Consider the following 55,678-nt stretch of genomic DNA (forward strand, 5'->3'; position numbering starts at 1 on the left):
CCAGAGTGTCCATGCTCTTTAACGATTCACGCCTTGTGATAATCAGTTCTTTTAATTGATCTTCTGTCATGCCGCATACTCCATGTCTTGGGAGTCATCCCAGCCAAGCCAAACAATCTGGCACCACCGGTATGCCTCATGAATTCCCTGCGCTGTATCTGGGAAAGACTTCGTATAACGTTTTTTAAATCCGCTGTGCACTTGAGATGCGGTCACTGTGCCGTCACCATTCGGTTTTATTCTCATGGTTCACCCCGCTGGTTTAATATCTCAACAAGCCGCTTGGCTGCGTTCTTAGCATTGCGGCATATACGGTCGAGCAAAGTCTCAGAGCAGCCCACGCAAGGCCACCCTGCTATACAAAAGGTATGCATGGGATACTCCGGTTTAATTAGTAGTTCATCTGGATAGGTGGCTGATGGTTTAAAAACGATTGGGCAACTTGATTTTTGATGATGGAAATAACGCAAGCCTTGGCGCACTCAGCGTCAATTCCGGCTTTAGTTAGCATGGCAATGGCTGCATTGTTAACTTCGGCTTGGTGGGCCCTATCAGCAGCCTTTTTCGCTGCTTCATCAGTAACGCGCTTCTCTTCAGCTAACCGTGCATCTTCTTTCTGCTTGGCTTCGCGCTTTATGCGGTCAGCGGTTTCCTGTGCTTTCCGCTGTTCGTCTGCGATAGCTTCCTGCTTCTCGCGTTCAGCTTTAGCGGCTGCATCTTTCTTGTCTTGCTCGGCCTTCTGCTCTGCTGCGATGCGATTACGCTCTGCAAGGTCAATCGCTTCCTGCTTATCACGCTCAGCACGTTCTTTCGCTAACAGTGCATCGCGCTCCCTTGCTGCTGATTTATCGATTTCACGCTGTGCCGCTTCTGCCATCTCACGCCTGGCTTTATCCGCCGCCTGTTGAGCAATGAATTCTTCGTGGGCTTTCCGCTGGCGTTCAGTTTCATCAGCTTTCTCTTTAGCGTCGCGGTCGAAAGCGTCATTCATCAGCAGACCCATTTCGTGGTCAGACTCTTTCTTGGCTGCTGCTTTTTCGGCAATTCTAATAGTGATAACAGCATCCATATCGTGGGCTTCCTGCCACATAGCCGAGTAAGCTTCTTCGGCTGCGATACGTTCCGCTTCAAGCTTTAGCCGTTCCTGTTCGGCCTCAAACTCTAATTTTGGCAATAACACCTTTTCTTTCAGCGCATCCAGCCGGTCACGAACCGTCTTGCGACTGGCATCAATTTTCTTTGGCACCTCTTTGTATTCGGTAACCAAATCCTTACCCAGACCATCCAAATAAGTTTTGGTCTTAGCCACTTTCAAGCCGAGAGAAGCAATAGCGTCGCGGCCTTTCTTTGTGCTGACATCTGGAACAAACGAATTAACTTCTTTCTCAACCTGCTGAAGAATTGATTCGATGTGGTCAGGCTGGGTAAATACTGCGAGAGCGTTCTTAGCTTCGATAACAATCGATAATCCGGTTGCTTCACTCATGCTCATTTCCTTGTGCTACTCCCACAGCAAGACACCGACTATGGTCAGTTATTTAGTAGTGGGAGTGGGGAGTTAGTGGGGGAGGGTTAAAGGCTATTGATTTTCTGCTCAATAAACTTGTACGCCATCGTCTTACCCTCTATCAGTGAACCTAATTAATCTGCTTCTTCTTCATCTGGCTCGTTAAGCCATTCTGGGCGCTCACCCTTACCAAGGTAGAAGTCGATAATATCTAACAGGCGAGGGTAGAATTTAAGTGCTGTCTTGCCGTCCATATCTGCAATCTCGCGCTTACTGAATTTGCGCCACTCATCGGCTGTGTGACTCTGACATCCGGCACGAACAGTCTCCCCGTTGCTTATTTGCAGAAAATACTTATCACCCGTGATTATGTATGTGCGATCAGGATAGGCGGCACCGCGCAGGTCGGCACCGCACAGGTCGGCACCGCACAGGTCGGCACCGCGCAGGTCGGCACCGCGCAGGTCGGCACCGCGCAGGTCGGCATCGCACAGGTCGGCACCGCACAGTTCGGCACCGCGCAGGTCGGCATCGCGCAGGTCGGCATGGCGCAGGTTGGCATCGCGCAGGTTGGCATCGCGCAGGTTGGCACCGCGCAGGTCGGCACCGCACAGGTCGGCACCGCGCAGGTCGGCATCGCGCAGGTCGGCACCGCGCAGGTCGGCATCGCGCAGGTCGGCACCGCGCAGGTTGGCATCGCACAGGTCGGCACCGCACAGGTCGGCACCGCGCAGGTTGGCATCGCACAGGTCGGCATCGCGCAGGTCGGCACCGCGCAGGTTGGCACCGCGCAGGTCGGCACCGCGCAGGTCGGCACCGCGCAGGTTGGCACCGCGCAGGTTGGCATCGCGCAGGTCGGCACCGCGCAGGTCGGCACCGCGCAGGTCGGCACCGCGCAGGTCGGCATCGCGCAGGTTGGCACCGCACAGGTTGGCATCGCACAGGTTGGCATCGCACAGGTCGGCACCGCACAGGTCGGCACCGCGCAGGTCGGCATCGCGCAGGTTGGCACCGCACAGGTTGGCATCGCACAGGTTGGCACCGCACAGGTTGGCTCTAGATCCGTTTTGTCTATATGACTCTACCCAGATTTTATGCTCGGCGAGAATTTTGTTTAAATCGGTAAGATTCATTGTTACCTCGATTTTCAGGCATGAAAAAGCCGCATAAGCGACTTGTGTTTGTAGTGAACTGTCTTTAACCACATCAGGCGGCAGTGGTATCTTGGAGTTTCCACACAACCAAGAAGGGAATTCCATGTCAGAAACTTTCCAAGTTAAATTCGTCTGCCCGGATTGCGGCAGTGAGTCGTTCATATTCAGCGCCGAGCCGTACACGATGGATAATGTTGAAGGCTGTGCCAGTTGCGGCAGGGCAATCAGTAAAGACGATATCGTTAGCCACAGCAGAGACTTTGCTAAAAAGCAGGCTGACGAGATGGTTCGGAAGGCTTTCAATGGTCGGCTTAAGTAATTCGATTAGCTCAGATATCTGAGCAGTAATCTCGGTGGTGTCTAAAGTAATGGATGCCACTATTTCACCTGATTTATTCATTCTGTTATCTCGCTGTAATTGTTTCTGTTGGCTTGCGATGACCAGCGGCGAAGCGGGCCACTTCAGGCAAACAGATATTGTCTGCGCTTGGTCGCTCACTGCTGCGTGCTGGAACGCTGATACAAGCCTTGGTTACTCGGCTTGCTGATTGGCTGGATAACACTGGATTAGCCTCTCTCTGTGCTGCTCTGCGAGCTTTACGGCGATTCCGTGAATTATCGGAAGCTGCATAGGTGTATACGACTGTCATGATTACCTCCGGTGGTTGGCTTTGGTGATGTGGTGGCTGGAGTCGAACCAACTCCCATCGGTGCGCTGCCGATTGCAGTACGCGCATCGGTCTGCTACATGACTAGTATTTTCACAGTCGCCTATCTGCTAGCTCTCCGTTGAGCTTCACCACATCCCAAAGCCAACTTCTCTTTGGTTCCCCGCATCTCGGCGGGAACAAACCCCAGTAATGTTAAATAAGCAGCCTGTCGTCCTGACTGGCGCGGCGAGTAGTTCCTTCTGCCGCATCGATGTTTCGTTTCGATGGGTTGATAATAGCCTTAGCGATTATTTAGGTCAATCGTAAAAGCGATAATATCTATCGATAAAGTGATAATTACATAATTGATAAAGGAATTTATTTTAAAAATAATTCAGGCGCACCCATTCGCACCGGCTAACAGGCGTGAAAAGTGTGATATGAGTAGTGTTTAATGCGGGTAGGGTGGTGAGATTGTCAGATTACAGACACAAAAAAGCCGACAGCGACGTCGGCAAGTAGGCTATTGCATATTATAGTTTTGTTCGGTTAACTCGGCAGCGGGGCTGGGTAAGTTAAATATTTTTCAATGCGTTGATTATTGCTGGGATGGCAGGTATTAGTTGTGCGAATACTACAGCGCCAACCACCCACACAATAATACTATTCTTAGCATCGCTGACATTGGTCGTTGTCGCGTAGTTTGATTTCATGACAGCAAGATCGGTTTTGATTACTTGCATGTCATCTTCGAGTTTTTTAATTCTAACAAGCATGTCATCCCCTCCTCCATTGCCGCCGCCATGTTTCAATAATGAGTCATCTTCAATGGTAAGTCCATCGGTTTCATTGAGTGACTCAGGGCTGGTTCCCCACCCATAAGCGACATTACTCATGATTATCATCCTTGAAAGCATTGAAATAAATACTCATCGAATCAATGTATGGCTCAACAAGCCCTTCGTATAACTCACAAGTTAATTTGTATGTACCATATTCTTTTATTTTAGTTGAGATCCTGGCATTTAGGAATGATGTTTTCTTTACTGGATCAATCTGACCGGGTGGCATCCCGCTAAGAACTTGCGACATCAGTTTTGATGGGGTGTCTAAGATATCCAATCCATTTTTATCAAATAATTTCAGCAATACAAAATATGGTTGCTCTGGGGATAATTCAATGAAAGATACGCCAGCCCTCATTCGTAACAGATCATTGGAGATACTGAAGTTTAGAGTCGGCTCACCTGATAGATATGAATCCATAATCATCGGATAAATAAAAGCTATTTTCCCTGCCATTAATAACTACTCTCTCTAGTATAATTACAAGCCTATCCAGTGGGTTAGCCGTGGGTTAGACGAGCATCACTGAATAGTGAATGACACGCCCGATGATTTTCACATCATCCATGTCCGCTTCTTCATCCGGGAATTCGTCTTTGTTGTAGCTGCGAATGCTTAACTTCTTCCCTGGTAACCGGTAAAGCAGCTTAACCCTGAAAAACTCATCCTGGTCTATTGCGTAAATAGCACCGTCAACAATGCGCTTGTTAGCATAGTCAACCGTCACAGTTGTCCCATCGGGTAATACAGGCTCCATGCTATTCCCATGAACAGGGAAGGCCACAACACTCTTTGGGTCTGCTCCAGCCCTGCGTAAGGTGGTCTTTGAAAATCGCAACTTAAAACCATTGTGATCTTCGTTGTTTGAACAACCATTACCAGCAGCTAACTCTATGCTTTTATAGTAAGGAATTTCGACGTCATCATCTCCAAGCGGGGTGGAACTGTCCCACACTTCAACACCAACCCATTCGCTTTCAGGCGGTATTGTTGAACCTAGGTGGTGTGGTTTTGCGCCATCTTCTCGCATTGGCCCTGAGCCACTAGAAAGCCATTCAGGCCTAACCCCGAGCACTCTAGCTAGATCAACTGTTCTTCTAGATCCCTTAGCTCCTCCAGAGGTAAGCTTCCATATACTGGATTGAGCCATACCCACAGCCTTAGCTAAAGACCCTTGTGTAAATCTACCCTCCACCATCGCCAAATTAAGGCGCTCAGAAAAATCCATAAAAACCTCACAAAACAGTTCACTTCATATTATCGCCATAACAATACTTAATCAAAATCGGTAAAGCGATTGCTTTTCACTAAAGCGATAGCTAAAATCATCCAGTAAGCAATAGAAAAGGAGATTTTATGAAACATGAAGCAGTCGAAAAAGCGATTGCCATTGTTGGCAGTCAGGCTGCATTAGCCAAGGCTGTAGGCAAAGCGCAATCAACGGTATCGGATTGGCTTAACGGTAATAAGCAAATCTCAGTAGAAGGTGCGCTGCTTCTAGTTAGAGCAACCAACGGAAAAATTAAAGCCGCTGAGTTCCGACCTGATAAAGCAAACCTATTTGAGCAATTTAATAACGCAGCTTAAGCACTACCGCTCTTTAACACTACCGACCTCACCCCACCGCAATGTGGGTGAACACCAAAGTGACAAGCTCACGGCTTTGTCACGTAACAACATCTAACAAGGGAAGTATTACGCATGGAACGTGCAACAGCTCGCAACAAGGCTCGAATGATTGAGAGCCAATTACTGAACAAGATTGCATTACGAGGCGTCACTGACATTGCTGACGCTGTAGGCGTTGATAAGTCACAGATATCGCGCTGGAAGGAAAGCTTCATTCCGAAGATGAGCATGTTACTAGCTGTTCTGGAATGGGGAGTAGTCGATGACGAGATGGCAAGGCTGGCTAAGTCAGTGGCGTTGTTGCTTACAAAACAAAAAGCCCCACCTGCACGAACAGGAGAGGCTTCTCAAATAACGCTCAATTTCTGAGGTAACTATACATGAGTTTATCTACGGTAGTAAACCCGACTATGACCAGCCAGGAGATAGCTGATCTCGTTGAGTCTAGACATGACAAAGTTAAGCAATCAATCGAAAGGCTGGCGCTTCGTGGAACAATTCAACTCCCCCCATTGGGGGAAGTTAAGAATCACCTTGGTCAATCAGTAGCTGTGTACCAAGTTGGCAAGCGAGATAGCTACATCGTCGTTGCGCAGCTTTCCCCTGAGTTCACAGCTCGTCTAGTAGACCGCTGGCAGGAACTGGAAAGTCAGGCTCGAATTCCTCAAAACTTGCCAGATGCCTTGCGACTGGCGGCAGACCTAGCAGAAGAAAAACAGAAACTGGAAAATCAACTTGCTATTGCAGCTCCGAAAGCTCAGTTCGTTGACAGCTACGTAACTGCAACCGGATCTCTTGGTTTTCGCGAAACTTGCAAACTTCTTCACATCAAAGAGCCAGCCTTCCGTAAGTTCCTGCTCGATAGCGAGATCATGTATCTACTGGCTGGGAAGCTAACGCCTTACGCTCAACACATTGATGCGTGTCGATTCACTGTTAAAACAGGTGAGAACCTAACAAACGGTCACGCTTTCATCCAAAACAAGTCCACCCCTAAAGGCATCCAATGGATCGCCGGATTACTGGCTGCTCATCAAATCAAGGATATTGCCGCATGAGTACAGCCAAAGTATTTGATATCAGCGCCGAACGTGAGCGCAGGAGCAACAGGATGGAGAACCAGAAGCTTGGTTATGTCCCGTTATACCGAAGCATCAAGAAGAAACCTTGGCACAAAGATGTTTTCCTGCGGACTCTCTGGGAGGACCTGTTATTGGGTGCTCAAATAAAGCCCCGTACGGTTAATTTCAAAGGCAACCAATGGAACCTTCAAGCCGGTCAACTGGTCACGACAGCGGCTGATTTAGGGCTATCTCTGTGCGACAGAGAAGGTAAGCCAACAAGCCGTGATGCGGTGGGCAGGATGCTCTCCTTTTTCGTCAAAGAAGGGATGATTGCAACGGGTGGCGAGAAGCGAAAAGGGACGGTAATCACCATCCTAAATTACGCTGAATATGCCGAAAAAATAGACAATTTACCCGCACATAACGCCGCACTTAAACCCGCACATGGTGAGACCAGTCCCGGCGCGGCTTTAGATGGTAGTGCCGCACATAACGCCGCACTTAAACCCGCACATCATGAACAAGAAGGTAATAACAATAATATAAAACCCTTTACGTCAGAGAATTCTAACGAATCCCCTGACACCCCACCTAAAAAGCTTCCTGTAGTTCGTCCTGATGCTGCAATCCAAAGCGGTAAAAATTGGGGAACTGCTGATGACCTTAGAGCAGCTGAGTGGATGTTCAGCGCCGTGCTGATGATTGCCCCTGACGCTAAAAAGCCTTCTTTTGCTGGCTGGGCCAATAGCATTCGGTTGATGCGTGAACGGGATGGCAGGAATCACCGAGATATGTGTGTGCTCTTCAAGTGGGCCATGCAGGATAGTTTTTGGTGCGGCAACGTGCTTTGCCCGTCAACGCTACGCGAGAAATGGGACAGGCTGGACATCAAGCGCAATAAGCAGCAATCAGGCACCGCCACTGGTAAGCCTGTTTTGGACTTCGATAACACTGACTGGATAAACGGGGTATCGGTATGAGAAATGTCGTCACAGCCATCCAGAACCGTGATGGTCAATCACTACAGCAGATTTATGGCACTGAAAAGCAAAAGCAGCAGGTGCCAGAGCAGGCCGCGCAGATATTCAACGAGCTATTCCGCCAGTTGAAAGCCGCATTTCCAGCGCTGATGACCAGCATCAAAGACCAAAACGACTTGAACGAACTACGCCGCCAGTGGGTGTTGGCATTCGTCGAAAACGGTATCACCAGCATCGACCAAGTTAACGCTGGGATGAAGATCGCCCGTCAGCAAGCAACTCCGTTCCTCCCGTCGCCGGGCCAATTCATCGCATGGTGCAAACAGGGTGCTACCCGCGCCGCCGGGCTGCCTGATGCTGATGAGCTTTACAACATGGTCATGGACTATGCCAAGCGCCGCGACATGTTCAGCAGCGCCGAAGCGTTCCCTTGGGACAGCAATGCGGCTTATTGGATGGTCACAAAGCTCTATTCACAACAGCGAGTGCAGGGGTTATCTGAGCAGGACTTACGGAAACGTTGCGGCAAAGAGTTGGCTGACATGTCGAAGCGCATCGAAGCCGGTGAGCCGATCCCCGCGCCGGTAGCGCAAATCCCCAAACTTCACATTCCGGTTAGCAACGAAAAAGCTTTGGATCACATCGCTGAAATTAAAGCAAAACTGAATGCAGTGAGGAAATAATGATGGACATAACTAAATCACCGTATGAATTTCAAGCCTGGTGGAACGCTCCAGAACAAGCTGAATTGAGAAGCATGTTAGCAATGGGCTGGGGATTTAGGATTTGGAAAGCTGCGCGTGAGAGCATCGAGGTGGAGTTGCCTGAGCTATGCGGTGATGGCGAGAATGACACTGATTACACTGAGGGGCTTAACGATGGGATTAATCAGTCCGCTAGAGCCCTCCGCTCTGCTGGATTAACTGTTAAGGGGGAGTGAGATGGTGATTTAATCGCAGTCAGTAGCTTGTGATTGAATTTAAATTGCAAAAACGAATCAATGTATGGATGTGAATTTAAACGTAGTAGTGAGCTTTACAGGCGCTTTAAATTGGATGCAGAAATAACACGAAAGTTTGACGCGGTATTCAACAGTGGGCTATAGTCATTCTGTCTTCCCTCATGGGAGATCGGGATTGGCGTCCCGCCGAAGTGACCGCGACCAGATGACACGCCGCGAGCGTGTTTTTTTATGTCGCAATCTAGTCTCATCTCAATGGTGGGCTGGGTGGGGCTACCGCAAGGTAGGCCGGTTGGTTACTCCGGTTACGCCAACCCCATTCAGTTCACCACCAGAGAAATTGGCGTTTCCAGTGGTGAATAAAATTCTAGTAACCATTGGAGGTCATAATGACCACTCAACTCGCATTTCATGACGTTAACTTCAACGTAATCTCTCGCAATAACCAAATTTGGCTGACCAGCAAAGAAATAGCTAACGCGCTAGGATATGCAAAAACTAACGCAATTACCCATATTTACAACGTAAACTCAGAAGAGTTTTCGGTAGGAATGTCCGAGATAGTCGAATCGAATACCTCGGGGAATCTAAAGGTACGTCAGAGAATTTTCTCCCTGCGCGGCGCTCATCTGATCGCCATGTTTGCCCGCACTGAAGTATCCAAAGAATTCCGCAAGTGGGTGCTCGACATTCTGGATCGGGAGGTTGGCAATGTTCAGCCAGTAGTTACCCCAATAAAACCAGAAGCGAAAACCTACACCATCACCTTGACTGAAAAAGAGTTAAATCACCTGTGCTGGCTATGGAAAGTTGCCGATAATATGCGCAAGGGGGCAGAAGTGATGTATCCCGGACTTAAGGCGCTGGGTTCTGAATACTCCGGCCGGTGCCACGACATGGCATTTGAATCACGTTATACTCTGGACGAAGTGAAGAAAATCCTTTGCAGAGAAACCCAGCAGGTTGACGTACTAACCTATCAGTGGCGTTACATCCTCCCGCAAATCAGACAAATCCACTGATAAATAATCATATCAACGAGCCTCGCCATCGCGGGGCTTTTTCACATCTGGAGGAAAGAAAATGAGTGATTTAGACACTTTCACAGCAGAGAGACTTGAAGATTTTATCTGTCAGCCATTAGAAAACGGATTAACTCGCGGCGAACAGATGGCCCTAGCCCGAATAGCGCTATCAGTGAAGGGGGCTAAAGAAAGTCATTCTCGCCGCGAAGTGTGGGGAGGTGGTAATACTTGGATTCAATGCTCCAGACAGGCATATGACCGACACGAAGCCGCAGGGAATAGAGTGCGAGTGTTGTACGAGCGCCCACAATTGAACTCTCTGGAGATACCGGAAGGTTGGATTAAGTGCAGCGACCAAGACCCGGCAGAAAGTGGCCCGTATTGGTGTTGGTTTGGTAATGAAAAATCAAGCGTGATTCAGCAGAGAGTCTGCATGTTCAGCGTTCAGTTCGGTGAGTGGTGTGATAGTGCAGTAACTCACTGGATGCCACTACCCGCCGCACCGGAGAAGCCACTATGACCTTATTATCTTGGTTAAATATCGGACTCAGCCTGTTGGGTTACATGTTTATCATGGCTAAAACTGGCGAATGGATAGTGAGTATTGCCTTAAAAAAGTGGAGCGCACGCAGGAAAGAAGAGCGTAAGCAAAAAGCCATTAACGAGCTGTACGATGCCTTCAATCTGGGTGAGTTAACTGAAAGTGACACGCTGAAGGCAGTAACCAAAAACGGCTTAACCATCATGATGTTTCGGAAGTGACTATGGATAAAAAAGTTTTTGTTTTATGCGGTGATCAATACAAGCGAAATGCCCTCCAGTTTATAAATCAACTCCCTGTTAATCCTGACAAACCACTCCTGATAACCATCCAAGAGCGAACCCGCACATTAGACCAGAATGCCAAGCTCTGGGCTACGTTGGGCGATATCGCTACGCAGGTTGTATGGCATGGTCAGAAGCTTAGCAGTGAGGACTGGAAGCACATATTCACCGCATCGCTGAAAGGGCAGAGGTCGGCACCCGGTCTGGAGGGTGGATTTGTGGTGCTGGGGCAATCAACTAGCCGTATGACTGTTGGAGAACTACGCGACTTGATAGAGCTGATTAATGCTTTCGGCGCTACGCATGGCGTTAAGTTCAGCGATGAATCACGGCTTGCCATCGAGTGGGCTAACCGGTGGGGAAATACACCATGCGACAAAGGCAAAGCAGCATAGTTGCAGTAATGGAAAATTCAATCCTCAAAGTATCCCACCGAACCAAGCCTAAACCCCCAATCCCCGCCAGCCAGATAAAAACGTATGACCATGTTTATGTATTGCTGCGCGCAAAATTCGACAGAGTAAGGAGAACGCGATGAGTGAGTTACCTCAATCAGTATGCGTTTACTGTTTGGGACTTCTAAAGCCCGATGAAATTTATTCCTGCGATCAATGTGAACGTGAAAACGCTTCAATAGAAACACTGGAGGCAGGGAATGATAGCCAAACTCCCAAAGCACCGGAATTGTAAAGTATGCAACGAGAGGTTCAAACCTGACCGCATAGAAACGTGGTGGTGCTGTCCAGAGCATCGAGAAGAGTACGCCATACTTTTATACCGAAAAGACCGTGAGCGAAGGCAGAAGAACAAATCAGTAGCAGATAAGCAGTTAGCCAAGATACAGAAAGAGGAATTGAAAGCCAGGAGAGAGAAATTAAAGACCAAACCGCAGCGAATGGCAGAGGCCCAAGCAGCGTTTAACAAGTATGTGAGGCTCAAATATTTAGGCGTCCCCTGCATCAGTTGCGGCAGGTATCCAGAGCAAAAGTACGGCGGCACGATGGAATGTGGTCACTATCGAAGCCGAGGCGCAGCACCCCACCTCCGATTTAATCTTCACAATACTGGTTCCCAATGCGTTTATTGCAACCGACACCTAAGCGGCAACGTAGCCGGTTTTAGGATAGGGCTTATCGAGCGTGACGGCTTGGATAAGGTTCAGGAAATAGATTCAAACCACGAAACCCGCAAGTTCGACATTCCATATCTAATCCGCATTAAAACCATCTTCACCAAAAAAGCCAAGATGCTTGAGAAAAGGCGATCCCATTTTCAGGAGGTAGCAGCGTGAAAGCAACTGCATGGCAGGAACTGGCAAAGGCACCAAGAAAGAGCTATCTGGGTAAATACAAAAAACTCACACCAATGCAGGAACGATGGATTAAAGCGATCCTTTGCGTATGGGCCGAAGAGTTTGGAGGTAGTGGTAGTTGCGGCGGAGCATCTGGAGTTGGTATTTGGAGGTTTATATCAGGATGGAGCGCCGAGGAGACAGATAGATTTACCCGAACGCTTGAGGACTTGCGAAAGCTTGGGTATCAGGGGGTTGAGTTGCTTACTAAAGCTCAGTCGATTTTATGGCCTAAACGAACCATCAGCGACATGTTACAGCGCGCCAACGATGAGGATGAAGCTGATTTCGTCGAGAAGGCCATTCTTAAAGCTTTTAGAACTGACAATCCAATATATGTGATCGCCTGTAAGTACTATGTTGACAGGAACCCAGTGCAAGATCTCGCAAATTATATGCAATACCAAGTTTCGCCATGGCTAACAAATAAGCAGTGCGCGGATCGGGTTAGATGGTGCATTAGTTTATTTGATTCGAAAGTGCATATGGTTTTGCAAGATGATTTAAGGGCGGAGTTAGAGGCTATAAAGGCTGTAGCATAAATATATTTTCATTTTTACTTGAAAATAAGTAATGAAAGTGTATATTTCATGTAGGCTCGGGAGCTAAAAGCGAAAGAGCGGTGGTGGTAGAGGTGTAGTAAGTAAACGGCGCTTGTGAATACTGTCTTGAGCTGACTCACCACCACAAATCAAAGAAGGCTCAGTTAATCACTGGGCCTTTTTGCTTTCTACATTCGCATGGGTACTGGGTTGGTTAATCCAATCGTTGTGAAACAGTATCCAGCCGAATGTGGTGAATGCGTAGGCTGATACGCTAACTCGCGTGGGCAATGGCAACAACTTATACGGATAGAAGCACACACGCCACGGAGAACCGTAACGCTGGGATGTTCAGCCCCAGCCACCACATACCAATTTCAAGGCTGCGCTATTGCGTGGCCTTTTTGCATATAACATCGCGGCAATTAAATTTCATAGGTGGTAAGCATGTATATTCCGAACCGTTCCTACTTGGAGAGTGGAATGCAGATCACTTATGAAGATATACAGCGTCAGAGGGCAAAGTTAGATCAGCAATACGAAGACCGTAGAACTAAGCTTCAACAAGACGCTTATAAGTTAGCGGAAGAATATAAAGAATCACTTGCTTTGCCCAAAGAAACTTGGGTTGATTCAAGCGGCACAGATAGACCGTATGTGATGCTGGGCACGATGAATGATAAAGGGCTATTCCAGAGGGCATCCTTGTCATCTATCAGGCTTGATGAGAATTACGCGCTTAATTTTAAGATTGCGACAATAGTTGATGACTCAAAGATTAGTGGTGGATCTCAATATCTGATATCGATATCCATGCAATACAATGATGGGCGACTTTCCGTCGTAGTGGGGAAAGGTGACACGGTAATTATTGTTTCAAGTCCAGATCAGACATCTGCATTTCACGAGGTTTGCGCGGCAATTAAGCAGCTAATAATGATTGGCTTCACTGATAGCCGACTAGATTAATAGCTCAATAAAATTTTTAAGGCTCACTTCGGTGGGCCTTTTTTATTTCCACTACACACCCAGCCCGTCCGGGAGGGGGAGATATGAAAATGCATAACAACCCTGACCTAATGGACATCATCACCAAGTGGATAGCCGCACATCGCCTCGAATTAGGCTATGGCGCTATCGCTGGGATTATTGCCTGGTTACGTGGACGGTATAACGAGAAGCCGTGGCGTAGATGTTTTCTCGATGCGCTGATGTGTGCCGCAATAGCGTTTGCAGTGCGGGACGTTCTTGATTTCTTCGGGTTATCGACAGACCTCGCTTACCTCTCAAGCGTCATCATCGGTTATCTCGGTACAGATTACTTATCCAGCTTATTTAAATGGAAGGTAACAGGCAGGCCGATTGAAGAAGGGAAGGGTAATGACAAGTAATTTCAGATTCAGTCAGCGCAGCGAGAACAACCTCAAAGGCATTAATCCGAACTTATTAAAGGTAGTTCGCCGTGCGTTAGAGATTTCAGCAGTCGATTTCAGCGTGATCGAAGGACTGCGCACAGTAGAACGGCAAAAGGAGCTGGTGGCCACTGGCAAGAGTCAGACCATGAATAGCCGTCATATCTCTGGCAATGCTGTAGATCTTTTCCCTGTTGGCGGTGACTGGAACGACTATAAGTGCTGGCTACCGGTTCTTAATGCTATGCACCAGGCGGGTAAAGAATTGGGCGTTAAGCTGCGTTTTGGTATTACGTGGACTGATAACCCTAATGATAAGCCTGCTAAGTTCTTGGATGCGCCTCATATTGAGATACCAGCATGAAAGAAACCCTATTGAGATTGATAGCCGTCGCACTGACGATTTCAGTTTTAGTCGGCGGTGGGTACTGGTGGGGTAGCGATAGTAAAAATTCGGAATGGTCTCTCAAGTGGACTAAGCGCGATAAATCAGACCTAACGGCAGAAATAGCCGCCAGAAAGAGCGCCACCGATAAAGAGGCTCAACTTCAGGCTGCACAGTCAGCCGGATTAAAGGCATATCAACAAGGGGTAGTAGATGCTGAGAACAAAGCAAAAGGCACTATTGCTGCTTACCGTGCTGGCAATATCAAGCTGCAAAAGCGTTTCGAGTGTCTCGCCGCTTCAGTTGGGGATATGCCCGCTACTCCCGCCAGTGGACAGCTCACTGATGCAGCCAGAGACTGCGGATTTTCAGACGCAGATGTCGGAATTCTTATTTCAATCGCTGAGCGAGCCGACAAGTTAGTCGAGAAGGTCACCGCACTACAAAAGGTTGTCACTGACGACCGGCGAATCATTAATGACGTGTGAATGGAGGCAGGGACTCTCGAATATTGATAGATACCACCTCCTAGAAAAGCAATTTCCAAAGTGGAACTTGCACTATCGTAACCAACTGAATGAAGGTTTGAAGATGAAACAGGTTCACGAATCAATTGATAAATCTCCTTTAAGTGGCAAAAGCGCCAAAGAGATAATTGAACACTTCAAGAGCTATAACTTTGTCGATGATCATGGTCACCGATTGGATATGTGCTTGGACTTCACAGATTTGGTTGAAATGGCGGCTAACGTCAGCGAATAGAATTGTTTAACCCCACTGGAGGTTGATCATTATCTTGGCGTCTCGGAAAGACGAGAAGTGGTGTAGCAACACCGAGAGGAGTGGCAAAGCCGCGCTTGTCGCAATTTGAGTACAACAAACACATCACCTGACGTTTTATAGCGGCAGGTCGAATAAGAAGGCTCGACTTAGGTCGGGCTTTTTTTATGGGTCACGTAAAAGTTTTCCGCGACCAAAGCGCCATGCCCGGCGTAACCAACCATAGATCCTGTTTGGAAATGAGTCTCAGAGGAATGCCGGTATAGCTGGTGAGCTTCTATGGGCTGTCATTTCTGGGCACTGAGGGTCATTTCCAAAAGGAATACACTATGAATTATCCAGTAATCGAAGAAGTAGAATTCAATGGTGATCATCTGACAACCGTCCGAGAAAACGGCATTGATTATGTGGCGATGAAACCAATTGTGGAAAGTATTGGACTCGACTGGGCTTCACAGACGGTAAAGCTGAATAAAGACCGCGAGAAGTACGGGTGTTGTGATATCGCAATACCTTCTAAAGGCGGTATTCAAAACATGCTTTGCCTTCCACTACGCAAGCTCAACGGCTGGCTGTTCAGTATCAACCCTGCAAGGGTTAAGGCATCAATTCGGGGTAAGTTGGTCGAATATCAAGAGGAATGCTTTGCTGCTCTGCATGACTACTGGACTAAAGGCGTAGCAATCAATCCGCGCAAACAAAGCATCATGGAAGAGCTTAATCAGGCTTGTGCGGATATGAAGCATGATAAGCGCATTGCTAGCATGTTCGGCACCGGACTTAATGAGTGGAAGAGTGTGAAAGCTGGACATGTATCAAAGATCAAATCACTGGTTCAGGAAGCCAATGAGCTGATTTGTTACGTGCTGGCTGAAACAGGGAAAGGGAAGGTAACTCGAACATGACCAACGGCGAGAAACAGCAACTGGAAACTATCTGCCGTTACTTGAAGGATGGTTTCCAATATTTGAATTGTGGCCGAATATCTATTGGCGTTTCGAATATCGAGAAGGCGGAGGTCCTTCTCGATGTTTTACTGGCGACAGAAGACCAGAAGCGGTCAAAGCGATAAATAGGAGGTTCTGGTTTCGGAGCCTCATCAAATCGAGAGCCACTTTCACAACGGCTCTCAATCATTACCTACTGGAGTCAGTATGAAATCATTCTTTTATCACGTCATCTCATTGACGTTACTGGTTGCGCTTATTTTCTCAGTGCTAACCGAGCGAGAAAGTATTACATCGGTGGTGGTTAGCGCTTACTGGATTGCCATTTTCCTTGCCGCCTTTGCTTCTGTAGCTGTAATGCTGGTTACGGCCCTAGTAGCCATAGAAATAAATGCAGAGAAGAAAGCAAAGCTGATTGATCTGCTAAATAAGGCGGCAGTGAAGCGGGGAACGATTAGACGTGCATGGAATTGGCTATGCCTTGTCTTAATTGCCGGCGAACTTGCTTATGGTGGGTGGGCATTTACTGCCGTTGTTTATGTGATTACCTCATTGATTTGTCGCCTGTGCGTATCAATAGCTCGTGACAAGGTTGATGAGTTTGAATTAAACACGGTAGCAGCTAATTTATAAAACTCTGCAAAAGGCGCTCATGAAGTGCCTTTGACAGAATCTTATATAGCTTTGCAATCATACTGGTCTCGCTATTGCCGAGCGAGAGACTTTACCAACCAGCGGAATATTCTGTTATGGATAATTCAGACACACAAATGAAACGGCCATACCCGCCATTATCATTCGTCAATGAGTTCAGACCGCACATTGAATTGGTTCCCGCCACTGAAGTGCTTGAGTGGGTTAACAGCCAAATACTCAGTGACGAAGGCGAGCTACACAATCCCGACCACGGACACTTAATTGACGCTGACATAAAAATCATGTGGGCATCATCTGCGTTTGAAAAGCAGGGTCGCACTGTTCTTGGTCAAGCTGAGCAGGTAGCAATGAGAGCTGGCGGCTGGCAAAAAGCCCGAATGGAACAGCAGATGTACGAATGGTTCGGTGATGTGCCGACATTCATCATCACCCTGGCTGCGGATTACTGTGCTCAATGTTCTGACCTTGAGTTCTGCGCACTGATAGAACATGAGCTTTATCACATCAGCCACGCTACCGACGAATACGGCGCACCCAAGTTCAACAAAGAAGGGCAGCCGGTATTGAAGCTGCGTGGACATGACGTTGAAGAGTTTGTCGGTGTAGTTCGCAGATATGGTGCGAGCGTTGAAGTACAGGAAATGATTGATGCGGCAAACAAACCTGCGGAGGTAGCCCATCTTAACGTTGCCAGGGCGTGTGGAACATGCCTCTTAAAGCTGGCTTAACTTTGGATTGCTTTGGACGAATGGTGATTTATGGCTGCATTAAAACCGGAAGTAAAAGCCTTCATCATTCAAGCGCTGGCGTGCTTCGATACCTTGTCGATGGTGGCTGAAGCTGTCCAAAAAGAATTTGGGATTAAAGTTACCCATCAGCACGTTGAATCGCATGACCCGACAAAGGTCAGCGGAAAGGGCTTAGCTAAAAAATGGGTTGAGCTATTTACCGTCACACGAGAACGATTCCAGACAGAAATAGCAAATATTCCGATAGCAAATAAGGCCTATCGCCTACGAGCTTTGGATCGAATGGCTGCCGCTACTGAAAAACAAAAGAACTTCGGAATGACCGCCCAACTAATGGAGCAGGCAGCGAAAGAGGTTGGCGATGCTTACAGCAATAAGCACAAGTTTGAGCACACAGGGAAAGATGGTGGGCCAATTGAGTCGGCAGCATTAACCAAGGATGAATACAAATTAGCTCGGCGGGAGATGTTGGAGGATGACGACTGTTGAGCAGCGGAATTATGCCCGCAAAATAGAGTGTGAAGAAGATGGATTGTATTTCTCCAGATACTTCTTCAAGCAACGTACTGGCGGCAAGATGATTGTTGCACCACATCATAAAGTTATTAACGATACGTTAGAGCGAGTGGTAAGCGGCGAGATACAGCGCCTGATCATCAACGTCCCGCCCGGCTACACAAAAACAGAATTGGCGACGATAAACATGATCGCCCATGGTATTGCTTTAAATGCCCGCGCTCGCTTCATGCATCTGTCTTATTCACACAACCTTGCATTGCTAAATTCATCCACGGCCCGCGCTATCGTTAAATCGAAAGCGTATCAAGACATGTGGCCCATGGCGCTGCGCGATGACTCAGACAGTAAGGCCATGTGGTGGACGGAGCAGGGCGGTGGCGTTTATGCCTCATCTTCCGCTGGGCAGGTTACCGGCTTTCGTGCCGGACATATGGAGGGCGGTTTTCAGGGGGCATTGATTATTGATGACCCAGTTAAGCCCGATGATGCCTACTCAGAAATGGTGAGGGATGGAGTTAACAACCGGTTTAACGAAACAATCAAGTCTCGCCTAGCTGTTGAAACAACCCCGATGATTGTCATTATGCAGCGCATCCATTACCACGACCTTAGTGGTTACCTGCTGCGTGGTGGTTCTGGTGAAATGTGGCACCACCTGAACTTGCCGGTGATTATCGACAACAGCCAGAGCTACACGGAGCAATACCCGGATAACACTCATGCAATCCCAATTGAAAACGGATTGCCTGATGGTTGGCTATGGCCGTTTAAGCATAACGAATCACACCGAGTAGCATTGTTCTCCCATCGACGCACCGCTGAAGCGCAATACATGCAGAAGCCACGTCGGTTTAATGCCGAGGGGGCATTATGGACAGAGGTGATGATCAATGCCGCGCATGACCTTCAGATTCGTTTTGACAAAGTTCGTACAGTTGTAGCCATTGACCCGCAAGCCACGAATAGCGATGAAAGCGACGAGACGGGCATTATTGTTGCGAGCTCATACGGTGCTGACGACAAAAATCAATTCTCTGTAGATGCTGATTACAGCGGCAAGTTTTCCCCGGCTGGATGGGCCAAGAAAGCGATGTTCGCATATGACGAACATGATGCTGACGCCATAGTCATTGAAACCAACCAAGGCGGAGATATGGCGGAGGACACGCTAAAAAATGCCGGATTCAAAGGTCGCATTATTCGTGTTCATGCCAGTAAAGGTAAATATGCCCGAGCGGAACCTATTTCAGCTCTCTATGAGCAGGGGCGAGTCGCTAACTTGGGAAATCTCTATGTGCTGGAAAATCAGCTAATGGAATATGTCCCCGCTACTGCCAAGAAATCACCCGATCGCCTGGATGCAATGGTTTATGCATTGACTGAATTAGGCGGCTCTCAGCCAGTGGGCATGATGATTCCGACACGACTAATGGGTAATAAATCATGAAAAAAGAATCAACCCAGCCACCATATAAGCCAGGGGATCGCGTTGTTCGTCCCGCTCCGCCACCGCCACCGCCACGACCGAATAAACGAGAATTCTTAGGTTGCTGCTGTCAGCTTTCAGCGGGGTATCAACCCCATAACTGTACCGCCATCGGCGATCCGTTTCCTCCCCCACGAAAACCATAAGGATAGAAACATGGGAAATATTCAATTCGAATCAAAGCGTGTTGGTGGCGTCAGCCCATCCAAAGTGAAAATAGATGGCGTTGAGGCGGTTATGAAGCAAGTTGGCGGCATAAGTAAAATTAGCATCATTGGCCGTGGCAATGTAAGGCAGGCGAAGTCTATTTGCAGGGAATTACACCAAATAATCAACACTGGCGCAGGTTAATCATGACAGACAAATTACAGCTTGCTGTTAACCATGCATTGCAGATTAACAGCGCAATCAGTGATTCAGCCATGGCTCGCGCTCGCATGGGCCTACTCAATACCGGTATGGGACTTGACGCTAAACGTGCCAATGCATGGTGTGAGTATGGATTCAAACAAGAGCTAACCTTTGACGACCTGTACAGACTCTATCGTCGCGGCGGTATTGCGCATGGCGCAGTAAACAAGCTCGTTGGTACATGCTGGCTGACAAATCCAGAAATTATAGAGGGTGAGAAAAAGGACGAATCAGGCGCTGTAACTCCGTGGGAAAAAAGCCTTAAAGCTGTATTCAATAATCGCCTGTGGCAACAATTCGCTGATGCTGATATGCGTCGCTTAGTTGGGCGTTATTCTGGAATATTGCTTCATGTCCGCGATAGTGGTGCCTGGAATACGCCAGTAGTTAAAGGACGCATGTTAGAGAAGCTAACGCCTGCGTGGGCTGGCACATTGGTTCCGGCTGAGTGGGATACTGATCTGAATTCCATCTCATACGGTAATCCGAAGATGTGGCAATACACCGAAATGCTACCTAACGGGGCAAGTAGGCGTGTGAGAATTCACCCTGACCGCGTTTTCATCTTGGGTGATTACAGTCGTGACGCTATCGGCTTCCTTGAACCTGCATATAACGCCTTTGTTAGCTTAGAAAAGGTTGAGGGCGGATCAGGTGAGTCATTCCTAAAAAATGCCGCCAGACAGCTTAATCTCAATTTCGAAAAGGAAATAAACTTTAGCAATCTCGCCTCCCTGTACGGGGTAAGTGTTGATGAGCTTCAGGATAAGTTTAACGAAGCAGCTACAGAGATTAATCGGGGGAATGATGTTCTTTTGACAACGCAGGGTGCGAGTGTAACACCACTTGTTACCGCAGTAGCCGACCCTGAGCCTACTTATAACGTTAACCTGCAAACCGTCTCATCTGCTGTTGATATCCCTGCGCGAATCTTGGCTATGTCTCAAACTGGTGAGCGGGCCAGTACAGAAGATAATCACTACTTCAACACGCGATGCCAGTCCCGCCGTAATCGCGCTCTGTCATTTGATATTGAGGATTTCTGCAACAAGCTAATCGACCTCGGTATCATTGATTCGGTATCAATGAAAACGGTTATCTGGGATGAGTTGAACGAGCAAACAGCATCCGAGAAGTTGGATAGTGCTGTGAAGATGTCACAAATAAATAACTCATCGATGGCAACTGGCGAGGCAGTATTTAGTGGTGAAGAGATTCGCGTTGCGGCAGGTTATGAACCGGATGGTGTAGAGCCATTAGGAGAGACGAGCGATGGCGATGAAACCAAAGCCAGCGATAATCCCGAAGAACAAGAGTGATCCGACAGGACTTAATGCGTTAGAACGAAAGGCGATGGCAGATTTCGCCAGGCGCTTAAGAAAAGCTCAGAAAGCTTACACCGACGCACTCGACAGATTGCCCTCATCACCAGTAGTCAACCGCAGATATGAATACCAACTCGATCCGCTAATACTGAACATCATCCTGAATGATGCGAGTGTGCTCGTCGATGCCGTTCTCTTAGAGGGCGGGCAAAACTATCTGTGGTTCAGTGAGGATTATGTCGAACCGGCAGCAATACGCGGCACCAATCAGGCATACGTTAACCTTAGCCAGCAATCAGCAACCTATGCAGCCAGTCGCGAATCTCTGCAAGCCATCCTCTTGAGCACTCCGTATCAGCGCCGCATGGCTCTAACTTATGCGCGAGTATTTGAAGAGATGAAAGGGTTCACGGCTAAAACTAAACAGGAAATGGCCCGCGTGCTCACTGATGGAGTAGGGCGAGGACTTAATCCGAAAGAGGTAGCGCGTAATCTGCGTGACCAAATCGGGGTTGAAACGCGACGAGCTAATCGTATAGCGCAAACAGAAATACCTGGTGCATTGAGGCGGGCGAGATGGGAAGAGGCGGAAGATGCGCAAAGTATCGGACTCAAAACGATGCTCGTTCATATATCTGCATTATTGCCTACCACGCGCAGGACACATGCGGCTCGTCACTCACATCTGTATACCGTCGAAGAGGTTCGCGACTGGTACTCCATTAACGGCAACTCAATCAACTGCCATTGCAGCCAGGTTGAAACGCTGGTTGACGACAAAGGTAAGCCGTTAGCCCCTTCAATTATTGAAAAGCTCAAAGAGGAACGCAAAAAAATGGCTGAACGAGGCTATCCGTGGGCTGAGGAATAAATCATGTCAATTCAGGTAAACATCACCACAAGGGTGAATAACAAATCAATTCGTCGTGAGAAATACAACGGCAAAGAGCACTGGGTTTTGCCGAGTTACACACTTCCAGCAAATGTGGTCATGAATGGCGGTCTGTACACATCAGAACAGATTGATGCTCATTATTCTGGGCTTGAGGGGACATTAGCGCCGCTCGGACATCCAGAGGTTAATGGTGCTTTCGTCTCAGCATTCAGTGCTGAAGGTATTAACCAGGGCCACATTGGTGCATGGAACCGCAACGTTAAGAAATCAGGCAACCGCATCTATGTAGAGAAATGGGTTGATGTTGAGGTCGCCAGCCGATCTGACGGTGGTCGCGAATTACTGGCGCGGGTAGAAGCTATCGAACGAGGTGAGGATGTCCCGCCAATTCACAGCAGCGTTGCCGCGTTCCTTAATGAACTTGAGCCGAATGAGCAGCAGCGTGCGTTGGGGGCTAACTGGGTGGCGGATATTGTTCGCATGGATCACGACGCAATCCTGCTTCATGAGATCGGGGCCGCAACTCCAGAGCAAGGTGTTGGCCTCATGGTTAACGCTGACCTAGCAACGCCATTACAGGCTAATTCTGGTGCGCTGATTGGTGAGTCGTTTCGTGAACGTGAGCGCCGGTTAGAGAAAGCAGCAAAAGACCGATTCGCGCCAGGTGACAACGACTATGCATGGATTGCCGACTTCACGGATTCTCAGGCAGTCATCATCAAGAACGGCGGTGACGCGCAAGTCTACGGCTACAAATCTGAAGGTGGGAAAATTACCTTTTCCGACACAGGAACAGCGGTAACCCGTCAAGAGTCATGGGTTTCCATTATCGCAAACAAAGTTAAATCCCTTTTTACTCCGCAGGATTCACCTGCAACCAATAGCAATAATACGGAGGGCGACATGCCTTTAACCAAAGAAGAAATGGAACAAATCGGCAGCATGATTGGTGAGGCTGTGGCTACCAATACAGAAAAGGCGTTGAAGCCACTTTCTGACAAGGTTGATGCGCTACAAGCTAACCACAAAACGCTATCAGACGCACTGACCGCTAACTCCCGCGCAGAAGAAGTAACAAAGCGTGCTGAAGTAGCAAAAGTTCACGGTGAAATCGTGGCTAACGCGCTGTCTGGCGAAGCGCTGGATGCAATGTTTAAGTCGCTTGGTAAAGCAGCCCCGCTGGGTACTAACTCAGCACAAACTCAGGCGGAAACCGGAGCGCCAGATCCAGCAACCCATTTCGGAGGTGCTAAATAATGGCTCGTTATCGTCGCGTTAATATTGACGGTGATTCCCTGTTCAAAACGGAAACACGTAAAACCGCCGCCGCACTTTACCCCGGCACTTTTGTTGTGATCAACGGTAGCAAACTATTTGCACAGGCAACAACTCCAGTTGGACGTATGTACGTGCTGGATAATGCATACCATGAAGGTCTGGGCATCACTGATCAGATCCCTTCCGGCCACTCTGCAATTGGTAACTACCTGGAAGAAGGTCGCGAGTTTGCTGTGCGTGTTGCGGCCGGCACCTACACCAAAGACCAACCGATTACCGTTGTTGCAGGCTTGGCGGCTGCTGTTCCCGCCTCTGCTGGGACTTACAAAATTATTGGCTATTGCCAAGATGCCGTAGTTACTGCGGCAGTTGATTTTATCCGCATCCGCGTTCGCGCTGACAGCGTAACTGTATCCTAAGGAGAATCAGATGTATTTTGATGCTAATACGCTGGCTACGAATAGCCGACTGCGCGGTCACTGGAATGAATTGTGGGCGAACCGCAATATGTTCGATGCGCAACACCGAGGCATGGTTGCCGCTAACCAGAGCTTAATGACGCCAGAAATGCTGGCTGCAAACGCACTCCTTGTCGATGGCTTGGGCCGTGACTTTTGGGCTGAAATCGACCGTCAAATTATTCAGTTACGTGACCAAGAAACTGGTATGGAAATCGTCACTGATCTGATGGGTATCCAGACCGTCCTCCCTATCGGGAAAACCGCGAAACTGTACAACATGGTTGGTGATATCGCTGATGATGTGTCTATCAGTCTGGACGGGCAACCGCCATATTCATTCGACCACACCGAATATTCCAGTGATGGTGACCCGATCCCGGTGTTCACTGCTGGTTATGGTGTTAACTGGCGCTTAGCTGCCGGGCTAAATACCGTTGGTATCGATTTGGTGCTCGACTCTCAAGCGGCAAAACTGCGCAAGTTTAACAAGCGTATCGTCTCCTATGTTCTGGACGGTGATAGCACTATTCAGGTGCAGAACTATCCGGCGCAGGGTATGCGCAACCACCGCAACACCATTAAGCTGAACCTTGGCGCAGGATCTGGCGGTGCAAACATTGACCTTACCACTGCCGCACAAGCTGATATTGCTGCGTTCTTCACGTCTGGCGCATTCGGTCAAACCGCGCGCAATAACTTCGTTGAAGCCTACGACGTCCTGTGGGTATCTCCGCAGATTTGGGCCAACTTGATGAAGCCTGCAACGGTAACCATCGGCGGCAACACTCTGCTGTCAGGCGGTACTGTTCTAAGCGTTATCACTGGTTTCATTCCGGCGCGTGCAGTTCGTCAAACCTTCGCATTGTCAGGCAATGAGTTTATTGCTTACCAGCGCCGTCAGGATGTCATTTCGCCGCTGGTTGGTATGGCTACTGGCGTTGTTCCTCTGCCGCGTCCTATGCCGCAGTCAAACTGGAACTTCCAGATCATGGCAGCGATGGGCTTGCAGATTAAGCGAGATAGTGAGGGCAAGTCAGGCGTGCTTTACGGCGCTAATCTGGCTTAAGAGGTGACTCATGCCAAAGTACGAAGTAGTTAGAGCGTGGAATGGGGTCGTTGTTGGTGATGTAATTGATTTGGATAGCTTGCACCCTGCATTGCAGAGTCACGTTAGAAAGGTTGGTGGTGAAGGTGAGTTATCACCAGCAACGCCAGGGGCCAAATCACCAAAGCCAGGTAAGCAGAAAAAAGAAGACGAATAGGCCGCCATATTTGAGCGGCTTTTTTAATGCCCTCTTCGGAGGGTTTCACTTTAGGGGATCGGTATGCTGACCGCAGAACAGGCAAAAGAGTATCTGGCCACAGTCGGGATATCGCTCCCTTCATTCGTGCTTGATGCTTTGGTCGAGCAGGCAAACAGCATTCAAGAGTGCCTAGATGCCAACTACACGCCAGCAACCGCGCTGCTTATCCAGCTTTATCTGGTTGGGTTGATGGGGTTGGGACAGGGTGATAAGTACATATCCAGTCAGTCTGCACCGTCTGGTGCCTCTCAATCTTTCCGTTATCAGTCATTTGCCGACCGCTGGAAAGGCTCACTAAGTTTGCTGCGCGGTCTGGATAAGAAAGGCTGCGCTACAGCATTAATCCCGCCAGACCCAACTAATCAGTCGTTCGCCGGGGTTTGGATTGGCAAGGGTGGATGCATGTGCGGGAGTAAGTAATGGGCTGGATATCAATCACTGACCGATTACCGAAGCCACTTACTCGCGTTTGGGTGCTAACCGATACTGGTAAACAGACTACGGCTTACATCAAAAAAAGCGGCGAGTGGTTCCTATTTTGCCGGAAGATTTCCGCTGATAATCCAGTCATTACCAAGTGGAGAGAGTGACATGTCATCACTAGACTCATGGTCATACACAGCTAAAGCCACTGTTTGGCCCATGACTGGGACAGATAAGTGGAACAAGCCTACTTATGGCTCACCGGTTGTTATTGATTGTGACTATGGCAGCCGCAGTAAGCGCAAGTCGAACATGATAGGCAATGAAATCGCCGTCAAGTTGTACTTCTGGACTGAATATGCAGATGCGAAAGAGGGCGACATGATAGCCATCGGTGCTTATGCAGATTTAGCCCCTATCGCTGATGCTGACTCAATTATTGCCGTTGGCAGAGATGCTGACACTTTCGAACGCCTGATTGACGATTACGAATTGGCTACTGGGGTGTGACATGGCAAGGGTCAAGGTAACTGGCATTCGTGAGTCACAAAGACAGCTTGCTGTGTTGGTTGGTGAGATTAAGGGACGCAAAGCAACTAGGGCTATCCAGTCAGCGATGATAATCGGCGGATCCCTGGCTGCGCTTTATACCCCAATTGACACCTCAACGCTCATCAATAGCCAATTTCGAGAATTAATTGTGAAAGGCACTCGGTTAACTGGACGGGTTGGGTACTCGGCAAATTATGCCATGTATGTGCATGACCCTACTGTAAAGCAAGTTTTCCGTCGCTCTACTGCAAAAAAGGAATTCTTGAAAGATGGATTTCGTGAGTCCAAAGAGCAAATTGACGCCGCAGTCAAAAAGGAAATGTCCCTATGACGATATTTGAAAAGGTATCTGATTGGCTGGAGTCAGCCGGGTTGGCTGATGGTTATAAGGTGCAGCTTGCATACTGGGAAGAGCAGAAAACTGACACTGGAGCAATGAAATACATAGTTGTGCAACCGGATGGAGGCACAGCGCGGCATCGGTGCTTAGGTGCTTACGATTATGTGCTGGTTAACATTATCAGCGCTAAGAATGACCCGGCACCGGCGATCACCAAGGCGCAGACAATTATGGAGTTCGTCACTAATAACTCCGATGACGATGCGCTCAACTTTATTGCCAACACTGGCGGATTACCAACCCCAATTCCCACCGAAGAGGGCCGAACTATTATCCGGCTTCGCTTCGAAATCATATCCTGATTTTCCCCTGGCGGCCTCTGGGCCGTTTTTTATTTCAATTCCATAAGAGGCTATACAATGGAAGGATGTAACGATTCCGGCTTACTGGTCGGTAAAAACGTCGTTCTCGAAGTTGCGCTAGGGTGTGCTGACACCGTACCGACCGAACAGGACTGGAAAGCGCTTGCGGCCGGCACGTCTAAGACTGCTGACTTATCGCCGAACACGGTAACCTCGGACGCAGATGATAAGGGCGCTTGGGTTGAAAGCGCGGTGACCAACGCTGATATCACTATCTCTTTTGAGGGGGAAGTAAGAAAGAAAGACTCTCTCGATCAATTCGGCTTTGGCAAATTCTTTAAATATTTTGTCGATGAAGTTAATGCAAAGCGCCAGCCTACTTTATGGGTACGCATTGTTATTGGGCCGATTGAATTTGTTGGTTATATGGTTACTACCGCCCTGAGCACCGATGGCGGCACTAACGATATTGTAGCGTTCTCAACTGAGTTCAAAGTTTCCGATGGTGATACTGTAGAAGTTACGCTTATTGACACCGTGCCAGTTACTGGCGTGACGTTAACCCCAACTACAAGCACTGGTGCGGCAGGTGGTTCTAGCACCTTTACTGTCACAGTGCTGCCTTCTGGCGCGACTAACAAAGCATTCGATGTGGCAACAACTGATGCAACCAAGGCAACTGCGGCAGCAGTCGGTAATGTCGTTACAGTTACCCGCGTTGCTACCGGATCCGCCCAAATCGTCATTTCTACCGAAGACGGCAACTTTGTCGCAACCCATACGGCTACTGTTACCGCGTAGTTATTCCAAATGGGTGGCGAGCGTCACCCATTGATAATGATTACGGAGAATCCTATGAACCCAATGGTAGAGATAGGAGAGATGTTAATCTCCGACAGATATACCGATTACTTTTTTCGTCCATCTTTCACGGCTATGTCTCGCATTGGAAGCCCCGCAGATATTGTTGAGGCCTATGCCAATCTAAACGGCTATGAGGTCGCTCAAGTGATAGCCATGGCGCAGGATAGCTATGGGAAAACACCCGAATGGCTCATTAAAACACTGCGCAAGCCAGCCTATGGAAGAAAGATTTTATCCACTGCTATGCATGTGATGCAGTCATGTTGTGATGAAGATGTCACCCCATTAATCGGTGAGTGGAGAACGGGTAAAAAAGGGGTGATATATCGTCTCGGCGGTATGTCGACCGGTGAAGTAATCCTGATAGCCCACACGCTAATTGAGCATGGCGTGATGGGTAAGGCAAAAATAAGAAAGCCTCAACGAGCTGAAACTAATAGTTACGTTAACGAGTTCCGGGCTATTGAATACATCAACTCAGCAAGGATTCATTTTGGAATAAGTCGAGCAGAGGCAGAGCTGTTAACAATGACTGAGTTTCAGTTAATGCTTAACGCCAAATACCCAGATCAGAAAGGATTTACACGGGAAGAATACGACACTGTTCGCGATGACTACTTTAAGCGGCGAGAAGAAAGAATAGCCGCCGAAAAAGCCAAGAAAGCAGCATAACCTAGCCCTGTCACTCGACGGGGTTTTTATTGCCCGGAGAATAGAATGGCTAGCGACAATCAGGTCGGCAATATCGTTTATCAGGTTGAGATGGAAGTCGGCAAGCTGATCACTTCCCAGCAGCAGGTTAATAGCCGACTTGACCAGATGGAGGATAAATTTAATAGCAACGCCAAAAGCGCATCAAATCTTGAAAGCGGCATGACCAAGTTAGCATCAGCCATTAAGTTAGTAATGGCTGCGGCCGCTTTACGTGGCTTGGCAGATATGGTTCAGCGCTATCAAGAAATGTCAGAACGTGTGCAGATGGCCACTACTAGTCAATCAGAGTTTGAGAATGTGCAGAAACGTTTGCTGAAAACAGCTAACGGCACATACCGGTCATTATCTGAGGCACAGGAATTATATATCACTACTGCTGCCAGCCTGCGCAGCATGAATTACACCACTGACCAGGCTATAGATGTTCAGGACTCAATGTCCTATGCGTTTGTTAAAAATGCCACTAGTGCTGACCGTGCCAACGGAGCAATTAGCGCATTTTCAAAGTCCATGAACAAAGGCAAAGTTGAATCCGATTCATGGGAAACCATCATTGCTGCCATTCCATCCGTGATTGATGATATTGCCACTGCAAGCGGGAAAACTTCAGCGCAGATCCGTGCACTAGGCTCATCTGGGAAAATCACGGCCAATCAATTATCAGAAGGGTTGCGTCAGTCGCTAGAGGCTAACGCTGATGCTGCTGCTGGAATGTCTAATAATCTCACCGATGCTGGAGTGAGGATGAAGACGGCGATAACTTCAATTTTGGTTGCCATGGAAGGACAAACAGGGGCATTGCAGGCATTCACTAACGGTATTATCTCTGCGGCCGATGCTGTTCTTGGCTTTAGTCAAGATACCGAGAAAATGCCTAAAGCTATTGATGCGTTGAGCGTGGCGGCTGGTATTGTAGCGGCGGTAATGGCGAGTCGCTACGTTGGTGCTATGTATGCAGCTACTGCTGCAAATATAAAACATGCAGCGTCTTCCTATAGAGTTGCTGCCGCTCAGGGCGCAATGGCTGTAGCGTCACGCGCGGGCGGTCTTGCGCTCTCTTTGGTTGGTGGTCCAGCTGGGTTTGCCACCCTCGCGGCTACGGCTATTTTTTATTTCTACCAAAAAGCACAGCAAGCAAAAGCAGAAGCTAATGATTTAGCAGACAGTGTTTCTGGTCTTGTTGATAAATTCAAAACAATGGATAACGTCAAATTATCTTCTGAGTTATCAAAATTAAATATGTCATTGCCAGCACTGAGTGATTCCCTTAGTGATGCTAAAAGTGAATTTAATAGCGCTAAAAATAACCTAAATTTTCTTACTAAATCAGTCGAAAAATTTGGTGAAACAAGTGATCGCGGTAAGTTTTATGCCGAACAGCTAGGCGCGGCCCAAGATAGAGTTAATATAGCTTCCAACAATTTAGCTGAAGCAAACCGCAGAGTGGAACAGACGCAAAGCGCTATAAACACAGGGAGAATTACACTTACTAATAATATGCTCACATCAATGGGTGTCCATGATGGACTCATTGAAAAAGGAACCACACTTGAGCGCGTGCAAAATGCAGTTGCTAGGTCATTTGGCAACACTGCTAATGAGATTAATCGCGCTAATCAGGCCGGTAATAATTTTAATCCTCAATCACTGCAAGTGTCAGCGCCAACGGCTGATGGTGATAAATATATTCAAAGCCTTGAAGACCAAAATAAGCTCCTTGCCATCAAGGATGAGCGGCTTCGTGCAGTTACCCAGGCAGAGATGGACCAAGCCAAGGTAACGGATAACCCTAACCAAATTAAACGAGCTGGTGAGTTAGCGGGAACGCTTTATGACCGGAAGAAAGCCCAAGAAAGCGTGAAAAAGGAAACTACTGCTGCAACCAAGGAAGAAACCGCCGCCGAAGCAGCAGAGAAACGCCGGGTTAAATCATTGCAAGATTTAAGCAATGAAATGGCCGTTGCTGAATTAAAGACAAAAGGACTCAATCGCGAAGCCGCGCAGCTTGCTGCTGTTCAAGATTTAGGTGCCGGAGCGTCTCAGCAGCAGATCCAGCAGGCAACGCAACAAGCCGGCCAGATATTTGATATTCAACAGCGCATGGCTGATAAAAAGGCTGCAATTGATGCTGATAGTGTCGTCAAGGCCGAGCAGCAACGTAAGTTAGATTTATCACAGTTAGACCGCCAGCTTGAGGCAGGTAACATATCTTTCGAACAGGCACAGCAACGCCGAGTGCAGATCGCCGCCGACTATTCAAAATCGATAGCTGAAGCATCAGCGAACAAAGCTGTAACACCACAGCAAGATTTAGCTGCGCAAGCTGATCCAGTTCAGGCTCTTGCAAATGAAAACGCTCGTAAGCTGGCCCTCATTCAGCAATTCACCCAGCAAAAGGTGATAAGTGAACAGCAAGGACTGGCGTTAATGAACGCCGCTAATACTCAGTATGAGCAGGCAAGGGTGGCAGCTCAGTGGGAGATCTTCCGCAATCAAAGCGTAGGGAATGAGTCTCTGGCAGCAGCATTTGATTCGCTGGCTGGTAATGCGTCAAATGCGTTTACTGGAATCATTACCCAAAGCATGACGGCAGAGGAGGCAATGCGCTCTCTTGCTAGCAATGCCATTAATAGCCTGATTAATGGTTTTGTTCAGATGGGCGTTGAGTGGGTTAAGTCTGCAATTACGGGCTCTACCGCTCAAGTTGCAGCCACGGCCACGACAACCGCAGCAGCCGTAGCGGGAACCGCGACAACCACGGCAGCCAGTGTATCTTCAGCAGCAGCAACAACCACAGCATGGACTCCAGCAGCTATCGTTGCTTCCATAGGATCGTTTGGTGGGGCCGCCGCTATCGGTATCGGTGCCGTTGTAGCAGCAATGGCGTTAAGTGGAAGTTTATCCGGTAAACGGAAGAATGGTGGACCCGTCAGCGCTGGCAGCATGTACCAAGTCGGTGAGGGAGGTATGCCTGAGATTTACCAAGCGGGTACCGGTAAGCAGTACATGATCCCAGGCGACAATGGCAAAGTAATCAGCAACAAGGATATGCAAGGTAGCGGTTCTGCTCCTAACGTTTCTATTCAGTTTATCGACCAATCCACAGGTAGAAAATCATTCGATGCCCAGTCATCAATGAGCGGGAGCAATCTCACTGTAACTGCTTTCATTTCTGACCTTGAAGAAGGTGGACCAATGTCCCAATCAATCACCAGAAACACCACGGCGTCAAGGAGAGCTAACGGATGATTATCGAATATCCTGACTGGCTTCCCCTTGCGCAAAAATCTGGTAAGAACATAACCAAAGATACAGGGTTCAGGACAGACCAGCCCACGGTTGGTGCGCCAATCTTCCAGAAATTGACCGATGATTTAAAAGCATCGTTTTCGGTTACGTTTATCTGCACTACTGCTCAGCATAGGGCTTTTTACCAGTGGCTAAGAAGCCCTAATTATCTTGATAACTGTAATCGCTGGTTTCGGATAAAAGTTTCCACCGGTACTGGTGAGTCAGGGGTTGAAGAGCAAGTATTGCACTTCACTAGCTACCCACAATTTAACCAGAGCGGAAGTATTTTTACGTGGACCGGAAATGTAGTAGCCAAGCAGATAATCAGTGCTGATGATGACCTTGACGACATAATTATCGAGCTTCCGGCGCCGTGGGGAAGCTGGTTGGATGTCATCGTTACAGAAACATTACCCCGGAGCGAATGATGCCAGGACTAAGAGAGTACCTTTCTCATCGACCTAACAGGGTGATGTATATAACGCTTAAGTTTACACATCCGGTATTCGAACAGGTTCGCCTCGTCGCTGATCAGGTGTTTCAAAAGACGCTCGGTGGGGAAGTCTATTCACCCTGCCGGATGGAAGTATCTGAAAGCGAACAAAGCGACATTCCTATCATCCAGTGTGCAGTGAAGCTGAGCCGTGTGGCTCAAGACATAAAGCAAGGGCTTAAGGGCTGGACGGGTGCGCAACGGATGATACCCATTACGGCTGTATATCAAAAATGGGATTCTATCGACATGACAGTGGCGGTTAGTACCTGGTCACTGTTTGTTAAAGATATATCCATGGATGAGAATGACGTAACGGCTACCATCGCGCTTAAAAATCCGATGGTTAATAATGTCGGTAAGCTTTACAACACAACTGACTTCCCCGGACTAATTAACATCTAATCACTCGACCTTTCTTATTGGATAACGAGAGTAACGTGAATAAATCAGACTTTATTAAACGGATGATTGGCGTTCCGTGGGTTAACCGTGCCTACACGTTTGAGGAATGTGATTGCTGGGGATTAGTTGTCCTTTATTACAAGCACGTTATGAATATAGATATCCCTATTATTGATGACTATCTAAATAATTCTGAATTTGGTCAGTGCTTCTCAATTGTCATTAAGCGATGGGGGCTTACAAATTCAGCGGTAGATAATGGGATGGTTGTTGCCTATTACGGTAACCAGCCGGTTCACGTTGGCATTCTTATCGGTAATAGGGTGCTTCATAGTCGCGGTGAGTCAAGTGCTACACGACTTGACCGGCTGACTGTCTTTGAACGGGTTTATACTAAATTGGAGTTTTATCAATATGCCGAAAGTTAAAATTACGGCAATACCCGGCGTGCCTAACAAAACTATATCTGCGAATACTGGTGATAGCATTCAGTCAGTGATTGATAAAGTAAACCTATTCCATGATGCCTATTTTTTGCTGAACGGCGTGATCCTCGATGATGACTTTGATGTTTCATATCCGCTTGGTGAGCATGACGTATTAACCATCATTGACCAACCGAAAGGAGGACTTTTCAAGACGCTGTTAAACCCCTTGGAGCACTTCAACCCGATAAAGTTTACCAAGAAAATTCTTGGATTCTTAATTAAGACCCCATCAGCTTCATTTGCTGCTGATGTAAACTCAAAAACGTCAACTAACAACAGCATTAAGGCCCAAACGAATACCGCAAGAAATGGAGAGGCAAGGCCGGATAGTTTTGGATTAATAAGGTCATTCCCTGACCTTATTCAGTCCGGGCTTACTGAATATATCAGTAATGACCAGTACGTTACTCAATGGATGAACTTCGGATTAGGGAAATACACAATTTCATCTATCAGGTATTCAGAATCAAATATTGGTTCAATGCCTGGTTCGTCTTACCAAATTTACCAACCAGGTGAAACAATCCCACAAATCATTGAGCCGATACTTTTTGATGATGTTGATGGGCAGGAAATACCCGGTGCTAACGAATCATCAGATTTCCCAGCAGAAACAGCAACCACCAATACAATTGTTTCAGGCAGTATTGCAGGAAATGAAGCTGTAGTTAAGATCGTCAAGAATAGTGATTTTGATTACTTTTATGATTTAGAAAAGCCGCATGCTGTAACTGTGATTTTGAACGTAACTTATCCCACAGCATCAGGAAGTACAACAAGAAACGTGACATTAAGCGCTAACCTTACCGGGGCGCAGACAACCGATAATGGGGCTGTAATCTCTCCAATTTATTACTATGTTTTCACATTTTCAGGGTTAGGTGGTTCTGATTATGAACAGTTACCTGCGGCAACAGTAGTTAATACAACACTTTTCACAATAAATGATAATGAAGCGCTGATTGTTGGTCCGATGTATTCGGCAATAGCCTCATCACAGCTTTGGGTTAACTTAAAAGCTGACCTTGGTAATGATTCCTCTGCCAACGTAAATATCAATTGGGTTAAGTTAGATGATGATAATGTGCAAATCCCCGGCACTGAAGGTGCCATGCAATCAACACTATCAAATTCAACAGGCAAGAGCGATAGCATATACAAGACGGTTAAAATCACTCCTGCTGCCGGAATTGGTCGGTACGCAATTAAGTTTCAGCGACCAGATAACAGCTCAGATTCAAATAGATTAATAGTTGAATCAATCCAAGGGATAAACATCAGAAATAACGTTGTCTATCCAGAAGATACGATCATAACAATCAAAATACGGGGTACAAAAAACGCCACCCAATCCAGGCAGCTAAAATTCAATGCGATGATCTATCGCCACGTTATCTCTTATAACCGAACAACAAAAACTATTAATTATGTAGAGTCTGCGAGTCGCAGCTTTGCTGACATAGTTCTTCATAACTGGATAGTCGTAAGCGGTCAGGATCCATCATCAATTGATATAGATGGACTGTATGAGATATCTGATTCTCTATCGGATCCAAGGCTGGGCTATTTTGACTTCACATTTGATGATGAGGATGCATCGCTTGGTGAGCGCATAAAAATAATCTGCGATGCGGCTACGGTGACGGCCTATGGAAATAGTGGCGTCCTATCATTTACACGTGATGAGAAAAAGATTTACCCGGCGACAGTGTTCACCACATCGAACATGAAGCCAGATAACTATTCGCTTAGTTACGATATATCACTACCAGGGACTTATGACGGTGTTGTTGTTAAGTATCGGAACCCGACAACGAATAAACAAGACTTTGTTCGCATGAAGATAGTGGATGGTGTTGTCACGGAAGGTACCCCAGTCAAAGGGAAGCAGATTGATATATTGTATGTAAGGAATCGGTTTCAGGCTTTAGACAGGGCCAATAAGGAGGCGAGGCGGTTAATCTACTCAAGGATGTCGATGACAGCAACTGTGATGTCTGACGGCGAGTGGGTAAATCTTGGGGATATGGTTCAGGTTCCTGATATGTACGATGAGCTTCACCAGCAAGGTTATATCGTACAGCGCGAAGGTAATGATTTTGACACCAATGAAAGAATAGAATTTTCTTCAAGTCCATTATTCGTCGTAATAACAGATAGCATGGGATACCCAACAGGAAAGTATCTTGTGCATAAAAGAGAGGATACCGACTTTGGGTTTACTGCGGAAATTCCAGAAATAAGTTTGAATATATGGGATGGATATAAAACTCAATCATCTTCGAGATTTTTTATTGCTGCCGAGTCAGAAATTGAATTAACAAAATGGACAATAACAGATAAGACACCAAACACCGACGGGACGACATCCTTAACGCTAGCAGAGTATAGCGACAAGATACATGACTATGTAATCTCATAATTAATATCATTAACCAATAAGACCCAGCCAATGTGCTGGGTTTTTTTATGGAAAAAATATGACTACTACACCTACGCAAAATCCTGTGCCGAGCGAAGCTGCTGTTGATTTAAAGTTTAACGCCGGGAAGATAGACGAATTCGTTACCTCATTTGTACTTACATACACAGATAGACTTGGAAGAGATCATCTAACTATTGAGGGGATGAGGGACATTATTGAAAAGGCCATTAAAGCATTTGGCTTTATTACTATGGATTCGTTTGAAGACGGGGCCACGCTAGATAATTCAAGTCAAGTACTGCGCTGGGAAAGTAATGGTGAGTATTACCGTTGGGATGGGTCATTTCCTAAGGTTGTTCCTGCTGGGTCAACTCCTGCGACAACTGGCGGCATTGGGACTGGTGCTTGGGTCAGTGTCGGTGATGCAGCATTGCGAACTCAATTGATAAATACAGCAAGCGGCTATGGCGACGCTCTTATAGGTGTAAAGTCGACGTTACCCTTATCAGTTGGTAGAACGCAGCATGACAAAAATGAGGAGACGGTAAGCGTAAAGGACTTCGGGGCGGTAGGGGATGGCGTAACAAACGATACAACTTCTTTTATTAATGCTTTCGCGTCTGGCCGTAACGTATTAGTTCCTCAAGGTGGTAATTACCTTATTTCTCCAGGGGTATCTTTAAATGGCTATATGCTTCTTGATGGTAATTTAATAATCAATTCAACATGTAGTCTCAATACTGTCACTGTAGTTAGAAGTGGTAGGATTACTGTTAATTCTGGGTTTACATTAACATTGACCAATGAGTTACATTCACCGCGCTGGAAAATATTCTACGGTTCCGGGGCTGTCGTCGGACTTCGTTATGTAATGCCTGAGTGGTGGGGTGCACTTGGTGACAACACATTTGACTGCTCACCTGCATTAAACGCCGCCAGCGCGTGTGTTGCTGCAAGCGCAAGTGTCAAAGGGGTAAGGCCAAAAATAGAGCTTGGATCTGGTAAGTTTTTAATCTCCAGCACATGGACAATCCCTGCATCTGCAAATATCGGCATTGAGCTTGCTGGGCAGGGGATAATCTTCTCTGGAACAAGGATAGTAGCGGGAGCAACATTTACCGGGACCAGCGCTATCTCCCTGGTCGGTAGCACCGATTCCACGCAAGCAATTGTAGATATTTACTTGCATGACTTTGGACTGGAACCACAAACAAAGGGATCTGGCCCTACCTCTGGTCTAGCCATAGGCACAGCTACTGGTAAGCTAATCGGACTAAAAGAATCTGTGGTGTCCGATGTATTTATTTCAAACTTCACTCAAAGTCTGCATTTAACAAATATACGACAAATTAAATTTTCAAGGTTGGGTATTTGGAATGATGGAATGACAACGGCCAGTAACTGCATTCGAATTCAGGCTAATGGTGGATTCTGTGGTGATTTAAGTTTTGAAAACTGCCAACTTGTAAATAATCACTTAATTACCGATTCTCATTGTATTAGCTTCTACGTTGTTGCTACCTACAACCCAGCTACCGCCGCGAACCAGATTGCAGGGGTTAGGTTTACTGAGTGCGTCATATATCCAGCATATCAACAGGTGCATGGCTATGCCCTTAATGGTGGCTGGCTACAGGATTTGTTCTTCACTAACTGCCAGTGGGATGGCGATTCTAGTACCATCATGAGCTTTACATCTGGGGGGACTGGTACATCATTGATCAGTGATATTCAGGTTGTTAATAATTATATGTATGGTGGGAACATTAGCACTTCGATGTCACAAATAGAGTTCATCACCAGCGGGACGTGCAAGATGTATAACATCAGAGTCGATGAAAATACACTCGGGGCGGGTAAGGGGCGGGTTATAAATATAGCGGGTCCTAATATTACAGGAGTTCATATTAATGAAAACTACCTTATAAACTTTCAGAGCGCCAGCAATCCTGCAATTCAAATCGGTAACGGAGCATCAAGACTGCACATTTGTGGTAACTTAGCTGATACGAATGCGGGGCTATCATTCCCTTATCTTATTCAGTTAGACGCGGGAGTTAACCGTTTCGTCGTTACTGATAACTTAGCTTCCGGTGTGGCAGCCATGGCGACCATTAACGATCTTACATCTGGTGCAACTAAAGTCGTAGCTAATAACCTTTAACTCTCAAGGTAAAACAGTAGGCAAGGACGCCTTTTAGTGATTTTCTTATGTGTTTACTTCTCCGCGCGTCTCACAACTGGTACACTTTTGTTATCTTAAATCAATGATTCCGGTGAAATTGGTGAGCATAAGTAATTGGATAAATAGAAATAAAGTAAATATTACAGTGGCAATGTTATTCTCGCTGTCTTTCTTTTTGTTGATAAGGAATAGTGGATTATACCCTATAGTATTTGCTGATGAGTATTCATACAGCCATGCATCAAGAAATCTTCCTTTTGGACTATCTGCATTACCTAATCATTTGTTTTTCCTTGTCTATAGCTTCACTAGTGTGTGTGGTGATGGCTTCCTAGGTTGCGCAAGAATATTAAATGTTTTGTTCTTTATTGCAGCAAGTCCATTTATTTACCTATCAGGGAGGATTTATATAGGGAAAGGATTATCATTGCTGTTTATGCTGATAGTAATGTTTGGTCAATTCAATACATATACGGCGTATTTTATGCCGGAGTCTATGTACTTTCTTGGATTCTGGTTGTCAGTGTATATTACATTATTATCGATAAATAGTTTCGACAAAAAAGGTTTGTTTATAACTGCTTTTGCATGGGGGATATTATCATTAATAAAGCCTCACGCGCTATTTGTTATACCTGCGGTTGTAGTGTGTTATTTTTTTTGCGGTAATGCTATTAAAAATTATGGGGTGATAAAAAAAGGGTTTATAATTTTATCTATCCCAGCAATAGCTCTGTTAGTTAAGTTTTTTATTGGGTATCTAATATCGGGAATCAATGGCGTATCATTATTTGGAACATTTTATTCGCCTTATGCTGATTCTGCTGTAGTAGGCGGGCTATCTCATTACATCGAAATGGCTAAATTTACCATTAACAGCCTGAAAGGCAACCTTCTTCCAATTGCTGTACTTTACTCTATCCCTGTTTTAAATATACTTTATTTCTTAATTAACTTAGTAAGTAAAAATAAATATTACACCGAAGATAATAAAAATAAAGAACTATATATTTTTTCTATTTTTGTCGTGTTTTCTCTTGTTGTTGTAACGGCATTGTTTACTGCATCAATATCAAAGATAGAACCGCCAAATCATTTACATGTTAGATATTATGCATTCGCACTTCCATTGCTAATGCTTATAGCATTTAAATCATCAATTAATAGTTATTCTTCTGGCTTTTCTAAGCTAAGGCTTGTATTTTCCATCTTGTTATCAATTGCAATTATTTACAGTTTAAGGAATGGGTTTAATCCTTATGAGTTTCATAACTCAACTGCACCAGAGTTATTTGGCATAGTTAACTCTGGGGTTATGTTTAAATTTATCCTATACATTCTTTTATTTAATGTATTTGTGTGGCCTTTTTCTGTAAGGAATGCTTCAAGATTATATGCATTCTTAATACTTCCTCTTATTGCATGTGTTGTAATTTATGAAACAAATAAAGAAATAATTAGTCACGTAGAATCTGATGTGTATGACAGATCGGCTTTGTTTGTAAATTCATATCTTGATAAAAAAGAGAAAGAGGACCTATCAATAGTTGGTACTGATAGCCATATGGGCGGTCTGTATAGAACTTTGTTCCATATTGACATGCGAGCATCAGGAAATGGTATCTATGGAATTACTGAGTCTCAGTCATTTTCAGTTAAAGATCTGACCAAAAATGAAAAGTGGGTTCTTCTAATAGGGGATCACAAGATGGAGGGTAACGTGTTATCAACCATAAAAGCTGATGGTTTTGAATTGGTGAAAGTGAGGGAGTAAATTGAATCGGGCATAGATGCCCATGAGGTGTGGTATTTATAGGTCAAAACGGAGTGGTAAGTTATTGATTAATATGTCGCGTAATGTCTAATAATGTCCTGAAATGTCGCATATATATTAAGCAATAAATCACGTTACCAATTGATTATTATGATTTTTATTGGTTTAAGGGGCGCTTTACCTTGCAAAGGTTCCCCCTCGGGTGATTTCTGTCCATACCCTTCGTCCTTGAAGTTGCTGGGGTGTTAGCTGCACTTTCTCACCCGAATCACTTACCTGTAGTTGACCCTACATAAATAAGCTTATCGGGATTCGTGCGCTGGCTGGCTACCTGCAACGTCAAGTTCTTTGGGTATTAACGTTCTTCCGTATTGTTTGCAGGAGTTCCCACGAACAGTTACCGGTATGAACAGTTAGAATGTAACGGTTTTTCAGCGAATACCTGAAATTTAGCGGCGGAGTATAACATGGGTGAATGCGTCGCGATATAAACCCTCAGTTCCTCAACCGCGATATAAACCTTGTAACTCAATATATCGCTGGACAGCACGCGGCAGTAGGTCATCGCAGCTCTCACCATTATGACGCCGATGACGAATATCGGTAGCTGAAATATTCAATAAAGGTGTATCAGCCAGATAGATTAACCCTTGTGGTTGCAGGTTTAATGCTTGCGGATCCAAGACCCGTCGCTCATCAAGCCATTGTTGTAACTCAGGTGTTTCCAGCGTTTGTGAGTAACCAGGGCGGGCGCAAACCAGCAAATGGCACACATCCAATATCGATTGCCAGCGATGCCATTTATGCAGCGATAATAATGAATCCTGCCCAATGATAAACGCTAACGGCAGTTCAGCACCACGTTCTTTACGCAGTGATTCCAGGGTATCAATGGTGAATGAGGGGGTATCGCGCAATAACTCCCGCGAGTCGACGCTGAACAGCGGGTTACCGGCTACCGCCAGTTCCACCATTTTCAGCCGTTGCTGTGCATTGGCCTCGGGTTGTGGGCGGTGAGGTGGGACATTATTGGGTAATAAAATAATATGTTGCAGACCCACTTGTTGAGCCAATGCTTCAACCGGCGTCAAGTGGCCGTAATGAATGGGGTCAAAGGTACCGCCGAACAGGGCATGTAGGGCGCGAGTCGGGGATTTATTGGGCATCAAAAAAGCTCTCAGGTAATATTTTGCCACACATCAGCATAGATAGCGTTTCTAATTCAGGCCAGATTGACTGACCATAATCCTGTTTCAAGCGAACTTCTATCTGTGCCAGCAAATGAACGGCTTGTTGCAATTGTGGCAGCGAAAGGCGTTGCAGAGCCTGCGTCATCATGGGCCGGCGATTTTGCCACACTTTTAACTGATCAAATAGCGTACGCAGTGGCACCTGATCCATGCGGCGCTTCAACGTTAGCAGCAAGAGCAGTTCTCGCTGTAAGGTGCGCAGCAAAATAACCGGTTCACTCTCTTCCTGCTGCAATTGTTGCAGGATATGCCAGGCGCGTTTGCTCTTCCCAGCTATTAGGGCATCGAGCCAGTGGTAAGGGGTGAAATGCGCGGCATCGTTGACCGCTTGCTCAACTTTAGGCAGCGTCAGTTTACCGTCAGGGTAGAGCAACGATAACCGTTCCAAAGCTTGTGATAGCGCCAGCAGATTGCCTTCGTAGCAGTAACAAAGCAGTTGAATGGCGGGGTCATCGACCTCCAGATTCAGGCTTTTAGCCCGTGTACTGACCCAACGTGGCAGTTGTGCCTGCTCCGGCGTTTGGCAACTGACAAATACGCCATTGCTACCGAGTGCTTTAAACCAGGCACTGTTTTCTTGTGCTTTGGTTAGTTTATTTGCGCGCAAAATCAATAAAATATCTGAATGTAACAGGCCCGATAACTTAACCAATTGTTCGTTCATTGGTGCCGTTAAACCACTGTCAGGGAAGCTCAGCGTCAATGTCTGGCGGCTGGCAAATAGACTGAGTGCCTGACAAAGACTAAAGATATTGTCCCACTCGGTATGAGTATCCAGCGCAAAACTGAAATGTTCGGTGAAATCATGCTCTATTGCTACCCGACGAATGTGGTCCTGACTTTCTTGTAACAGCAATGGCTCATTGCCGCATAACAGATAGCAAGCGCGCAGCCCCTCATGGAGCTGCGCGACAAGTTGTTCAGGATAGACTCGGATCATTGGGCCGGGGTACTGACTGCGGGTTTGCCAATATTGATTTCTTTAGTTTCTGCCATCTTGGCGGCGCCTGTTGCTGTATTATTGCCAACCGGCTTGTCACCATTTTCTTGCGCATTTTTGACTTCTGCAGCATGTACGGTCAGAAGCTGACGTACTAACTGCTGAGCGGCTTGTTCACGCATTTCCTGACGGAGAACCTGAGCTTCAGCATCTTTGGCGAGCGCTGTTAACGGGTTATCGAAGAATGTGCGGAAGATATTAACCCGTAATGGGTAAATATCATGGCCCGGTATCAATACCTGCGCCTGCACATGCAACACTAACTGATACTCCGCCGTTACCCCGTTGCGGAAGATTGACACGGTATCCTGATTTTCTGATGAACCAAGGATCCGCAAGGCGGGTAAGTCTTTACGCATCGGGTCATCAACAATGGTGACATTGCTTAAACGCAACTGTTGACGTACAGCTCGGGTTAACGGGCCATAAGGGTCACTACTTTCCAGCAACAGTTTTTGCAGTTCAGGTGGCACCTGAGTGGTGCCTCGCAGATTAAAGCCACAGCCAGCGGTGACCAGCACCGCTAACCCCAGCAACAATGTCAGAATACGATGTCGCACAACTCCTCCTTGTCTTAACCTACAACCAGGTTAAGCAGTTTGCCAGGGACGTAGATTACTTTACGCACAGTAACCCCATCCAGGTATTTAGCCACCAGGTGCTCTTGACCAGCGCGTTCGCGAACTTGCTGTTCAGTGGCATCGGCAGGCACAGTAATTCTGCCACGCACTTTACCATTAACCTGTACGACTACTAATTTAGAGTCTTCGACCATCGCCTGTTCATCAGCAATTGGCCATGGTGCGGTATCGATATCACCTTCACCACCCAGAGCTTGCCACAAACTGAAGCAAACGTGCGGGGTGAATGGATAAAGCATACGTACCACTGCCAGTAATGCTTCTTGCAGCAGAGCACGATCTTGCTCAGTTTCCTGAGGTGCACGGCCCAGCTTGTTCATCAACTCCATCACCGCAGCGATGGCGGTGTTGAAGGTTTGACGGCGGCCCACGTCATCAGTGACTTTGGCAATCGTTTTGTGCAGATCACGACGCAGTGATTTTTGCTCTTCCGTCAGGCTGGCAATATCCAGCGGCGCAGTTGCACCTTTGGCAGTGCTTTCAAACACCAGACGCCAGACACGTTTTAAGAAGCGGTTAGCCCCTTCAACGCCAGACTCCTGCCATTCCAACGTCATTTCTGCCGGCGATGCAAACATCATAAACAGGCGCACAGTATCGGCACCGTATTTTTCTACCATAACTTGCGGGTCGATACCGTTGTTTTTCGATTTCGACATTTTGCTCATACCGGCATACACCAGTTCATGGCCTTGCGCGTCGGTCGCTTTAACAATCCGCCCTTTCTCATCACGCTCGACAATAGCATCAGCCGGTGAAACCCAGATACGTTCACCGCTGGTACCGGTGTAGTAGAAGGCGTCAGCCAATACCATGCCTTGGCACAACAGACGTTTGGCTGGTTCGTCGGAGTTCACCAGACCGGCATCACGCAGTAGTTTGTGGAAGAAACGGAAGTACATCAGGTGCATGATGGCGTGTTCAATACCGCCTACATACTGATCAACGGGCAGCCAGTAGTTGGCGGCGGCAGGGTCCAGCATGCCCTCGTCAAATTGTGGGCAGGTGTAGCGTGCGTAATACCAAGATGATTCCATAAAGGTATCGAAAGTATCAGTTTCACGCAGGCCCGGCATCCCGTTAACGGTGGTTTTCGCCCACTCAGGATTAGCCTTGATCGGGCTGGTAATACCGTCCATTACAACATCTTCTGGCAGGATAACCGGCAGTTGGTCTTCTGGTGTTGGCACGACGGTGCCATCTTCCAATGTCACCATTGGGATAGGCGCACCCCAATAACGCTGACGTGATACACCCCAATCGCGCAGGCGATAATTCACTTTACGCTGGCCAACACCGAGAGCCACCAGTTTGTCAGCAATGGCATTAAAGCCCGCTTCATAATCCAGACCGTCGAACTCGCCGGAGTTGAACAGGGTGCCTTTTTCGGTCATGGCTTCCTGACTCAAATCAGGCTCGCTACCGTCAGCGGCTAAAATAACTGGCTTGATTGGCAGGTGGTATTTGGTGGCAAATTCCCAGTCACGGGCATCGTGGCCTGGAACCGCCATTACCGCGCCGGTACCGTAATCCATCAAGACAAAGTTAGCGGCCCAGATAGCCAGCTTCTCACCTGTCAGTGGATGGATGGCGTATAGGCCGGTCGCCATGCCTTTTTTCTCCATCGTTGCCATTTCAGCTTCGGCAACTTTGGTATTGCGACATTCAGCCACAAAATCAGCTAGCGCCGGGTTGGTGGCAGCCGCTTGCAGTGACAATGGGTGACCGGCAGCAACCGCCACATAGGTCACACCCATAAAGGTGTCTGGGCGGGTGGTATAAACTGACAGTTTTTCTTCGCTATCTTGCACGTCGAAAACGATATCAACCCCTTCGGAGCGGCCAATCCAGTTGCGTTGCATGGTTTTCACCTGCTCTGGCCAGCTTTCCAGCGTGTCCAGATCATTAAGCAACTGATCAGCGTAATCGGTGATTTTAATAAACCACTGCGGGATCTCTTTGCGTTCAACCTTGGTATCACAACGCCAACAGCAGCCGTCGATTACCTGTTCGTTGGCTAACACGGTCATATCTTGTGGACACCAGTTAACCGCAGAGGTCTTTTTGTAGACCATGCCTTTTTCATACAACTTGGTGAAGAACCACTGTTCCCAACGGTAATAGTCAGGTTTACAGGTGGCAATCTCGCGATCCCAGTCGTAACCGAAGCCCAGTAGTTTCAACTGGTTCTTCATATATTCGATGTTGTCGTAAGTCCATGGGGCCGGTGCGGTGTTATTTTTAACTGCTGCACCTTCTGCCGGCAGGCCAAACGCATCCCAGCCAATCGGCTGTAGGACGTTCTTGCCCAGCATACGTTGGTAGCGTGAGATAACATCACCAATGGTGTAGTTACGAACGTGCCCCATATGTAGGCGTCCTGAAGGGTATGGCAGCATAGATAGGCAGTAATATTTTTCTTTGCTGGTATCTTCAGTGACTTTAAATGTTTGCTTCTCTTGCCAGTGAAGCTGTACTTGCGTTTCGATATCTTCTGGGCGGTATTGCTCTTGCATGGCGGCCAGTGGTCCTATAGTGAAAAACAGCTACGCCTGTAGCATCATCTGTTTCATATCATAAAGAGAGATCCGCATAGCATAGCTGATAAGCGGCAGGCGCAACAACACTCAGCATCCCGCAGAACGGTTTTTCTGCGCGGTGAATGGCAGAAATCATCAAAGTGGGGGAGTAACAACCTTATGATGACGTGACTTCAGTCATTTACGGCTAAAATAATAAACGTTAGCTTTAATATCAGAGTAAGTACCAGCAGACAGCAGCAGCGGGGCAACCATAAGCAGGCGAGAGATTGGCTCTATCACTATTTTCTTTGTAACAACCTTTGCTGTATCACAATCGCGGATCGAGGAGACAGTATGAACAAGGTAGCTCAATATTATCGTGAGTTGGTGGCATCACTGACAGAACGCTTGAAAAATGGTGAACGTGATATCGATAAGCTGGTGGAAAGCGCCGAGCAGCGGTTAGACGCAGTAGAAGAGTTGAGCCGGAGTGAGGTTGAGCAAATCATTCAGGCGGTGCGCCGCGATCTGGAGGAGTTTGCCCGTAGTTATGAAGAGAGTAAGGACGAATTCACTGATAGTGTATTTATGCGGGTGATTAAAGAGAGCCTGTGGCAGGAGCTGGCGGATATCACTGATAAAACACAGCTAGAGTGGCGTGAAGTGTTTAAAGATGTCAGCCACCATGGGGTGTATCACAGTGGTGAGGTGGTTGGATTAGGGAATCTGGTGTGTGAAAAGTGCCACCATCGCCTGGCTTTCTATACCCCTGAAGTGTTGCCGCTCTGCCCTAAGTGTGGGCATGACCAATTTAACCGCCGGCCATTCCAGCCCTAACATTAATTTGGGCTAAAAAGAGACACTCCGCAGTGGCGGAGTGTCATTCGATTATTCGCTGTAGCGGGCAACCCGTTCAACCAGCAAATCAATAAATCCTTTCCTGTCGATACCCATCAACACTTCTGCATTAGGCACATTATCTGTGAGCTGGTAATAATCGACCACCGTCATGCCTTGGGTGTATTCACCACGCGTTTCGATGCCGACCCAGCGTTCAATGCTAGTGAATAACTCGGGGGCCAATAACCAGGCAATGGTGCAAGGGTCATGTAGCGGGGCACCTTGAAAACCCCAGCGTTCCTGGCGGTGATACAGCATGAAGAAGTCCAGTAAGCCTGCTACCACGTCGGCGACCGGATTATTCAACTGACGAATGCGATCGATATCTTCATCCATTACTTGTGCCTGATGGGTCACATCCAACCCGGCCATAGTAAGCGGAATACCTGATTTAAATACCCGATCAGCGGCCTCAGGGTCGACAAAAATATTAAATTCAGCAGCGGCGGTCCAGTTTCCTAGCATCACGGCCCCCCCCATGATGACTATACGCTCTATTTTGGCCGTCAGAGCGCCATGACCGGCCAGCAGCAAGGCAATGTTAGTCAATGGGCCTGTAGCCACAAGGGTCACCGGATGAGGGCTGGCACGAAATATTCTCGCCATTAGCTCCACCGCATTGTCAGTTTGCGGGGCAAAATCTGGATCCGGTAATGAGGGGCCATCTAACCCGCTTTCACCGTGAACATTGTCGGCAATAATCAATTCGCGCAGTAATGGTTTGAGTGCGCCGCCTGCCACCGGGATATCCTGACGCTTGAGCAGTGTCAGAATGCGCAGGGCATTACGCAAAGTTTTGTCGGGAGTTTGGTTACCGGCACAAGTGGTAACCGCTGCTACGTTGAGTTCGGGGGAGGCCAACGCCAGAATCAATGCAATAGCATCGTCATGGCCGGGATCGCAATCAATGATAATAGAGCGGGGCATCACTTTTCCTCTTGTTAGTCACAGTGTTAATCAGAGGATGCGCACAAAAAAACGGATAAGCAATCACGCAGGGCGTAAAAAGAGAACAGACGCAAATTTCCTCCCCTACGGGCGCAGGGGAGGTGGTGTGATTAATGCAGGATTTTTGCCAGGAAATCTTTGGCGCGATCTGATTTAGGATTATTAAAGAAATCATCTTTGTTGCTGTCTTCGACGATTTTCCCTTCATCCATAAAAATAACGCGGTTAGCCACTTTGCGGGCGAAGCCCATTTCGTGGGTAACTACCATCATGGTCATCCCTTCCAATGCCAGTTTGACCATCACATCCAACACTTCGTTGATCATTTCCGGGTCAAGTGCGGAGGTGGGTTCATCAAACAGCATGGCAATGGGGTCCATGCAGAGTGCGCGGGCAATTGCCACGCGCTGCTGCTGGCCACCCGATAACTGAGAAGGAAATTTATCTGCATGGGTAGAAAGGCCCACGCGATCTAACAGTTTCAACCCCTTTTCACGTGCTTCTGCTTTATCACGTTTGAGTACTTTGATTTGCGCCAGCGTCAGATTTTCAATGATAGACAGGTGTGGGAACAGCTCGAAATGTTGGAACACCATGCCCACTTTGGAACGCAGTTGGGCCAGATTAGTGCCTTTATCATTCACACCAATACCATTAACTGTAATGCTGCCTTTTTGAATAGGTTCCAGCCCATTAACAGTTTTGATTAAGGTTGATTTGCCTGAGCCTGAAGGACCACAGACCACCACAACCTCACCTTTTTTAACTTCGGTGGTGCAGTCAGCCAGCACCTGAAAGTGGCCGTACCACTTAGAAACATTTTTCAGGGAAATCATCAAACAGTCCTTTTCTTCAAATAGTTAACCAGCATCGACGCGGCAATACTGATAACGAAATAAACCAAACCGGCAAACAGCACCATTTCGACCTGAGTACCGTCCCGTTCGCCAATGGTGGTGGCGGTGCGGAAGAAATCGGCCAGGCTAAGGACATACACCAGTGAAGTATCCTGAAATAACACTATCCCCTGAGTTAACAGCAGCGGCACCATTGCGCGGAAAGCCTGGGGCAGGATAACCAGCCGCATTGACTGCCCATGGGTCATGCCCAATGCCAACGCAGCAGAGGATTGCCCACGGGAAATACTCATGATCCCGGCGCGGATAATTTCTGAGTAATAGGCCGCTTCAAACAGCGAAAAGGCTACCATGGCTGAGATTAACCGAATATCAGTTTTTGGTGATAAGCCCAGCACATTTTGTAATAAGCTCGGGACAACCAAATAAAACCACAGCAGCACCATCACCAACGGAATAGAGCGGAACACGTTGACATAGGCAGTTGCAAACCAACTGATGGCTTTAATCGGCGACAAGCGCATGACTGCCAGAACCGTCCCCCAGATAATGCCAAATACGATAGCGGTAATGGTTATCTTGGCGGTGACCACTAACCCTTGCAGCAGATAGGGCATGCTGGGGGCGATAGAACTCCAATCAAATTCGTACATTATTTACTCCCCAGATTGCCGGGTAACTGCACTTTCTTTTCAACTAATCGCATCAACAGCATGATCACGGCGTTGATCAGTACATAACCAAGAGTGATGGCGGTGAAGGACTCATAGGCGTGAGCTGAATAATCCAGCAATTTACCGGCTTGAGCGGCCATATCGACTAATCCGATTGTTGAAGCAATGGCGGAGTTTTTTACCAGGTTGAGCATTTCTGAGGTCATCGGGGGAATGATCACCCGATAAGCATTGGGCAGTAACACATAGCGATAGGTTTGTGGCAGGGTCAACCCCATAGCCAAACCCGCTGCTTTCTGGCCTCGAGGCAGTGACTGAATCCCGGCACGGACTTGTTCACAAACACGTGCTGCGGTAAATAAGCCAAGGCAAAGCATCGATGAAAGAAAGAACTGTATGTTCGGGTCAAGTTCACTTTTAAACCACATGCCAATATCAACTGGCAACAGTTCAGGTACCACCAGATACCAGGTAAAGAATTGCACAATCAAGGGTACGTTACGAAACAGCTCAACGTAGCAGGTCCCAATCCCTGACAGGATTCGATTGGGCACGGTTCTTAAAATACCAAACAGTGAACCGACAAAGAACGCGATCACCCAGGCGCACAGTGACAAAGCGACGGTGACTTGAAAGCCGGACCAGATCCAGCCGAGGTAGGTGGTATTGCCGAAGGGGGCAGGTTGCAAGAAGATGCCCCAGTTCCAGTCTATTGACATAACAAACTCCCTTAAAAGGATGGATAAGCCACCCTGATGACTGATGATTTAATGCGTAGCGACCTTGAGGACTCACAAAAAAATGCGGAGTGGGGAACGGCCACCCCGCATCCTGTCTTTACCCTGCATCTTTCAAATTGCAGATGTGTTGGCTGCCCTCGTTCACCTGAATCACTTATTTGTATAAGCTCATCAGGATTATGAACCTCATCAGAGGCTCACCCTACGGGCCAGCGCAAGCGCTGTTCAAAATGGTTTACAACCAATTTGTCTCTTGCTTGCCGTCTTCCTGCACTCTGAAATCTATTGGGTATCTCCTATCGGCCCATCATCAATCGAATCGGGCAGGTAACCACCCGCCCTGATTTATTATTGTTAGTTCAATGCTTTATCGTTAGGTGCTTTGAACAGCGCCTTCATTTCATCAGACAGTGAGAAATTCAGGTTAAGATTTTTAGGTGGAATTGGGTTTTTGAACCAGCGATCGAATGATTTTTCAGCTACACCAGAAGTTTGTGCACTGGCAATGGTTTCATCCAATAAGGCTTTAAAGGCCGGATCATTTTTGCGCAACATACAGCCGTAAGCTTCCTGAGACTGCGGAGTACCGACGATATCCCATTGGTCTGGTTTCTTGGCTTTGGCTCGCTCACCGGCTAGCAGAGCATCATCCATCATAAAGGCCACTGCGCGGCCACTTTCCAAGGTGCGGAAAGAGTCACCGTGGTCTTTGGCGCTGATGATGCGCATATCCATTTTGTCTTTTTCATTTAGCTTATTCAGCAGGACTTCAGATGTCGTACCTGAAGTTACAACCACTGCTTTACCGGCCAAATCTTTGAAATCTTTAACTTCAGACCCTTTTTTGGTCAGTAAACGGGTACCGACGACAAAAATGGTATTACTGAACGCCGCTTGTTGCTGACGCTCCAGATTATTGGTGGTGGAACCACACTCAAAGTCAAAGGTGCCGTTTTGCAGTAGTGGAATACGATTCTGTGAGGTGATTGGGATCAGTTTGACCTGTAAGTCTGGAGCATTAAGTTTTTTCTTAACTGCATCAATGATCAGATTAGAATAATCTTGTGCGTAACCAACAACTTTCTGCTGATTATCGTAATAAGAGAAGGGAACGGAAGATTCACGGTGACCCACTACGATAACGCCGCTGTCTTTAATCTTTTTCAGAGTATCAGCCTGGGCTTCAGCTTTCGCTGCGGGTTGTGCTGCCGCTTCTTCTGCTTGGGCTACGCCACTTGCCATCCCAGCTAACAGTAGCGCTAACGCCAATTTACGCATATGCATGGTCCAACTCCTTTGCTGTTGTTTTATTACTTGATGTTGTGATGCTAAAAATACGTTGTTGCTAAATCTCGTCAGGCGAGAAATCGTTTTGTTTCGTTTCAGCGGTACAACCACCGATGTTTTGTTGGCCAGTACGTGGTTTTCGCTGTTACTTGTATCAGATTATCTTTAAAAAATAGCCAAATGTTATGCGAATGATGAATAAATGTTTGTTTTTTGGGATGCAAATCGCACCAAATAGAGGCAATAAAACAGCAATGCACTTCTATGGTGCGGGATATGCCCTATAAACGAGCGTGTAAATAATCCTGATCCCGCATTTGAAACGCTGTGTTCCCTACTTGTTGCGGTAATCCCCGACAACGGCTAAAAGATTGGCGGGCATTGGCAGAGAGTTAACACATAATGGTTAGAAACAATGCAAGGTCTGTGCCAGTCGCGGCGAAGAGATGAGGATAATAGCTCTACAATTGAGAGCTATAGAATACCCACGGGGAGTTGTGGGTATTAATCAGCCGCCAAACAGCGGCTTTACTGCCAGTTAGCCTAATTGCTGGTTGTTGATAGCCACGTGGGCCTTAAACACATCCAATGCTGTCGGAATGGTCTCTTTTGCAGCGTGTTTTTCTGGGCTCCACAGCTTGGCAAAGGTAATCGCGCGGCCACAATGAATAAACACTTCATCAACCTCGATCACTAACACACTGCGGGCGGGGTGGCCATTTTGGCTAAAGCGCTCACACAGTTCAGGATCGACCGAAATCTTAGCCCGGCCATTCACCCGAAAACCTTCGTCCCAGTTGGGGATCAGGAACAAGATACCGATAGCGGGGTTATGCAGCAGGTTGCGGATACCATCCAGGCGGTTGTTCCCCGGGCGGTCTGGTAGCATCAGGGTTTTACTGTCCTGTACATGGATAAAACCCGGTTCCCCACCTTTGGGTGAGCAGTCGATACCATTGGCGCCGAGGGTACCCAGTACGGCGAAGGGGGCTGCCGCGATGAGTTTTTTAGCATAATCATCAATGTGATCTATCTGTTTCTTCAACACGGTTTCAAAGGGGGCGGCGTAGTGCTCGCTGAGTTGTGCTTCGCTGGTGAGGATAAATTCAGGCTTCAGTGACATAAGGCTCTCAAGATTAACGGGCATGCAGATAACATGCCCACATATTATGTTATTTGTTATCAGAACGACTACGGATCGCGCGGTACAGCGTGAGGGCGCCAAGCACCAGCGTGATAATCCACATCGGCCATGAACCCAAACGGGCATAGGGGGTGACGCCCGTTGTTGGTGTAACTTTGGCCTCTAACACCTGTTGGGTAAATTGCGGGATCTGGGCGAGCACTTCACCGCTCGGGCCAACCACCGCAGTGATACCGTTATTGGTACTGCGCAGCAGAGGGCGACCCAATTCAAGCGCGCGCATCCGTGCCATCTGGAAATGTTGCCATGGTCCAATTGAGTGGCCGAACCAGGCATCATTCGAGACGGTCAGCAGGAAATTGGTATCAGGATTGAAATTATCCCGTACCTGCTGGCCTAACACGATTTCATAACAAATAGCCGCAGTCAGGTTATATCCTGCCACCTTGAGCGATGGTTGCACATAACTGCCACGGCTGAACGTTGACATCGGTAGGTCAAACAGCGGTGCCAGCGGACGCAGTAAGGATTCTAGCGGCACAAATTCACCAAATGGGACCAGATGGTGTTTGCTGTAACGGTTTCGGCTCGGATATTGATACGGTTCTTTATCGCCTAAGACGATGACGCTATTAAAGAAATGATACCCCTGACCTTCAGGCCGACGCTGGGCATCGACAATCCCCGTGATCAAGCTGCTATGATTGGCTCGCATCAGATCATCAACCATTGTCAGGAAGCCGGTTTGATCGGTTTCAATATCAGGAATGGCAGATTCCGGCCAGATGATGATCGGCGCTTTGCCCATAAACGGGCGAGTTTCATCCAGATAGACTTGCAGGGTCGAAAGCAGGACTTTAGGGTCCCACTTCATGGACTGAGCAATGTTACCTTGCACCATGGCGATATTGACAGCGCGCTCCGGCTCTGGCGTGAACCAATGCACTTGGCGCAGTGGCCATGGTAACAATAACAGTGCCATCGCCACTATTGCCGCAGTCACCCGGCGCTGATAGCAGGCGTAGACCAGTAATCCACTGATTGCCATCAGTACAAAGGTGATGCCATCAACCCCGAGTATTGGGGCAATCCCACGCAGCGGGCCATTAATCTGGCTGTAGCCAAATTGCAGCCACGGGAAGCCGGTCAACACCCAGCCGCGCAAGAATTCCGTCAGTTGCCATACAACCGGGGCGGCAATCGCTAGCCGCCACCATGTCGCTTTTGGGCTGAGACGCGCTAACACACCGGCAAATAGCAGGGTGTAGAGCGATAGGTAGGCCGCCAGTAGTACCACCAGGAAAATATTGATTGCCGTTGGCATTCCGCCGAACTCGGAAATACTGACATAGACCCAGTTAATACCGCTACCGAATAGCCCCATTCCCCAACAAAAGCCAATAAAGGCGGACTGCCGGGTATTACGGTTCAGGGTTAGACTGAGTAAGCCAAACAGTGAAACAATGGCTGCGGGCCAGTAATCAAACGGTGAATAGGCCAGCGTACCGCAGGCACCAAAAAATAGCGCCAGTAGGGCGCGAACCCACTGGCGTTGAAGATATGAAGCAATAGGCATCAAGGATTTATTCTTCCAGTTTGGGTTGCGGAGCATCATCCGGGATTTTTACATGAACCTGAATGATACGTCGGCTATCCGCCATGGCAACTTTAAATAAGTAACCTTCAATTTCAATGGTTTCACCCCGGGCAGGTAAATGGCCAAATGCCTGCATTACCAAGCCACCAATGGTGTCAACCTCATCGTCGCTGAAATGGGTATTGAACACTTCATTGAAATCTTCAATTTGCGTCAGCGCACGAATAGTATAGGTATGCTTGCTGAGTTGACGCACATCTCTGTCTTCTTCATCGTCATACTCATCTTCTATTTCGCCAACGATCAGCTCAAGAATATCTTCAATGGTCACCAGCCCTGACACGCCACCAAACTCATCAATGACAATAGCCATATGGTAGCGCTGGGAACGGAACTCCTTCAGCATCCGATCGACACGCTTACTTTCTGGCACTACAACCGCCGTCCGTAACACTTTATCAATACTGAATGGCTCGGAGTCGGTGCGCATAAACGGCAACAAATCCTTGGCCATCAGGATACCTTCGATGTGATCTTTATCTTCGCTAATCACCGGAAAGCGGGAGTGAGCAGATTCAATAATCACATCCAAACACTCATCCAGCGTTTGGTTACGCTTTAATGTGACCATTTGAGAACGGGGGATCATGATGTCCCGCACGCGCTGCTCGGCAATATCCATCACGCCTTCCAGCATGTCACGGGTATCGGGATCGATCAGATCGTTTTGTTCAGAATCACGGATAAGCTCTACCAAATCACCACGGTTTTTAGGTTCACCGTGAAATAACTGGTTAAGGATAAGAGTAAAGAACCCTTTCTTGGGACTGGGGCTATCGTTGTTTTGTGAGTGGTCGTCGCTCATGGCGTTTTAGTTAAGTTTACTCATGTTATACCCTTGTATCTGATGCCGTAGGGGCTAGCGAGGTTTGCTTGCCGCCTACCTGCAATTCCAATGACGTTGGGTAAAGATTATATTTTATCGGTAGCAGTAGACTCACACCGCCGACAGTTTTCCCCGACTAACAGGGCATTATAACACCCGATATGATGGGTTTATTCGGGGTCTTTCTCCGAAATATACGGATCTGGATAACCCAGACTTTGCATAATTTCAGTTTCGATTGACTCCATTTCTTCTGCTTCATCGTCCACGATGTGGTCATACCCTAGCAGATGGAGACTGCCGTGAACAACCATATGCGCCCAATGAGCTAATAGTGCTTTTTCTTGCTCGATAGCTTCTTGTTCAACCACCTGACGGCAAATGATTAAATCACCCAATAGTGGCAGTTCAATTTCAGGTGGGGCCTCAAAAGGAAAAGACAAGACATTGGTCGGTTTATCTTTACCGCGATAGGTTAGATTCAGCTCATGGCTTTCAGCTTCATCAACCAACCGAATGGTCACTTCTGCTACGTCTTGAAACTGCGGTAATACTGCCTCCAACCAACGCTGAAAGTCAGCTTCGGCAGGTAAACCCTGGCTATCGGCGCAGGCAATTTGTAAATCGAGTATAACTTGGCTCACGGAGCCTCCTGCTCAGACGGGGTATGGTTTTCCCGCTTACGTTGTTCGGCAATAGTCTCTTTGCGTTTTTGTTCCGCCGCTTCCCAGGCCTCATAGGCAATAACCACACGGGCCACCACGGGGTGACGCACCACATCTTCGCTATGGAAGAAGTTAAAGCTCAGCTCTTCTACCTCAGACAGCACTTCAATGGCATGACTTAAGCCAGATTTTTGGTGGCGCGGTAAGTCGGTTTGCGTCACATCACCGGTAATAACTGCCTTGGAGTTAAAGCCCATACGGGTGAGAAACATCTTCATCTGTTCGATGGTGGTGTTCTGGCTCTCATCCAGAATGATAAAGGCATCATTGAGTGTCCGGCCCCGCATATATGCCAGCGGAGCCACTTCAATCACGTTACGTTCGATCAATTTTTCAACGCGCTCAAAGCCAAGCATTTCAAACAGTGCATCATAAAGTGGGCGCAGGTATGGATCGACTTTCTGACTCAGGTCCCCGGGCAGGAAACCCAATTTTTCGCCCGCTTCAACGGCCGGGCGGGTCAGTAAGATACGGCGCACATTCTGGCGCTCCAGAGCATCAACTGCCGCGGCTACCGCCAGATAGGTTTTACCGGTCCCGGCAGGACCAATCCCAAAGGTAATATCGTGATCAAGAATATTGGCGATGTATTGCGCCTGATTGGGGGTACGCGGTTTAACCATGCCGCGCTTGGTACGGATATTCACGGCTTTTCCGTAATCGGGTACGCTCTGTGCCGTTTGCTCCAATACATGACTCTCTTTCACCGCAAGGTGGATATCTTCTGGGGATATCTCTGGGGTAACACCCCGAATGGGGGCGGTGTCAACATACAGATGGCGCAGGATATCTGCCGCTGCAACAACGCAGATATTCTTACCGACTAACTTGAAACGGTTGTCTCGGCGATTAATTTCAATACCTAACCGGCGCTCCAACTGCTTGATGTTGTCATCAAAAGGGCCGCACAGACTCAACAAACGCTGATTGTCGGTGGGCTCTAGCAAGATTTCTTGTGTCACTACGTGCAAACTATTTCTCTGAGTCACTGTGTTCCTCTGGATATATCATTCACGGATATTATTTGTCTGATACCCGATTATACCTT

68 protein-coding genes and 2 pseudogenes (1 of these 70 cut by a window edge) are annotated in these 55,678 nt (G+C 47.5%); 46 read left to right on the plus strand and 24 right to left on the minus strand.

Translation table 11 applies throughout. From position 1 onward, the window contains the following. The 5 genes from ACWJJO_RS06555 to ACWJJO_RS06575 form a co-directional block, all read right to left on the minus strand. On the minus strand, positions 1–70 hold the 5' portion of the coding sequence (locus ACWJJO_RS06555; protein ID WP_481090724.1) for a hypothetical protein. Its footprint begins 179 nt before the window's first position; the window shows 70 of its 249 coding nt (coding positions 1–70); it begins with the start codon at positions 68–70; its stop codon lies off the left edge, out of view. Next, positions 67–246 (minus strand): DUF5444 family protein, encoded by a 180-nt coding sequence (locus ACWJJO_RS06560; RefSeq protein ID WP_481090725.1) that lies wholly within the window; start codon positions 244–246, stop codon positions 67–69. The genes ACWJJO_RS06555 and ACWJJO_RS06560 overlap by 4 nt, the downstream gene beginning before the upstream one ends. Next, on the minus strand, positions 243–374 hold the full coding sequence (locus tag ACWJJO_RS06565) for a protease FtsH-inhibitory lysogeny factor CIII (protein ID WP_481090807.1): 132 nt from the start codon (positions 372–374) through the stop codon (positions 243–245). The genes ACWJJO_RS06560 and ACWJJO_RS06565 overlap by 4 nt, the downstream gene beginning before the upstream one ends. A gap of 17 nt (positions 375–391) precedes the next feature. Beyond that, a complete protein-coding gene (locus tag ACWJJO_RS06570) occupies positions 392–1,486 on the minus strand; it encodes a cell envelope biogenesis protein TolA (RefSeq protein WP_481090808.1) in 1,095 nt (364 codons plus the stop codon). Between the two features lie 155 nt (positions 1,487–1,641). After that, the gene (locus ACWJJO_RS06575; protein ID WP_481090809.1) at positions 1,642–2,766 is read right to left on the minus strand and encodes a pentapeptide repeat-containing protein; all 1,125 of its coding nucleotides are present in this window, start codon (positions 2,764–2,766) and stop codon (positions 1,642–1,644) included. Here ACWJJO_RS06575 and ACWJJO_RS06580 point away from each other — a divergent pair. Further along, entirely contained in the window at positions 2,765–2,980 is a 216-nt protein-coding gene (locus ACWJJO_RS06580) for an ECs_2282 family putative zinc-binding protein (RefSeq protein ID WP_481090810.1), read from the plus strand. The two genes, ACWJJO_RS06575 and ACWJJO_RS06580, sit on opposite strands and share 2 nt — an antisense overlap. 85 nt (positions 2,981–3,065) lie before the next feature. Here ACWJJO_RS06580 and ACWJJO_RS06585 read toward each other — a convergent pair whose 3' ends face one another. The 4 genes from ACWJJO_RS06585 to ACWJJO_RS06600 form a co-directional block, all read right to left on the minus strand. Beyond that, the gene (locus ACWJJO_RS06585; RefSeq protein ID WP_481090811.1) at positions 3,066–3,311 is read right to left on the minus strand and encodes a transcriptional antitermination N peptide; all 246 of its coding nucleotides are present in this window, start codon (positions 3,309–3,311) and stop codon (positions 3,066–3,068) included. A gap of 575 nt (positions 3,312–3,886) precedes the next feature. Further along, on the minus strand, positions 3,887–4,207 hold the full coding sequence (locus ACWJJO_RS06590; RefSeq protein WP_481090812.1) for a hypothetical protein: 321 nt from the start codon (positions 4,205–4,207) through the stop codon (positions 3,887–3,889). Beyond that, a complete protein-coding gene (locus ACWJJO_RS06595; protein ID WP_481090813.1) occupies positions 4,200–4,613 on the minus strand; it encodes a hypothetical protein in 414 nt (137 codons plus the stop codon). Before ACWJJO_RS06595 ends, ACWJJO_RS06590 begins: the two co-directional genes overlap by 8 nt. A gap of 55 nt (positions 4,614–4,668) precedes the next feature. Beyond that, entirely contained in the window at positions 4,669–5,385 is a 717-nt protein-coding gene (locus ACWJJO_RS06600) for an XRE family transcriptional regulator (RefSeq protein ID WP_481090814.1), read from the minus strand. Positions 5,386–5,513: 128 nt separating this feature from the next. Here ACWJJO_RS06600 and ACWJJO_RS06605 point away from each other — a divergent pair, with 128 nt between their 5' ends. The 17 genes and pseudogenes from ACWJJO_RS06605 (at position 5,514) to ACWJJO_RS06685 (ending at position 14,819) form a co-directional block, all read left to right on the plus strand. Continuing rightward, complete coding sequence (locus ACWJJO_RS06605; protein ID WP_048901721.1) at positions 5,514–5,744, plus strand: transcriptional regulator; 231 nt, start codon at positions 5,514–5,516, stop codon at positions 5,742–5,744. Between the two features lie 114 nt (positions 5,745–5,858). After that, a complete protein-coding gene (locus ACWJJO_RS06610) occupies positions 5,859–6,155 on the plus strand; it encodes a CII family transcriptional regulator (protein ID WP_481090815.1) in 297 nt (98 codons plus the stop codon). Between the two features lie 11 nt (positions 6,156–6,166). Further along, the gene (locus ACWJJO_RS06615) at positions 6,167–6,844 is read left to right on the plus strand and encodes a phage antirepressor KilAC domain-containing protein (protein ID WP_481090816.1); all 678 of its coding nucleotides are present in this window, start codon (positions 6,167–6,169) and stop codon (positions 6,842–6,844) included. 53 nt (positions 6,845–6,897) lie between these two features. Beyond that, positions 6,898–7,830: a replication protein gene (locus ACWJJO_RS06620; protein WP_481091566.1), complete on the plus strand. Its 933-nt coding sequence runs from the start codon at positions 6,898–6,900 to the stop codon at positions 7,828–7,830. Next, positions 7,827–8,513 carry a replication protein P gene (locus ACWJJO_RS06625; RefSeq protein ID WP_481090817.1) on the plus strand — a complete coding sequence of 229 codons (687 nt, stop codon included), beginning with the start codon at positions 7,827–7,829 and terminating at the stop codon, positions 8,511–8,513. Before ACWJJO_RS06620 ends, ACWJJO_RS06625 begins: the two co-directional genes overlap by 4 nt. A 2-nt stretch (positions 8,514–8,515) precedes the next feature. Next, positions 8,516–8,770, plus strand: coding sequence for a phiTE_015 family protein (locus tag ACWJJO_RS06630; protein ID WP_481090818.1), 255 nt, complete (start codon positions 8,516–8,518; stop codon positions 8,768–8,770). 240 nt (positions 8,771–9,010) lie between these two features. Next, positions 9,011–9,148 (plus strand): annotated as a pseudogene (locus ACWJJO_RS06635) (Rha family phage regulatory protein); the annotation flags it as partial. Between the two features lie 32 nt (positions 9,149–9,180). Next, on the plus strand, positions 9,181–9,813 hold the full coding sequence (locus tag ACWJJO_RS06640; RefSeq protein ID WP_481090819.1) for a P22AR C-terminal domain-containing protein: 633 nt from the start codon (positions 9,181–9,183) through the stop codon (positions 9,811–9,813). 61 nt (positions 9,814–9,874) lie between these two features. Further along, the gene (locus ACWJJO_RS06645; RefSeq protein ID WP_481090820.1) at positions 9,875–10,336 is read left to right on the plus strand and encodes a DUF551 domain-containing protein; all 462 of its coding nucleotides are present in this window, start codon (positions 9,875–9,877) and stop codon (positions 10,334–10,336) included. After that, positions 10,333–10,578: a DUF4752 family protein gene (locus tag ACWJJO_RS06650; RefSeq protein WP_481090821.1), complete on the plus strand. Its 246-nt coding sequence runs from the start codon at positions 10,333–10,335 to the stop codon at positions 10,576–10,578. The genes ACWJJO_RS06645 and ACWJJO_RS06650 overlap by 4 nt, the downstream gene beginning before the upstream one ends. A gap of 2 nt (positions 10,579–10,580) precedes the next feature. Continuing rightward, a complete protein-coding gene (locus ACWJJO_RS06655; protein ID WP_481090822.1) occupies positions 10,581–11,036 on the plus strand; it encodes a recombination protein NinB in 456 nt (151 codons plus the stop codon). A gap of 260 nt (positions 11,037–11,296) precedes the next feature. After that, entirely contained in the window at positions 11,297–11,932 is a 636-nt protein-coding gene (locus ACWJJO_RS06660; protein ID WP_481090823.1) for a recombination protein NinG, read from the plus strand. Beyond that, on the plus strand, positions 11,929–12,534 hold the full coding sequence (locus tag ACWJJO_RS06665) for a hypothetical protein (protein ID WP_481090824.1): 606 nt from the start codon (positions 11,929–11,931) through the stop codon (positions 12,532–12,534). The genes ACWJJO_RS06660 and ACWJJO_RS06665 overlap by 4 nt, the downstream gene beginning before the upstream one ends. A 483-nt stretch (positions 12,535–13,017) precedes the next feature. After that, complete coding sequence (locus ACWJJO_RS06670; RefSeq protein WP_481090825.1) at positions 13,018–13,503, plus strand: hypothetical protein; 486 nt, start codon at positions 13,018–13,020, stop codon at positions 13,501–13,503. Positions 13,504–13,586: 83 nt separating this feature from the next. Continuing rightward, positions 13,587–13,925, plus strand: coding sequence for a phage holin, lambda family (locus tag ACWJJO_RS06675; RefSeq protein WP_481090741.1), 339 nt, complete (start codon positions 13,587–13,589; stop codon positions 13,923–13,925). After that, the gene (locus tag ACWJJO_RS06680) at positions 13,915–14,310 is read left to right on the plus strand and encodes a M15 family metallopeptidase (protein ID WP_481090742.1); all 396 of its coding nucleotides are present in this window, start codon (positions 13,915–13,917) and stop codon (positions 14,308–14,310) included. Before ACWJJO_RS06675 ends, ACWJJO_RS06680 begins: the two co-directional genes overlap by 11 nt. Further along, entirely contained in the window at positions 14,307–14,819 is a 513-nt protein-coding gene (locus ACWJJO_RS06685; RefSeq protein WP_481090826.1) for a DUF2514 family protein, read from the plus strand. Before ACWJJO_RS06680 ends, ACWJJO_RS06685 begins: the two co-directional genes overlap by 4 nt. A 35-nt stretch (positions 14,820–14,854) precedes the next feature. Here the strand turns inward: ACWJJO_RS06685 and ACWJJO_RS06690 are convergent. After that, positions 14,855–14,944, minus strand: a pseudogene (locus tag ACWJJO_RS06690) (KTSC domain-containing protein); the annotation flags it as partial. Here ACWJJO_RS06690 and ACWJJO_RS06695 point away from each other — a divergent pair. From ACWJJO_RS06695 to ACWJJO_RS06825, 27 genes are all read left to right on the plus strand, one after another. After that, complete coding sequence (locus ACWJJO_RS06695; RefSeq protein ID WP_481090827.1) at positions 14,923–15,093, plus strand: hypothetical protein; 171 nt, start codon at positions 14,923–14,925, stop codon at positions 15,091–15,093. The pseudogene ACWJJO_RS06690 and the gene ACWJJO_RS06695 sit on opposite strands and share 22 nt — an antisense overlap. Positions 15,094–15,440: 347 nt before the next feature. Then, the gene (locus ACWJJO_RS06700) at positions 15,441–16,016 is read left to right on the plus strand and encodes a phage antirepressor N-terminal domain-containing protein (RefSeq protein ID WP_481090828.1); all 576 of its coding nucleotides are present in this window, start codon (positions 15,441–15,443) and stop codon (positions 16,014–16,016) included. A gap of 249 nt (positions 16,017–16,265) precedes the next feature. Further along, on the plus strand, positions 16,266–16,691 hold the full coding sequence (locus ACWJJO_RS06705) for a DNZ54_00345 family protein (RefSeq protein WP_481090829.1): 426 nt from the start codon (positions 16,266–16,268) through the stop codon (positions 16,689–16,691). 116 nt (positions 16,692–16,807) lie between these two features. Then, positions 16,808–17,443, plus strand: coding sequence for a putative metallopeptidase (locus ACWJJO_RS06710; RefSeq protein WP_481090830.1), 636 nt, complete (start codon positions 16,808–16,810; stop codon positions 17,441–17,443). Positions 17,444–17,473: 30 nt separating this feature from the next. Beyond that, a complete protein-coding gene (locus ACWJJO_RS06715) occupies positions 17,474–17,953 on the plus strand; it encodes a DUF2280 domain-containing protein (RefSeq protein WP_481090831.1) in 480 nt (159 codons plus the stop codon). After that, entirely contained in the window at positions 17,940–19,430 is a 1,491-nt protein-coding gene (locus tag ACWJJO_RS06720) for a phage terminase large subunit family protein (RefSeq protein ID WP_481090832.1), read from the plus strand. Before ACWJJO_RS06715 ends, ACWJJO_RS06720 begins: the two co-directional genes overlap by 14 nt. A 195-nt stretch (positions 19,431–19,625) precedes the next feature. Next, a complete protein-coding gene (locus ACWJJO_RS06725; RefSeq protein WP_481090833.1) occupies positions 19,626–19,820 on the plus strand; it encodes a hypothetical protein in 195 nt (64 codons plus the stop codon). 2 nt (positions 19,821–19,822) lie between these two features. Beyond that, positions 19,823–21,199 carry an anti-CBASS protein Acb1 family protein gene (locus ACWJJO_RS06730; protein WP_481090834.1) on the plus strand — a complete coding sequence of 459 codons (1,377 nt, stop codon included), beginning with the start codon at positions 19,823–19,825 and terminating at the stop codon, positions 21,197–21,199. Further along, the gene (locus tag ACWJJO_RS06735) at positions 21,153–22,076 is read left to right on the plus strand and encodes a phage minor head protein (RefSeq protein ID WP_481090835.1); all 924 of its coding nucleotides are present in this window, start codon (positions 21,153–21,155) and stop codon (positions 22,074–22,076) included. The genes ACWJJO_RS06730 and ACWJJO_RS06735 overlap by 47 nt, the downstream gene beginning before the upstream one ends. 3 nt (positions 22,077–22,079) lie before the next feature. Beyond that, positions 22,080–23,357 carry a hypothetical protein gene (locus ACWJJO_RS06740; RefSeq protein ID WP_481090836.1) on the plus strand — a complete coding sequence of 426 codons (1,278 nt, stop codon included), beginning with the start codon at positions 22,080–22,082 and terminating at the stop codon, positions 23,355–23,357. After that, positions 23,357–23,797 (plus strand): gp53 minor capsid family protein, encoded by a 441-nt coding sequence (locus ACWJJO_RS06745; RefSeq protein ID WP_481090837.1) that lies wholly within the window; start codon positions 23,357–23,359, stop codon positions 23,795–23,797. The genes ACWJJO_RS06740 and ACWJJO_RS06745 overlap by 1 nt, the downstream gene beginning before the upstream one ends. A 10-nt stretch (positions 23,798–23,807) precedes the next feature. Continuing rightward, entirely contained in the window at positions 23,808–24,905 is a 1,098-nt protein-coding gene (locus tag ACWJJO_RS06750; protein WP_481090838.1) for a major capsid protein, read from the plus strand. A 10-nt stretch (positions 24,906–24,915) separates the two neighbouring features. Continuing rightward, positions 24,916–25,101 (plus strand): hypothetical protein, encoded by a 186-nt coding sequence (locus ACWJJO_RS06755; RefSeq protein WP_049556430.1) that lies wholly within the window; start codon positions 24,916–24,918, stop codon positions 25,099–25,101. 63 nt (positions 25,102–25,164) lie between these two features. Beyond that, the gene (locus ACWJJO_RS06760) at positions 25,165–25,563 is read left to right on the plus strand and encodes a DUF7370 family protein (protein ID WP_481090839.1); all 399 of its coding nucleotides are present in this window, start codon (positions 25,165–25,167) and stop codon (positions 25,561–25,563) included. Continuing rightward, positions 25,563–25,733 (plus strand): DUF551 domain-containing protein, encoded by a 171-nt coding sequence (locus ACWJJO_RS06765; protein WP_481090840.1) that lies wholly within the window; start codon positions 25,563–25,565, stop codon positions 25,731–25,733. Before ACWJJO_RS06760 ends, ACWJJO_RS06765 begins: the two co-directional genes overlap by 1 nt. A gap of 1 nt (position 25,734) precedes the next feature. Beyond that, positions 25,735–26,076: a hypothetical protein gene (locus ACWJJO_RS06770; protein ID WP_481090841.1), complete on the plus strand. Its 342-nt coding sequence runs from the start codon at positions 25,735–25,737 to the stop codon at positions 26,074–26,076. A gap of 1 nt (position 26,077) precedes the next feature. Beyond that, positions 26,078–26,449 (plus strand): HK97 gp10 family phage protein, encoded by a 372-nt coding sequence (locus ACWJJO_RS06775; protein ID WP_481090842.1) that lies wholly within the window; start codon positions 26,078–26,080, stop codon positions 26,447–26,449. Then, the gene (locus ACWJJO_RS06780) at positions 26,446–26,820 is read left to right on the plus strand and encodes a phage tail termination protein (protein WP_481090843.1); all 375 of its coding nucleotides are present in this window, start codon (positions 26,446–26,448) and stop codon (positions 26,818–26,820) included. The genes ACWJJO_RS06775 and ACWJJO_RS06780 overlap by 4 nt, the downstream gene beginning before the upstream one ends. Positions 26,821–26,877: 57 nt before the next feature. Continuing rightward, positions 26,878–27,621 carry an Ig-like domain-containing protein gene (locus tag ACWJJO_RS06785; protein ID WP_481090844.1) on the plus strand — a complete coding sequence of 248 codons (744 nt, stop codon included), beginning with the start codon at positions 26,878–26,880 and terminating at the stop codon, positions 27,619–27,621. Positions 27,622–27,675: 54 nt separating this feature from the next. After that, positions 27,676–28,356, plus strand: coding sequence for a DUF6246 family protein (locus tag ACWJJO_RS06790; RefSeq protein WP_481090845.1), 681 nt, complete (start codon positions 27,676–27,678; stop codon positions 28,354–28,356). Between the two features lie 45 nt (positions 28,357–28,401). Next, positions 28,402–31,647, plus strand: coding sequence for a tape measure protein (locus ACWJJO_RS06795; protein WP_481090846.1), 3,246 nt, complete (start codon positions 28,402–28,404; stop codon positions 31,645–31,647). Further along, entirely contained in the window at positions 31,644–32,117 is a 474-nt protein-coding gene (locus ACWJJO_RS06800; RefSeq protein ID WP_087785174.1) for a hypothetical protein, read from the plus strand. Before ACWJJO_RS06795 ends, ACWJJO_RS06800 begins: the two co-directional genes overlap by 4 nt. Beyond that, positions 32,117–32,587, plus strand: a complete 471-nt coding sequence (locus tag ACWJJO_RS06805) for a DUF1833 family protein (RefSeq protein ID WP_087785173.1) — start codon at positions 32,117–32,119, stop codon at positions 32,585–32,587. The genes ACWJJO_RS06800 and ACWJJO_RS06805 overlap by 1 nt, the downstream gene beginning before the upstream one ends. Before the next feature lie 35 nt (positions 32,588–32,622). Further along, positions 32,623–33,015, plus strand: a complete 393-nt coding sequence (locus ACWJJO_RS06810) for an NlpC/P60 family protein (RefSeq protein ID WP_145546727.1) — start codon at positions 32,623–32,625, stop codon at positions 33,013–33,015. Next, the gene (locus tag ACWJJO_RS06815) at positions 33,002–35,497 is read left to right on the plus strand and encodes a host specificity factor TipJ family phage tail protein (protein WP_481090847.1); all 2,496 of its coding nucleotides are present in this window, start codon (positions 33,002–33,004) and stop codon (positions 35,495–35,497) included. The genes ACWJJO_RS06810 and ACWJJO_RS06815 overlap by 14 nt, the downstream gene beginning before the upstream one ends. A gap of 58 nt (positions 35,498–35,555) precedes the next feature. Then, on the plus strand, positions 35,556–37,664 hold the full coding sequence (locus ACWJJO_RS06820) for a tail fiber/spike domain-containing protein (RefSeq protein ID WP_481090848.1): 2,109 nt from the start codon (positions 35,556–35,558) through the stop codon (positions 37,662–37,664). A gap of 121 nt (positions 37,665–37,785) precedes the next feature. Then, positions 37,786–39,459, plus strand: coding sequence for an ArnT family glycosyltransferase (locus tag ACWJJO_RS06825; RefSeq protein WP_481090849.1), 1,674 nt, complete (start codon positions 37,786–37,788; stop codon positions 39,457–39,459). Positions 39,460–39,962: 503 nt separating this feature from the next. Here ACWJJO_RS06825 and nadD read toward each other — a convergent pair. The 4 genes from nadD to leuS are packed head-to-tail and all read right to left on the minus strand — an operon-like array spanning position 39,963 to position 44,866. Next, positions 39,963–40,625 (minus strand): nicotinate-nucleotide adenylyltransferase, encoded by a 663-nt coding sequence (gene nadD, locus ACWJJO_RS06830; protein WP_083159671.1) that lies wholly within the window; start codon positions 40,623–40,625, stop codon positions 39,963–39,965. Next, a complete protein-coding gene (gene holA, locus ACWJJO_RS06835) occupies positions 40,615–41,649 on the minus strand; it encodes a DNA polymerase III subunit delta (protein WP_372568855.1) in 1,035 nt (344 codons plus the stop codon). The genes nadD and holA overlap by 11 nt, the downstream gene beginning before the upstream one ends. Continuing rightward, entirely contained in the window at positions 41,646–42,269 is a 624-nt protein-coding gene (gene lptE / locus ACWJJO_RS06840; RefSeq protein ID WP_083159667.1) for an LPS assembly lipoprotein LptE, read from the minus strand. The genes holA and lptE overlap by 4 nt, the downstream gene beginning before the upstream one ends. Before the next feature lie 14 nt (positions 42,270–42,283). After that, positions 42,284–44,866 (minus strand): leucine--tRNA ligase, encoded by a 2,583-nt coding sequence (gene leuS, locus ACWJJO_RS06845; RefSeq protein WP_083159665.1) that lies wholly within the window; start codon positions 44,864–44,866, stop codon positions 42,284–42,286. A gap of 360 nt (positions 44,867–45,226) precedes the next feature. Between leuS and ACWJJO_RS06850 the strand changes: the two genes are divergently transcribed. Next, on the plus strand, positions 45,227–45,709 hold the full coding sequence (locus ACWJJO_RS06850) for a zinc ribbon-containing protein (protein WP_083159663.1): 483 nt from the start codon (positions 45,227–45,229) through the stop codon (positions 45,707–45,709). 51 nt (positions 45,710–45,760) lie between these two features. Here the strand turns inward: ACWJJO_RS06850 and rihA are convergent, their stop codons facing one another. From rihA to ACWJJO_RS06900, 10 genes are all read right to left on the minus strand, one after another. Next, entirely contained in the window at positions 45,761–46,699 is a 939-nt protein-coding gene (gene rihA / locus ACWJJO_RS06855) for a pyrimidine-specific ribonucleoside hydrolase RihA (RefSeq protein WP_481090850.1), read from the minus strand. Between the two features lie 131 nt (positions 46,700–46,830). After that, the gene (locus ACWJJO_RS06860; RefSeq protein ID WP_025377565.1) at positions 46,831–47,556 is read right to left on the minus strand and encodes an amino acid ABC transporter ATP-binding protein; all 726 of its coding nucleotides are present in this window, start codon (positions 47,554–47,556) and stop codon (positions 46,831–46,833) included. Next, positions 47,556–48,230 (minus strand): glutamate/aspartate ABC transporter permease GltK, encoded by a 675-nt coding sequence (gene gltK / locus ACWJJO_RS06865; RefSeq protein WP_032905734.1) that lies wholly within the window; start codon positions 48,228–48,230, stop codon positions 47,556–47,558. Before gltK ends, ACWJJO_RS06860 begins: the two co-directional genes overlap by 1 nt. Further along, positions 48,230–48,970: an amino acid ABC transporter permease gene (locus ACWJJO_RS06870; RefSeq protein WP_005182751.1), complete on the minus strand. Its 741-nt coding sequence runs from the start codon at positions 48,968–48,970 to the stop codon at positions 48,230–48,232. The genes gltK and ACWJJO_RS06870 overlap by 1 nt, the downstream gene beginning before the upstream one ends. Before the next feature lie 375 nt (positions 48,971–49,345). Then, positions 49,346–50,275, minus strand: coding sequence for an amino acid ABC transporter substrate-binding protein (locus ACWJJO_RS06875; protein WP_083159659.1), 930 nt, complete (start codon positions 50,273–50,275; stop codon positions 49,346–49,348). Positions 50,276–50,816: 541 nt separating this feature from the next. Continuing rightward, positions 50,817–51,401: an MSMEG_1061 family FMN-dependent PPOX-type flavoprotein gene (locus ACWJJO_RS06880; RefSeq protein WP_372568856.1), complete on the minus strand. Its 585-nt coding sequence runs from the start codon at positions 51,399–51,401 to the stop codon at positions 50,817–50,819. A 49-nt stretch (positions 51,402–51,450) separates the two neighbouring features. Then, positions 51,451–52,998, minus strand: coding sequence for an apolipoprotein N-acyltransferase (lnt, locus tag ACWJJO_RS06885; RefSeq protein WP_083159655.1), 1,548 nt, complete (start codon positions 52,996–52,998; stop codon positions 51,451–51,453). Between the two features lie 7 nt (positions 52,999–53,005). Then, positions 53,006–53,884, minus strand: coding sequence for a CNNM family magnesium/cobalt transport protein CorC (gene corC, locus ACWJJO_RS06890; protein WP_083159653.1), 879 nt, complete (start codon positions 53,882–53,884; stop codon positions 53,006–53,008). 191 nt (positions 53,885–54,075) lie between these two features. Then, on the minus strand, positions 54,076–54,549 hold the full coding sequence (gene ybeY / locus ACWJJO_RS06895; RefSeq protein WP_083159651.1) for an rRNA maturation RNase YbeY: 474 nt from the start codon (positions 54,547–54,549) through the stop codon (positions 54,076–54,078). Continuing rightward, positions 54,546–55,619, minus strand: coding sequence for a PhoH family protein (locus ACWJJO_RS06900; protein WP_193784699.1), 1,074 nt, complete (start codon positions 55,617–55,619; stop codon positions 54,546–54,548). The genes ybeY and ACWJJO_RS06900 overlap by 4 nt, the downstream gene beginning before the upstream one ends. Positions 55,620–55,678 lie beyond the last annotated feature (59 nt).

It is taken from the genome of Yersinia antarctica (genome assembly GCF_056636475.1).

Coding starts and splice junctions, on each gene's coding strand:
- ACWJJO_RS06565 (WP_481090807.1), bottom strand. CDS start 374: ATGCATACCTTTTGTATAGCAGGGTGGCCTTGCGTGGGCTGCTCTGAG.
- ACWJJO_RS06620 (WP_481091566.1), top strand. CDS start 6,898: ATGGAGAACCAGAAGCTTGGTTATGTCCCGTTATACCGAAGCATCAAG.
- ACWJJO_RS06800 (WP_087785174.1), top strand. CDS start 31,644: ATGATTATCGAATATCCTGACTGGCTTCCCCTTGCGCAAAAATCTGGT.
- ACWJJO_RS06745 (WP_481090837.1), top strand. CDS start 23,357: ATGGCTCGTTATCGTCGCGTTAATATTGACGGTGATTCCCTGTTCAAA.
- lnt (WP_083159655.1), bottom strand. CDS start 52,998: ATGCCTATTGCTTCATATCTTCAACGCCAGTGGGTTCGCGCCCTACTG.
- ACWJJO_RS06560 (WP_481090725.1), bottom strand. CDS start 246: ATGAGAATAAAACCGAATGGTGACGGCACAGTGACCGCATCTCAAGTG.
- ACWJJO_RS06640 (WP_481090819.1), top strand. CDS start 9,181: ATGACCACTCAACTCGCATTTCATGACGTTAACTTCAACGTAATCTCT.
- ACWJJO_RS06860 (WP_025377565.1), bottom strand. CDS start 47,556: ATGATTTCCCTGAAAAATGTTTCTAAGTGGTACGGCCACTTTCAGGTG.
- ACWJJO_RS06820 (WP_481090848.1), top strand. CDS start 35,556: ATGACTACTACACCTACGCAAAATCCTGTGCCGAGCGAAGCTGCTGTT.
- ACWJJO_RS06610 (WP_481090815.1), top strand. CDS start 5,859: ATGGAACGTGCAACAGCTCGCAACAAGGCTCGAATGATTGAGAGCCAA.
- ACWJJO_RS06805 (WP_087785173.1), top strand. CDS start 32,117: ATGCCAGGACTAAGAGAGTACCTTTCTCATCGACCTAACAGGGTGATG.
- rihA (WP_481090850.1), bottom strand. CDS start 46,699: ATGCCCCGCTCTATTATCATTGATTGCGATCCCGGCCATGACGATGCT.
- ACWJJO_RS06765 (WP_481090840.1), top strand. CDS start 25,563: ATGGGCTGGATATCAATCACTGACCGATTACCGAAGCCACTTACTCGC.
- gltK (WP_032905734.1), bottom strand. CDS start 48,230: ATGTACGAATTTGATTGGAGTTCTATCGCCCCCAGCATGCCCTATCTG.
- ACWJJO_RS06590 (WP_481090812.1), bottom strand. CDS start 4,207: ATGAGTAATGTCGCTTATGGGTGGGGAACCAGCCCTGAGTCACTCAAT.
- ACWJJO_RS06580 (WP_481090810.1), top strand. CDS start 2,765: ATGTCAGAAACTTTCCAAGTTAAATTCGTCTGCCCGGATTGCGGCAGT.
- ACWJJO_RS06655 (WP_481090822.1), top strand. CDS start 10,581: ATGGATAAAAAAGTTTTTGTTTTATGCGGTGATCAATACAAGCGAAAT.
- ACWJJO_RS06725 (WP_481090833.1), top strand. CDS start 19,626: ATGGGAAATATTCAATTCGAATCAAAGCGTGTTGGTGGCGTCAGCCCA.
- ACWJJO_RS06675 (WP_481090741.1), top strand. CDS start 13,587: ATGAAAATGCATAACAACCCTGACCTAATGGACATCATCACCAAGTGG.
- ACWJJO_RS06880 (WP_372568856.1), bottom strand. CDS start 51,401: ATGTCACTGAAGCCTGAATTTATCCTCACCAGCGAAGCACAACTCAGC.
- ACWJJO_RS06770 (WP_481090841.1), top strand. CDS start 25,735: ATGTCATCACTAGACTCATGGTCATACACAGCTAAAGCCACTGTTTGG.
- ACWJJO_RS06705 (WP_481090829.1), top strand. CDS start 16,266: ATGAAATCATTCTTTTATCACGTCATCTCATTGACGTTACTGGTTGCG.
- ACWJJO_RS06685 (WP_481090826.1), top strand. CDS start 14,307: ATGAAAGAAACCCTATTGAGATTGATAGCCGTCGCACTGACGATTTCA.
- ACWJJO_RS06670 (WP_481090825.1), top strand. CDS start 13,018: ATGCAGATCACTTATGAAGATATACAGCGTCAGAGGGCAAAGTTAGAT.
- corC (WP_083159653.1), bottom strand. CDS start 53,884: ATGAGCGACGACCACTCACAAAACAACGATAGCCCCAGTCCCAAGAAA.
- ACWJJO_RS06870 (WP_005182751.1), bottom strand. CDS start 48,970: ATGTCAATAGACTGGAACTGGGGCATCTTCTTGCAACCTGCCCCCTTC.
- ACWJJO_RS06760 (WP_481090839.1), top strand. CDS start 25,165: ATGCTGACCGCAGAACAGGCAAAAGAGTATCTGGCCACAGTCGGGATA.
- ACWJJO_RS06850 (WP_083159663.1), top strand. CDS start 45,227: ATGAACAAGGTAGCTCAATATTATCGTGAGTTGGTGGCATCACTGACA.
- ACWJJO_RS06720 (WP_481090832.1), top strand. CDS start 17,940: ATGACGACTGTTGAGCAGCGGAATTATGCCCGCAAAATAGAGTGTGAA.
- ACWJJO_RS06710 (WP_481090830.1), top strand. CDS start 16,808: ATGGATAATTCAGACACACAAATGAAACGGCCATACCCGCCATTATCA.
- ACWJJO_RS06680 (WP_481090742.1), top strand. CDS start 13,915: ATGACAAGTAATTTCAGATTCAGTCAGCGCAGCGAGAACAACCTCAAA.
- ACWJJO_RS06575 (WP_481090809.1), bottom strand. CDS start 2,766: ATGGAATTCCCTTCTTGGTTGTGTGGAAACTCCAAGATACCACTGCCG.
- ACWJJO_RS06740 (WP_481090836.1), top strand. CDS start 22,080: ATGTCAATTCAGGTAAACATCACCACAAGGGTGAATAACAAATCAATT.
- ACWJJO_RS06755 (WP_049556430.1), top strand. CDS start 24,916: ATGCCAAAGTACGAAGTAGTTAGAGCGTGGAATGGGGTCGTTGTTGGT.
- ACWJJO_RS06650 (WP_481090821.1), top strand. CDS start 10,333: ATGACCTTATTATCTTGGTTAAATATCGGACTCAGCCTGTTGGGTTAC.
- ACWJJO_RS06715 (WP_481090831.1), top strand. CDS start 17,474: ATGGCTGCATTAAAACCGGAAGTAAAAGCCTTCATCATTCAAGCGCTG.
- ACWJJO_RS06595 (WP_481090813.1), bottom strand. CDS start 4,613: ATGGCAGGGAAAATAGCTTTTATTTATCCGATGATTATGGATTCATAT.
- ACWJJO_RS06790 (WP_481090845.1), top strand. CDS start 27,676: ATGAACCCAATGGTAGAGATAGGAGAGATGTTAATCTCCGACAGATAT.
- ACWJJO_RS06585 (WP_481090811.1), bottom strand. CDS start 3,311: ATGACAGTCGTATACACCTATGCAGCTTCCGATAATTCACGGAATCGC.
- ACWJJO_RS06605 (WP_048901721.1), top strand. CDS start 5,514: ATGAAACATGAAGCAGTCGAAAAAGCGATTGCCATTGTTGGCAGTCAG.
- ACWJJO_RS06730 (WP_481090834.1), top strand. CDS start 19,823: ATGACAGACAAATTACAGCTTGCTGTTAACCATGCATTGCAGATTAAC.
- ACWJJO_RS06775 (WP_481090842.1), top strand. CDS start 26,078: ATGGCAAGGGTCAAGGTAACTGGCATTCGTGAGTCACAAAGACAGCTT.
- ACWJJO_RS06615 (WP_481090816.1), top strand. CDS start 6,167: ATGAGTTTATCTACGGTAGTAAACCCGACTATGACCAGCCAGGAGATA.
- ACWJJO_RS06625 (WP_481090817.1), top strand. CDS start 7,827: ATGAGAAATGTCGTCACAGCCATCCAGAACCGTGATGGTCAATCACTA.
- ACWJJO_RS06570 (WP_481090808.1), bottom strand. CDS start 1,486: ATGAGTGAAGCAACCGGATTATCGATTGTTATCGAAGCTAAGAACGCT.
- ACWJJO_RS06750 (WP_481090838.1), top strand. CDS start 23,808: ATGTATTTTGATGCTAATACGCTGGCTACGAATAGCCGACTGCGCGGT.
- holA (WP_372568855.1), bottom strand. CDS start 41,649: ATGATCCGAGTCTATCCTGAACAACTTGTCGCGCAGCTCCATGAGGGG.
- nadD (WP_083159671.1), bottom strand. CDS start 40,625: ATGCCCAATAAATCCCCGACTCGCGCCCTACATGCCCTGTTCGGCGGT.
- ACWJJO_RS06700 (WP_481090828.1), top strand. CDS start 15,441: ATGAATTATCCAGTAATCGAAGAAGTAGAATTCAATGGTGATCATCTG.
- ACWJJO_RS06630 (WP_481090818.1), top strand. CDS start 8,516: ATGGACATAACTAAATCACCGTATGAATTTCAAGCCTGGTGGAACGCT.
- ACWJJO_RS06735 (WP_481090835.1), top strand. CDS start 21,153: ATGGCGATGAAACCAAAGCCAGCGATAATCCCGAAGAACAAGAGTGAT.
- ACWJJO_RS06660 (WP_481090823.1), top strand. CDS start 11,297: ATGATAGCCAAACTCCCAAAGCACCGGAATTGTAAAGTATGCAACGAG.
- leuS (WP_083159665.1), bottom strand. CDS start 44,866: ATGCAAGAGCAATACCGCCCAGAAGATATCGAAACGCAAGTACAGCTT.
- ACWJJO_RS06695 (WP_481090827.1), top strand. CDS start 14,923: ATGAAACAGGTTCACGAATCAATTGATAAATCTCCTTTAAGTGGCAAA.
- ACWJJO_RS06780 (WP_481090843.1), top strand. CDS start 26,446: ATGACGATATTTGAAAAGGTATCTGATTGGCTGGAGTCAGCCGGGTTG.
- ACWJJO_RS06645 (WP_481090820.1), top strand. CDS start 9,875: ATGAGTGATTTAGACACTTTCACAGCAGAGAGACTTGAAGATTTTATC.
- ACWJJO_RS06795 (WP_481090846.1), top strand. CDS start 28,402: ATGGCTAGCGACAATCAGGTCGGCAATATCGTTTATCAGGTTGAGATG.
- ACWJJO_RS06785 (WP_481090844.1), top strand. CDS start 26,878: ATGGAAGGATGTAACGATTCCGGCTTACTGGTCGGTAAAAACGTCGTT.
- ACWJJO_RS06600 (WP_481090814.1), bottom strand. CDS start 5,385: ATGGATTTTTCTGAGCGCCTTAATTTGGCGATGGTGGAGGGTAGATTT.
- ACWJJO_RS06815 (WP_481090847.1), top strand. CDS start 33,002: ATGCCGAAAGTTAAAATTACGGCAATACCCGGCGTGCCTAACAAAACT.
- ACWJJO_RS06875 (WP_083159659.1), bottom strand. CDS start 50,275: ATGCATATGCGTAAATTGGCGTTAGCGCTACTGTTAGCTGGGATGGCA.